Origin of the sequence: Bosea sp. 29B (assembly GCF_902506165.1) — a bacterium.
Lineage (GTDB): Bacteria > Pseudomonadota > Alphaproteobacteria > Rhizobiales > Beijerinckiaceae > Allobosea.
This window is the reverse complement of record NZ_LR733817.1, coordinates 3,005,228-3,062,898: the sequence shown is the minus strand read 5'-3', so window position 1 is coordinate 3,062,898 and position 57,671 is coordinate 3,005,228. Positions and strand designations below refer to the sequence as shown.

General features: G+C 66.1%; 49 protein-coding genes, 1 tRNA gene and 1 pseudogene (2 of these 51 running past the window's edge). 15 read left to right on the top strand and 36 right to left on the bottom strand.

The annotated features are described in order from the left end of the window. Positions 1-1,076: the 5' portion of an oxygen-independent coproporphyrinogen III oxidase gene (gene hemN, locus GV161_RS14865; RefSeq protein ID WP_152016428.1), read on the bottom strand. It extends 268 nt beyond the left edge of the window; only the first 1,076 of its 1,344 coding nucleotides appear in the window; it begins with the start codon at positions 1,074-1,076; its stop codon lies beyond the left edge, outside the window. A gap of 226 nt (positions 1,077-1,302) precedes the next feature. Here hemN and GV161_RS14860 point away from each other — a divergent pair, with 226 nt between their 5' ends. The 3 genes from GV161_RS14860 to GV161_RS14850 all read left to right on the top strand — a co-directional run bounded on the left by GV161_RS14860 (position 1,303) and on the right by GV161_RS14850 (position 6,267). Continuing rightward, entirely contained in the window at positions 1,303-2,598 is a 1,296-nt protein-coding gene (locus GV161_RS14860; protein WP_152016427.1) for an ISNCY family transposase, read from the top strand. A gap of 80 nt (positions 2,599-2,678) precedes the next feature. Further along, entirely contained in the window at positions 2,679-3,533 is an 855-nt protein-coding gene (locus GV161_RS14855) for a dienelactone hydrolase family protein (protein ID WP_152016426.1), read from the top strand. Between the two features lie 1,153 nt (positions 3,534-4,686). Next, positions 4,687-6,267, top strand: a complete 1,581-nt coding sequence (locus GV161_RS14850) for a diguanylate cyclase (protein WP_152016425.1) — start codon at positions 4,687-4,689, stop codon at positions 6,265-6,267. A 24-nt stretch (positions 6,268-6,291) separates the two neighbouring features. Here the strand turns inward: GV161_RS14850 and GV161_RS14845 are convergent, their stop codons facing one another. The 4 genes from GV161_RS14845 to GV161_RS14830 all read right to left on the bottom strand — a co-directional run bounded on the left by GV161_RS14845 (position 6,292) and on the right by GV161_RS14830 (position 10,472). After that, positions 6,292-6,663, bottom strand: coding sequence for a DUF779 domain-containing protein (locus GV161_RS14845; RefSeq protein ID WP_152016424.1), 372 nt, complete (start codon positions 6,661-6,663; stop codon positions 6,292-6,294). Between the two features lie 2 nt (positions 6,664-6,665). Further along, on the bottom strand, positions 6,666-7,697 hold the full coding sequence (adhP, locus tag GV161_RS14840) for an alcohol dehydrogenase AdhP (protein WP_152016423.1): 1,032 nt from the start codon (positions 7,695-7,697) through the stop codon (positions 6,666-6,668). Positions 7,698-7,850: 153 nt separating this feature from the next. Further along, positions 7,851-9,368 carry an aldehyde dehydrogenase gene (gene adh, locus GV161_RS14835; protein WP_152016422.1) on the bottom strand — a complete coding sequence of 506 codons (1,518 nt, stop codon included), beginning with the start codon at positions 9,366-9,368 and terminating at the stop codon, positions 7,851-7,853. 135 nt (positions 9,369-9,503) lie between these two features. Further along, positions 9,504-10,472 carry a GAF domain-containing protein gene (locus GV161_RS14830; RefSeq protein ID WP_152016421.1) on the bottom strand — a complete coding sequence of 323 codons (969 nt, stop codon included), beginning with the start codon at positions 10,470-10,472 and terminating at the stop codon, positions 9,504-9,506. Positions 10,473-10,870: 398 nt separating this feature from the next. Here GV161_RS14830 and GV161_RS14825 point away from each other — a divergent pair, with 398 nt between their 5' ends. Next, the gene (locus GV161_RS14825; protein WP_152016420.1) at positions 10,871-11,710 is read left to right on the top strand and encodes a hypothetical protein; all 840 of its coding nucleotides are present in this window, start codon (positions 10,871-10,873) and stop codon (positions 11,708-11,710) included. A 132-nt stretch (positions 11,711-11,842) separates the two neighbouring features. Here the strand turns inward: GV161_RS14825 and GV161_RS14820 are convergent, their stop codons facing one another. Further along, complete coding sequence (locus tag GV161_RS14820) at positions 11,843-12,139, bottom strand: hypothetical protein (protein WP_152016419.1); 297 nt, start codon at positions 12,137-12,139, stop codon at positions 11,843-11,845. A gap of 474 nt (positions 12,140-12,613) precedes the next feature. Next, positions 12,614-13,306, bottom strand: a complete 693-nt coding sequence (locus tag GV161_RS31185) for a hypothetical protein (RefSeq protein WP_244624220.1) — start codon at positions 13,304-13,306, stop codon at positions 12,614-12,616. A gap of 9 nt (positions 13,307-13,315) precedes the next feature. Here GV161_RS31185 and GV161_RS31180 point away from each other — a divergent pair, with 9 nt between their 5' ends. Then, the gene (locus tag GV161_RS31180) at positions 13,316-14,440 is read left to right on the top strand and encodes a methyl-accepting chemotaxis protein (protein ID WP_248310635.1); all 1,125 of its coding nucleotides are present in this window, start codon (positions 13,316-13,318) and stop codon (positions 14,438-14,440) included. 275 nt (positions 14,441-14,715) lie between these two features. Here GV161_RS31180 and GV161_RS14810 read toward each other — a convergent pair. Further along, positions 14,716-15,360, bottom strand: a pseudogene (locus tag GV161_RS14810) (magnesium chelatase domain-containing protein); the annotation flags it as partial. Between the two features lie 157 nt (positions 15,361-15,517). Then, positions 15,518-15,820: a hypothetical protein gene (locus tag GV161_RS14805; protein WP_152016417.1), complete on the bottom strand. Its 303-nt coding sequence runs from the start codon at positions 15,818-15,820 to the stop codon at positions 15,518-15,520. Positions 15,821-16,017: 197 nt separating this feature from the next. Between GV161_RS14805 and GV161_RS14800 the strand changes: the two genes are divergently transcribed. Continuing rightward, positions 16,018-16,107: transfer RNA gene (locus GV161_RS14800), tRNA-Ser, on the top strand. Positions 16,108-16,493: 386 nt separating this feature from the next. Here the strand turns inward: GV161_RS14800 and GV161_RS14795 are convergent. Together GV161_RS14795 and GV161_RS14790 are read right to left on the bottom strand one after the other, a co-directional pair. After that, entirely contained in the window at positions 16,494-16,841 is a 348-nt protein-coding gene (locus GV161_RS14795) for an STAS domain-containing protein (protein ID WP_152016416.1), read from the bottom strand. Positions 16,842-16,887: 46 nt separating this feature from the next. Beyond that, on the bottom strand, positions 16,888-17,340 hold the full coding sequence (locus tag GV161_RS14790; protein ID WP_152016415.1) for an ATP-binding protein: 453 nt from the start codon (positions 17,338-17,340) through the stop codon (positions 16,888-16,890). Positions 17,341-17,472: 132 nt separating this feature from the next. Here GV161_RS14790 and GV161_RS14785 point away from each other — a divergent pair, with 132 nt between their 5' ends. Both GV161_RS14785 and GV161_RS14780 read left to right on the top strand, forming a co-directional pair. Then, entirely contained in the window at positions 17,473-17,925 is a 453-nt protein-coding gene (locus GV161_RS14785) for a hypothetical protein (RefSeq protein WP_152016414.1), read from the top strand. Continuing rightward, positions 17,922-18,698, top strand: coding sequence for a MinD/ParA family protein (locus GV161_RS14780; RefSeq protein ID WP_152016413.1), 777 nt, complete (start codon positions 17,922-17,924; stop codon positions 18,696-18,698). Before GV161_RS14785 ends, GV161_RS14780 begins: the two co-directional genes overlap by 4 nt. 6 nt (positions 18,699-18,704) lie before the next feature. On the opposite strand, the gene GV161_RS14775 is transcribed toward GV161_RS14780, so the two are convergent. The 25 genes from GV161_RS14775 to GV161_RS14655 form a co-directional block, all read right to left on the bottom strand. After that, complete coding sequence (locus GV161_RS14775) at positions 18,705-20,051, bottom strand: serine/threonine-protein kinase (RefSeq protein WP_152016412.1); 1,347 nt, start codon at positions 20,049-20,051, stop codon at positions 18,705-18,707. Between the two features lie 27 nt (positions 20,052-20,078). Continuing rightward, on the bottom strand, positions 20,079-21,695 hold the full coding sequence (locus tag GV161_RS14770; RefSeq protein WP_159650323.1) for a sigma 54-interacting transcriptional regulator: 1,617 nt from the start codon (positions 21,693-21,695) through the stop codon (positions 20,079-20,081). A 22-nt stretch (positions 21,696-21,717) separates the two neighbouring features. Beyond that, complete coding sequence (gene tssH / locus GV161_RS14765; protein WP_244624218.1) at positions 21,718-24,576, bottom strand: type VI secretion system ATPase TssH; 2,859 nt, start codon at positions 24,574-24,576, stop codon at positions 21,718-21,720. Positions 24,577-24,651: 75 nt separating this feature from the next. Next, entirely contained in the window at positions 24,652-25,170 is a 519-nt protein-coding gene (locus GV161_RS14760; RefSeq protein ID WP_159650322.1) for an Hcp family type VI secretion system effector, read from the bottom strand. 308 nt (positions 25,171-25,478) lie between these two features. After that, complete coding sequence (locus tag GV161_RS14755) at positions 25,479-25,838, bottom strand: hypothetical protein (protein WP_152016409.1); 360 nt, start codon at positions 25,836-25,838, stop codon at positions 25,479-25,481. A 20-nt stretch (positions 25,839-25,858) separates the two neighbouring features. Further along, positions 25,859-27,355, bottom strand: a complete 1,497-nt coding sequence (tssI, locus tag GV161_RS14750; RefSeq protein ID WP_152016408.1) for a type VI secretion system tip protein TssI/VgrG — start codon at positions 27,353-27,355, stop codon at positions 25,859-25,861. Positions 27,356-27,390: 35 nt separating this feature from the next. Then, positions 27,391-28,371 (bottom strand): serine/threonine-protein kinase, encoded by a 981-nt coding sequence (locus GV161_RS14745; RefSeq protein ID WP_152016407.1) that lies wholly within the window; start codon positions 28,369-28,371, stop codon positions 27,391-27,393. Positions 28,372-28,430: 59 nt separating this feature from the next. Further along, on the bottom strand, positions 28,431-29,117 hold the full coding sequence (locus GV161_RS14740; protein WP_152016406.1) for a protein phosphatase 2C domain-containing protein: 687 nt from the start codon (positions 29,115-29,117) through the stop codon (positions 28,431-28,433). Then, positions 29,114-29,806, bottom strand: a complete 693-nt coding sequence (gene tagF, locus GV161_RS14735) for a type VI secretion system-associated protein TagF (protein WP_159650321.1) — start codon at positions 29,804-29,806, stop codon at positions 29,114-29,116. The genes GV161_RS14740 and tagF overlap by 4 nt, the downstream gene beginning before the upstream one ends. Next, positions 29,803-33,396: a type VI secretion system membrane subunit TssM gene (tssM, locus tag GV161_RS14730; RefSeq protein ID WP_152016404.1), complete on the bottom strand. Its 3,594-nt coding sequence runs from the start codon at positions 33,394-33,396 to the stop codon at positions 29,803-29,805. The genes tagF and tssM overlap by 4 nt, the downstream gene beginning before the upstream one ends. Next, on the bottom strand, positions 33,393-34,406 hold the full coding sequence (icmH, locus tag GV161_RS14725) for a type IVB secretion system protein IcmH/DotU (RefSeq protein ID WP_159650320.1): 1,014 nt from the start codon (positions 34,404-34,406) through the stop codon (positions 33,393-33,395). Before icmH ends, tssM begins: the two co-directional genes overlap by 4 nt. Then, positions 34,403-35,737 carry a type VI secretion system baseplate subunit TssK gene (gene tssK, locus GV161_RS14720; protein WP_152016402.1) on the bottom strand — a complete coding sequence of 445 codons (1,335 nt, stop codon included), beginning with the start codon at positions 35,735-35,737 and terminating at the stop codon, positions 34,403-34,405. Before tssK ends, icmH begins: the two co-directional genes overlap by 4 nt. A 55-nt stretch (positions 35,738-35,792) precedes the next feature. Further along, positions 35,793-36,323, bottom strand: a complete 531-nt coding sequence (gene tssJ / locus GV161_RS14715; RefSeq protein ID WP_159650319.1) for a type VI secretion system lipoprotein TssJ — start codon at positions 36,321-36,323, stop codon at positions 35,793-35,795. Continuing rightward, positions 36,320-37,690, bottom strand: coding sequence for a type VI secretion system-associated FHA domain protein TagH (tagH, locus tag GV161_RS14710; protein ID WP_152016400.1), 1,371 nt, complete (start codon positions 37,688-37,690; stop codon positions 36,320-36,322). Before tagH ends, tssJ begins: the two co-directional genes overlap by 4 nt. Positions 37,691-37,803: 113 nt before the next feature. After that, positions 37,804-38,784: a type VI secretion system baseplate subunit TssG gene (gene tssG / locus GV161_RS14705; protein ID WP_152016399.1), complete on the bottom strand. Its 981-nt coding sequence runs from the start codon at positions 38,782-38,784 to the stop codon at positions 37,804-37,806. Then, positions 38,748-40,496, bottom strand: a complete 1,749-nt coding sequence (gene tssF, locus GV161_RS14700) for a type VI secretion system baseplate subunit TssF (protein ID WP_159650318.1) — start codon at positions 40,494-40,496, stop codon at positions 38,748-38,750. Before tssF ends, tssG begins: the two co-directional genes overlap by 37 nt. Positions 40,497-40,500: 4 nt before the next feature. After that, positions 40,501-40,908: a type VI secretion system baseplate subunit TssE gene (gene tssE, locus GV161_RS14695; protein ID WP_159650317.1), complete on the bottom strand. Its 408-nt coding sequence runs from the start codon at positions 40,906-40,908 to the stop codon at positions 40,501-40,503. Between the two features lie 61 nt (positions 40,909-40,969). Beyond that, positions 40,970-42,454 carry a type VI secretion system contractile sheath large subunit gene (tssC, locus tag GV161_RS14690; RefSeq protein ID WP_152016396.1) on the bottom strand — a complete coding sequence of 495 codons (1,485 nt, stop codon included), beginning with the start codon at positions 42,452-42,454 and terminating at the stop codon, positions 40,970-40,972. A gap of 28 nt (positions 42,455-42,482) precedes the next feature. Then, the gene (gene tssB / locus GV161_RS14685) at positions 42,483-42,986 is read right to left on the bottom strand and encodes a type VI secretion system contractile sheath small subunit (protein WP_152016395.1); all 504 of its coding nucleotides are present in this window, start codon (positions 42,984-42,986) and stop codon (positions 42,483-42,485) included. A 46-nt stretch (positions 42,987-43,032) separates the two neighbouring features. Then, on the bottom strand, positions 43,033-44,670 hold the full coding sequence (gene tssA / locus GV161_RS14680; protein WP_152016394.1) for a type VI secretion system protein TssA: 1,638 nt from the start codon (positions 44,668-44,670) through the stop codon (positions 43,033-43,035). Between the two features lie 166 nt (positions 44,671-44,836). Continuing rightward, positions 44,837-46,495, bottom strand: coding sequence for a PP2C family protein-serine/threonine phosphatase (locus GV161_RS14675; RefSeq protein WP_159650315.1), 1,659 nt, complete (start codon positions 46,493-46,495; stop codon positions 44,837-44,839). Between the two features lie 121 nt (positions 46,496-46,616). Beyond that, complete coding sequence (locus GV161_RS14670) at positions 46,617-46,940, bottom strand: plastocyanin/azurin family copper-binding protein (protein WP_152016392.1); 324 nt, start codon at positions 46,938-46,940, stop codon at positions 46,617-46,619. Then, positions 46,937-48,085, bottom strand: coding sequence for a cytochrome c peroxidase (locus GV161_RS14665; RefSeq protein ID WP_159650314.1), 1,149 nt, complete (start codon positions 48,083-48,085; stop codon positions 46,937-46,939). The genes GV161_RS14670 and GV161_RS14665 overlap by 4 nt, the downstream gene beginning before the upstream one ends. Before the next feature lie 10 nt (positions 48,086-48,095). Beyond that, positions 48,096-48,992: a hypothetical protein gene (locus GV161_RS14660; protein WP_152016390.1), complete on the bottom strand. Its 897-nt coding sequence runs from the start codon at positions 48,990-48,992 to the stop codon at positions 48,096-48,098. A gap of 185 nt (positions 48,993-49,177) precedes the next feature. Beyond that, positions 49,178-49,774 (bottom strand): cytochrome c, encoded by a 597-nt coding sequence (locus tag GV161_RS14655; RefSeq protein ID WP_152016389.1) that lies wholly within the window; start codon positions 49,772-49,774, stop codon positions 49,178-49,180. A 210-nt stretch (positions 49,775-49,984) separates the two neighbouring features. On the opposite strand from GV161_RS14655, the gene GV161_RS14650 reads away from it, so the two are divergent. The 7 genes from GV161_RS14650 to GV161_RS14620 all read left to right on the top strand — a co-directional run. Continuing rightward, the gene (locus tag GV161_RS14650) at positions 49,985-50,596 is read left to right on the top strand and encodes an OmpA family protein (protein WP_152016388.1); all 612 of its coding nucleotides are present in this window, start codon (positions 49,985-49,987) and stop codon (positions 50,594-50,596) included. 63 nt (positions 50,597-50,659) lie between these two features. Beyond that, entirely contained in the window at positions 50,660-53,602 is a 2,943-nt protein-coding gene (locus tag GV161_RS14645) for a DUF2169 domain-containing protein (protein WP_152016387.1), read from the top strand. Next, entirely contained in the window at positions 53,592-54,659 is a 1,068-nt protein-coding gene (locus tag GV161_RS14640; RefSeq protein WP_152016386.1) for a pentapeptide repeat-containing protein, read from the top strand. Before GV161_RS14645 ends, GV161_RS14640 begins: the two co-directional genes overlap by 11 nt. An 11-nt stretch (positions 54,660-54,670) precedes the next feature. Beyond that, a complete protein-coding gene (locus GV161_RS14635) occupies positions 54,671-55,075 on the top strand; it encodes a DUF4150 domain-containing protein (RefSeq protein ID WP_152016385.1) in 405 nt (134 codons plus the stop codon). Positions 55,076-55,113: 38 nt separating this feature from the next. After that, positions 55,114-56,607, top strand: a complete 1,494-nt coding sequence (locus GV161_RS14630) for a DUF3540 domain-containing protein (RefSeq protein ID WP_152016384.1) — start codon at positions 55,114-55,116, stop codon at positions 56,605-56,607. 95 nt (positions 56,608-56,702) lie between these two features. Continuing rightward, on the top strand, positions 56,703-57,269 hold the full coding sequence (locus GV161_RS14625) for a DUF3540 domain-containing protein (RefSeq protein WP_159650312.1): 567 nt from the start codon (positions 56,703-56,705) through the stop codon (positions 57,267-57,269). Beyond that, positions 57,266-57,671, top strand: partial view of a tetratricopeptide repeat protein gene (locus tag GV161_RS14620; protein ID WP_152016382.1) — the beginning only. The gene runs 1,379 nt beyond the window's last position; only the first 406 of its 1,785 coding nucleotides appear in the window; it begins with the start codon at positions 57,266-57,268; the stop codon falls past the right edge of the window. The genes GV161_RS14625 and GV161_RS14620 overlap by 4 nt, the downstream gene beginning before the upstream one ends.

Below are 57,671 nucleotides of genomic sequence, written 5' to 3'. Positions count from 1 at the left end.
TCGGCGGATAGGCGATAGCCCTTGGCGACTGGTAGTGCGCCGTCGGCGATATGTTCGGCATAGCGGCCGATAACCACTTCGTTCTGGACATAACCCTGCGGCAACCGCCCGATCGCCGAGGCGCCGAAGCCGATCAGCGCCTCGCAGGGGTCGGTGGTGTAGCCCTGGAAATTGCGGCGGAGCCGGCCCTGCGACAGGGCCATGGCCATCGGGTCGTCCGGCCGGGCGAAGTGGTCGAGGCCGATGCGGACATAGCCCGCCGCAGCGAGGGTTTCGGCCATCGCCTGCGCCTGCACGTGCCGCGCCTCCCCGTCCGGCAGGTCCGCGGTCGCGATCCGCCGCTGGTGTTTCTTGAACTCCGGCACATGGGCATAGCCGAAGATCGAGAAGCGATCCGGCTTCATCGCCAAGCATTGCTCGACCGTGTCGAGGCAGGACTGCAGCGTCTGCTTCGGCAGGCCGTAGATCAAGTCGAAGCTGACGGCCGTGATGCCGGCGCCGCGCAGGCCCGTCACCACCGTCGCGGTCTGCTCGACGCTCTGGATGCGGTTGATCGCCTTCTGCACGGCGGGATCGAAGCTCTGCACGCCGAGGCTCGCGCGATTGACGCCGGCCGCCGCCAGCGCCGCCGTCATCGCCGGCCCGAGCCGGCGCGGGTCTATCTCGACCGCGATCTCGGCCCGCGGATGGATTGCGAAACGCTGACGCAGAAGCGCGACCAGCGCGACGAAATCGGCCGGCTCCAGAATAGTCGGCGTGCCGCCGCCGAAATGGACATGGCGCACGTCGACGGGCGCGGAGAGCTGCTCCGCGACCAGCCCGATCTCGCTTCGCAAGGCCGCGAGATAGTCGACGATTGGGCCGTCGCGCAGAGCCACTGTGGTGTGGCAGCCGCAATACCAACACATCGAACGGCAGAACGGCACATGCAGATACAGCGAGGTCGTCGTTCCCACCGGAAGCTGCCTTAACCACCCCTCATATGATTGCGCATCGACATCGGTGCCGAAATGCGGCGCTGTCGGATAGCTCGTATAGCGCGGAAGGCGCTCGTCTCGGTAAGGCGTAGCCTGCATCGGGGCGGCTCCGGTCGGCCGTTTCTGGTGGTTTCTCCATAGCCGGCGCGCTCACTGCCTTCTTTGACATGCTGCAAACTGGCAGCGCTCGGAATGATCACCTCTTCGCGCTGAACAGGCATTCGTGACCCACAGTGTTGATGTAGAACCCCATTAGAAAGGTCGCGCTCCTCCTCATTAGACATGTCACTTTTTCCTCGGCGTTGCGGCTGAGGATTTGCGGGCGATGACGGTGCTGTTGATGAGCCGAACGGAGATCGATCGGGTTCATGTGCTGAAGGATCTGCTGGCGGAGCGGATTCGAACGGGCGAAGCGGCACAACTGCTCGGCGTGACCGCGCGCCAAGTCTTTCGGCTGTTGCGCGCCTATCATGATGGTGGCCCGGCGGCACTGGTCTCCAAGAAGCGAGACAAGCCGAGCAACCGATCCTATCCGGCCTTGGTTCGGACGCAGGCCATCGCGTTGATCAGGGCCAACTACCTCGATTTTGGGCCGACGCTGGCGGCCGAGAAGCTCGCCGAGCGCCATGGACTTCGGCTGGGCGTTGAGACCGTGCGACGCTGGATGATCGCCGACGGGATCTGGCGCGATCGCCGGGAGCGGCTCAAGCCAGTGCATCAGCCGCGCTATCGGCGCGACTGCGTCGGCGAGCTCGTCCAGATCGACGGTTCGCAGCATTGGTGGTTTGAGGACCGCGGTCCGCAATGCACCCTGCTCGTCTTCATAGACGATGCGACCAGCCAGCTGATGCACCTGCAATTCGTCACGGCGGAGTCAACCTTCGACCATTTTGCAGCGACGCGGAGTTATCTGCAGCGCCACGGCAAGCCGGTGGCGTTCTACTCGGATAAGCACGCGACATTACGGGTCAACAAGGTCGGCGCGACCGGCGGCAACGGCATGACCCAGTTCGGCCGAGCGCTGGATCAGCTCAACATCGACATCATCTGCGCCAACGTTCCGCAGGCCAAAGGCCGGGTCGAGCGCGCCAATGGCACGCTGCAGGACCGGCTGGTGAAGGAACTGCGGCTCGAAGGAATCTCCTCGATCGAGGCTGGCAACGCCTTCCTGCCTGGCTTCATGGACGACTTCAACCGACGCTTTGCCAAGATTCCCTTCAACGACAAGGATTTGCATCGCCCGCTCGCTGAGAACGACGATATTGACGAGGCCTTCGCCTGGAAGGAGGAGCGGACGATTTCGCAGAGCCTGACACTGCAATATGACAAGATGCTATTCATCCTCGAGCCAATGCCGGTGACGCGCCCCCTCGCCCGTCAGCGTGTCACGATCTACGACTATCCGGATGGTCGGTTTGCGATCCGGCACCAAGGCCTCGACCTGCCCTATCGGACATTCGACAAGGTTCAGCAGGTTGATCAGGCCGCGATCGTCGAGAACAAGCGGTTAGGTGCGACGCTGGCCTACATTGCTGAGCGCCAGAAGAAGCTCAACATGTCACGCAGCGGCCGAGCGCCTCGACGGCAGGGGCAGGGCAAGAGCATCTTCAAAGCGGGCTAGCGAAGCGAAGCCGCCGGACAATCAGTGGCTGTTGTTGCATCTCTTCTAGCGTGACAAGTTCAACGCCGGGAGGTTCGCATATGCCGTCTCCAAAGCTAGCCACGCTTGCCATCGTAACGACGCTGCTTCTTGGGCTAACGGCAAATGTGAATGCTGAGGAACTCGTCCAGTTCCCCTCGATCACCTATCGCCTAAGCGATTTTCAAAAAGCGCGAGCCAAGGCTCGCGGAGAAAGTGGTGAGAATCCTCCGGGGCTTGCGATCCCAGGCTATCTCACGAAGCCAGATGGGACCGGCAGGCACCCTGCAGTGGTGGTCCTACATGGTTGCGGTGGGTTGGGCGCCTCGCATCGGCAGGAAGCCGAGACGATCCGCAGCTGGGGCTATGTGACTTTGGTGCCAGATAGCTTCACCCCGCGGGGCATGAAAGACGCGTGCGTTGTCGAACGGCGCGATATGGCGCCGCGCGTTGAGGACGCCTTCGGTGCGTTAGCCTACCTAGCCAAGCTCCCTTTCGTCGACCCAACGCGCATTGCGGTCGTAGGCTATTCGCATGGAGGCGGGGTAGCGCTTAGGATCGCAATGCACTCTCGAAGGGGCATCTACGAAATGCCCGATGATCTCGGCTTCAAGGCGGCGGCGGCCTACTATCCTCCATGCGAGATCGTTTCGGAGAGCCTGGCCATCCCGACGCTCATCCTGATCGGCGATAAGGACGATTGGACCCACGCAGCCCGCTGCGAGGCAATCGCCCAGAGGGATGCCGGAAAGCATTTGAGGCTCACCCTGTTTCCGGGGGTGTATCACTCGTTCAACTTTCCCGTCTTCAAGGAGCCACGTCAGATCTACGGGCACTGGAGCAAGTTTGACGAGGAGGCCACTAAGCGGGCGACGTCCGAACTCCGCGATTTCCTTGGCAAAGAATTGGCTCAATAGACGGATATACTCGCAAATCTCACACCCACCCGCGGCCGAGAGCCCCTGCCCGGTCGGCCGCTTGTAGTGGCGACGCAGCGCGGCTGAGCAACCCTGACCAGCTCCGCCGCGCTGCTTGAGCTGGCTGGAAAGCCGGCCCGAGTGACATCTCTAACGAGCACAGAACGAGACTTGTCTAACGAGTTCTGACAGTTGAGCCGAAAGGCCCCAATCTTAGACGCAATGCTCCTCGCCACCTCGGCAGCGCCGTGCGGGCAACAACATCATCCTTCTCTGGTCCACATTAGGAAAGCGGAGATGCGCAAAAGGATTTTCAGGATAAACGGCAGCGCGTATGCCACGGAATGCCTCCTCGCTTGAAAATGACATTGTCGCGCTGTCTTCGCTGAGGTTTTTTGATCCGGGTCAAACGCTCACAAATTTGCGCCGCTTCGGCACCAACGCATGGTCATTCGCCAAAGGTGGAAGGACCCGTTAGATCGAGCCTGATGATCCGGCGGCACGACAAGTCGCGGCCAGGGTAAGGGTGGTAGGATATGGCGTCGGCGTACGCCCATGCGGTTGCAGGCGACGCTCGCCCCGATGGCAAGATGATGGGTTCTTGCCGACCCCTCCGACGAGAACGTGTCAACCCTGACGCTCGCTTAAGTTGCCTCCGGTCCGATCGCGAGCACAGCTCGCTCGTCAGCTTGAGTGTCTCCGGCAAGCTCGATGTCCCCACTACTGCTGGTGGTTGGCCACCCGTGGTCGAAAGCGACAATGAACTGACCTCGCAGAAATCCCGCCATGGCAGGCAACCACAGAGCCAGAACGAGAAGCCTTATCCGCGGCAGTACAAAGCACCGCGTGTTATGGCCAACGCTCGACCGAGCTCCCCTTCGCGCCCTTGTTCTCTTCCGCTGCCGCACCAATTTGCGCGCGCCGTGGCGTCGCTATATCCACAACAGATTAATATTCGTTGCTGTATGGCAAACGCCTGATTAGCCATCTTCTTGCCGATAACAAAATTGCATCGTAATTCTTATATTAATTGAGAATTAACCAAGCACACCTCGCGATCGAACGGCATATCGTCTATCATCATACTTCAAATTTGAACCACTTGAGGGCACACGCCGGCTCCCGAAAGAGAGCCCGAGAGGCGAGGTCGCGCATGTTCATCCGCGTTCTGGACTGCATACGAGCTGATCATGATGTGCGGCTTGTCCTCTTCGCCATTCTCGTCTCGCTGATCTCCGGATTTGCTCTCTTCGTCGTCCTTGGCCATGCTCGCATGCAACAGGGCCGAGCCCGCCATGGCTGGGCGGCTATGGCGGCATGCGTTGCGGGCGGAGGCATCTGGGCCACGCATTTTGTCGCGATGCTCGGCTTCTCTCCGGCTATCGCCACTGGCTACGACACCACATTAACTTTTGCATCGGCCCTGTTAAGTGTCCTCATCGCCGGCATGGCGATGCCGCTTCTCCTCTCAGCCGTCTCTGCTAGTGCCTTGGCAGGGGCGCTTGTCCTCAGCTTCGCAATTGCCTCCATGCACTTTACCGGCATGAGGGCGCTCGTCTTCGCCGGATCGCTCGAATGGGATCCGGTCCTCGTTGCACTCTCCATCAGTTCCGGCGCCCTCCTGGTCAGCATTGCGATTGTCATCGAACGTCGTTCCGCTTCGGTGTGGCACCGATACGCTGCGACCGCGCTGTTCGGCGCTGCGATCTGCAGCCTTCATTTCACGGCTATGGCAGCCGCTTTGCTCAAAACCGATCCAAGCCGCATCGTTGCGAATGGCGATTTGTCGGAGGTTCTGCTCGGGCTCTTCGTTGCCATGGTGATGTCCATGATCGTCATGCTCAGCCTGGTCACCGTCGTCCTCGATAAGCGCGCCCTTCGAGCCGCGGCCGACGCTGCCCAGATGCGAAGCATGATCGCAGCCGCCAGGACCGGCATCGTCCTTTGCCAAAGCGAAATGGTAGTCGCGGCGAACCAAGCCTTTGGCAGCCTAGTAGGCATGCGACAGGACGAGATCGAAGGGCGACCGCTGGCGAGTTTTGTCGCTGGGACGATCTCCGATACAGACGATCGAATGGGCGATCCAGTTGAAGGCGAGCGGCGCCTGATCACTGGCGACGGGATTCGCATCGACGTCGCGTTTTGCACGACGCCCATCCCCTCTTCCGGTCCACCGCTGCATTTGATCGAGGTGCGGGATATTCGTGCGGAGAAGACGGCGCGAGAGCGCATGGCTCATCTGGCAAACCATGATGCCTTGACCGGTCTGCCAAACCTCCGGCTGTTTCGCGCCGAGCTGCAAAAATCGGTCGAAGAAGCCGCCATCCGTCGTGGCGACCTCGGCCTGCTCTGGCTTGATCTCGACCATTTCAAAGAGATCAATGACACCCATGGACATGCCGCAGGCGACGCACTTCTCTGCTCCGTCGCCGAGCGGTTCCAGTCTGCCTTGGGCGGACAGCATCTGTTAGCTCGTATCGGCGGCGACGAATTCGCGGTCCTGTGTGAAACTGGGCAGAGATCTGGCGATCCGGCCGCCATAGCTAGGCAGCTGCTGGCGGTGATGGCGCAACCGCTCCAAATCGACGGTCACCAACTCCACGTCGGTTTGTCGATCGGTCTCGCAATGTATCCGCAGGATGCCGATTGCGTTACTGCACTCATGCGCAAGGCTGACAACGCTCTTTACGAGATCAAGAGAACCGGGCGTGGCCGCTGGAGCCGTGCCGCTTGAATTCTCGGTGAAGCCCCGCGTTGCTCAGCCGATCCGGCAGATGTCCGAGCGGACGAGGAAACGGCGCTCGCGGCCATTGTCGAGGGAGAACATGCCGCCGCGGCCGGGTACGACGTCTATGGTCAGCGCCGTGTGCTTCCAAGCCTCGTATTGGGCGGCACCGATATAGAACGGCGTTTCGCCGATCGTGCCAAGCAGCACGTCGCGGTCGCCAAGGATGAAGTCGCCGCGCGCATAGCACATCGGCGAAGAGCCATCGCAGCAGCCGCCCGACTGGTGAAACAACACCGGGCCGTGCTCGGCGATGATCTCGTCGAGCAGCGCGATGGCGGCAGGCGTCGCCCGGACCAGGGACCTGGTCCCGCCCGTCGGTTCGGGAGAGGCCTGCCGCGTCATCGTCAGGCTGCCAGGTCGAGCACGATGCGGCCCTCGATCTGGCCCTTATGCATCCTGTCGAAGACCTCATTGATGTCCTCAAGCTTCGCCGTCGCTACGGTCGCCTTGACCTTACCGTCGGCGGCGAAGTCGAGCGATTCCTGCAGGTCGAGCCTTGTGCCGACGATCGAGCCGCGGACCGTTATACCGTTCAACACCATGCCAAAGATGTCGAGCGGGAAGCCGCCCGGCGGCAAGCCGTTGAGCGCGATCGTGCCGCCGCGGGCAACCATGCCAATCGCCTGCTCGAAGGCCTTGGGGCTGACCGCGGTCACGAGCACGCCCTGAACGCCGCCGCCGGTCTCGCGGCGGATCACGGTGCGGGGGTCTTCATTCCTAGCGTTGACGGTGACGGTCGCGCCCAGCCGCCTCGCCAGATCGAGCTTGGCGTCGTCAATGTCGACCGCGGCGACGTTGAGGCCCATCGCCCTGGCATATTGCACCGCCATGTGGCCAAGGCCGCCGATGCCGGAGATCGCGACCCAGTCGCCGGGCTTGGTGTCGGTGACCTTGAGCCCTTTGTAGACCGTGACGCCGGCACAGAGCACCGGGGCGATCTCGGTGAAGGCGATGTTGTCGGGCAGGTGGCCGACATAGTTCGGATCGGCGACGACATATTCTGCGAAGCCGCCATTGATGGAATAGCCGGTGTTCTGCTGGGTCTCGCACAAGGTCTCCCAGCCGCCGAGACAATGCCGGCAGTGGCCGCAGGCGGTGTAGAGCCAGGGCACGCCGACGCGGTCGCCCTCCTTGACGTGCCTAACGCCGGCGCCGACCGCCGAGACGAAGCCGACGCCCTCATGGCCGGGGATGAAGGGAGGGTTCGGCTTCACCGGCCAGTCGCCCTCGGCGGCGTGGAGATCGGTGTGGCAGACGCCAGAGGCCTTGATCGCGACCTGGATCATGCCCGGGCCGGGTTCGGGCACCGGCACCTCGTCGATCGTCAGCGGCTTGCCGAACATCCGCACGACGGCGGCCTTCATCGTCCTGGCCATGGCTTTGGAACTCCGTTTTGAGAGACGGGGCCGGGACGTCCAGAAAAGCGGGTCCGGACGTTGCTGGCCCTCGATGCATGGTGAGCGCGGCCACGGAGGGGAGCCTTGATGCAACGCAAGCTGCGCCACGATCGGCTGCCCTCCCGGCGGAGATCAGAAGAAGCCGAGCTTCTTCGGGGCGTAGCTGACCAGCAGGTTCTTGGTCTGCTGGTAGTGGTCGAGCATCATCTTGTGGTTCTCGCGGCCGATGCCGGACTGCTTGTAGCCGCCGAAGGCCGCATGGGCGGGATAGGCGTGGTAGCAGTTGGTCCAGACACGGCCGGCCTGGATGGCCCGGCCGAAGCGATAGGCGCGGGTGCCGTCGCGGGTCCAGACGCCGGCACCGAGGCCGTAGAGCGTGTCGTTGGCGATCGACAGCGCCTCCTCATCGTCCCTAAAGGTCGTCACCGAGACGACGGGGCCGAAGATCTCCTCCTGGAAGATGCGCATCCTGTTGTTGCCGCGAAACACAGTTGGCTTGACGTAATAGCCCTCGGCGAGGTCGCCCGGCAGTTGGTTGCGCTCACCGCCGATCAGGACTTCGGCGCCCTCCTTCCGGCCGATGTCGATATAGGAGAGGATCTTCTCCAGTTGCTCGCCGGAGGCCTGTGCGCCAACCATGGTCGCCGGATCGCGCGGGTCGCCGAGCACGATCGCCGCGACGCGCTTCAGCGCCTTCTCCATGAAGCGGTCGTAGATCTTCTCGTGGATGATGGCGCGGCTCGGGCAGGTGCAGACCTCGCCCTGATTCAGCGCGAACATGACAAAGCCCTCGATCGCCTTGTCGAGGAAGTCATCATCCTCGGCCGCGACATCCTGGAAGAAGATGTTCGGCGACTTGCCGCCGAGCTCCAGCGTCACCGGAATTAGGTTCTGCGAGGCGTATTGCATGATCAGCCGCCCCGTCGTCGTCTCGCCGGTGAAGGCGATCTTGGCGATGCGCGGACTGGAGGCGAGTGGCTTGCCCGCCTCCAAGCCGAAGCCGTTGACGACGTTGACAACGCCGGGCGGCAGGATGTCGGCGATCAATTCGAGCAGTACTAAGATCGAGGCAGGAGTCTGCTCGGCTGGCTTCAGTACGACGCAGTTGCCGGCGGCCAGAGCCGGGGCGAGCTTCCACACCGCCATCAAAATCGGGAAGTTCCACGGTATGATCTGGCCGACGACGCCCAGCGGCTCATGAAAATGATAAGCGACGGTATCGTGATCGATCTCGGAAATGCCGCCTTCCTGGGCGCGGACGGCGCCGGCGAAGTAGCGGAAATGATCGATGGCGAGCGGCAAGTCGGCGGCGGTGGTTTCGCGGATCGGCTTGCCGTTGTCCAGGGTCTCGGCGAGGGCGAGCGTGCCAAGATTGTCCTCGATCCGATCGGCGATGCGATTGAGCAGCAGCGCGCGCTCGGCGGCGCTCGTGCGGCCCCAGCTTTCCTTAGCAGCGTGAGCGGCGTCGAGCGCGGCCTCGATGTCGACCGCGTCCGAGCGGGCGATCTCGCAAAGGAGTTGGCCGTTGATCGGCGAGCGGTTCTCGAAATAGCGGCCGGCAGCCGGCTCAGTCCATTTGCCACCGATGAAGTTCCCGTAGCGCGCCTTGAACGGCGAAGCTGCGGAATGGACGAATTCGGGCTTGTTCATGGTGACCTCCCTGGTGCGACGCTGACATCCGCGTCCTACCGGGAAGTGTCGCCGAAACCCCGCCGCTGTCAGCCCCGCTAGCGAAGCGGGCCTCGGCCAACTGTCTCACCGCTGCGACACTTGCAGTGCAATAATTCAGTGGGAGCGATCGAGCCCGAATTTGCCGAGCTTGCGATGCAAGGTGGCGCGCGAAAGGCCGAGCTGACGCGCCGCGGCCGTTACGTTGCCCCTGGAACGCATCAGGGCGCGTTCGACGATGACACGCTCGGCATGGCGCAGTTCGTCATCGTATCGCGTCTCGGCTTCCGCGTCGTCGCCGCTCGGAACTGGCATGCCGATCAGGCCGTCGCGATGGCGATAGGAATGGCGCGCGGCGCGGGTTGCGCCGATCACGAGATCGTCCTTGTCAACCGCCAGCAAGGCGTTCGGCGTCCAGTCTGCCGTGGGCGCCACGATAATGCGGGCCCGCGGAAAGGCGAGGCGGAAGGCTTCGGCTTCGATCCTGCGTGCGGCGTCGCCGACGGCCACGGCGACGAGGTTGACCAGGTCGTCGCCGAGATCGGCGCGGCAGGAGGAGACATCGAGCGCGCCCGCGATCTGGCCTTCATGATCGTAGATCGGCGCCGTCGTACAGGACAGCAACGTATTGCGGGTGAAGAAGTGCTGATTGCGGTGGATGGTTAGCGCCCGCTGCTCGACAAGGCAGGTGCCGATGCCGTTGGTGCCTTCGCTATCCTCACTCCAGACGCAGCCCGTCCAGAGTCCCCAGTTCTCGAAAGTCCCGTCCTCACCGGGTGCGCCGCGGCGCTCGACCGGAATGCCGTCCCGATCCGCCAGCAGGACGCAGCAGCCCATGCCACCGACAGCGAGGAAGAGCCGATCCAAGGTCGTGTGAGCTGCTTTCAGCAAGGGCGCGATGCGTTCGCGGGCGAGGGCGAGATCTTGGGCTCCGAGCCGCTGCGGCAACCGGCGCTCGGCCGGGTCGAGCCGATGCAGCGCAGCCGAGCGCTTCCAGGATGCGACAAGAGCCGACATCGCCGCCTCGCCTGCCTCGATGGCGACGTGGATCCTGTCCGCATGCTGACGCCGCTCAGGATGCTGCATGGCCTCCTCCCGGTCGTTCCTCGCCTTTCGCGGCGCCGTCTCATCGGGCCGAACCGCGGCTAAGCAAGTGCTGGGTGCGATGCTTCGCCGGCGCCTATAAGTCTCACAAACATGAGCAGATGGCGATCTAACCAAAAGTCGCGCGGTGGCAACGCCCAGGTCACACTCGCTTCGCCACATCACGCAACCTGTTTTCTATATTCTTAGCGCTCTTCATCGGCCGATACCATGATCCTACGACGCGCATCTCATTCCTCTGGAGCTATGCGGATCTGTGCGTTCTGAATTTGGCACCGCCAGGCTACGACTTTCGCGAAGTTGCAACCTGGCTCGCCGCGCGGACGAATTTCCCGTTTGTCGATCGAACAAGCCATACCACCGCGCCCGATTGGTACAGGATGCTCACGATCGGCCTGACGGAGAAGCGCCTGATTGCGATGCTGATCGGCCAGGCACTACGCAGTCGGGTTGCCGAAAAGGCATCCGCTGATCAGATCGTCTCCTTGGCCGCGGCTTGCGGAACCGCTTCGGAGGACGCTGCTTCCTGGTTTCCGCATCTTGATCTTGTAGCTCCCGCGCCGCCAGCGCCGTTGGAGCTATGGAACGCGTCCGACCCGCTGTCAGCAGACGCATTGGGAATGTGGCTGAGCCGGGAGCATCCATTTGGGAAACGGAGCGATGATGACCTCGCCACCGCCCTGCTGGACACGATGGCATCTTCCGAATCCGCTCACCTTCTGGCGCCGCTACTGTTCCATCTCGATGTCCGACGGCTCAACCTGCCAACGGCCGATCGAGTGAGGAACTTCCTCAACAATGCGAGCATCACGGGAGCTTTCGAGCCCAATGGTGGCGCGATGCAGCGGCTCCTCTCTATCGAGGCCAGGTTGCGCGCGGAAATCGCAGATGAAGCCGGGATGCAGTCCTTCCTGGTCCGGGAGGCAAAACGCGCTGCTGAGCGCTGGCGCGATATCACCGTGACTCCTCGCGGCGGGGATTCCTCGTCAGCCGCCCTTGAGATGATAATGGAAGCAGCTGCGGAGTTTTCGTTCGCCCTTCGCATGCCAATGGCCGAGCAGTTCCGCGCGTTTGCAGAGTGCGGTCGTGTGGTGGCTGATGCTTGGCCTCGGGCTGCGCAAGCTGTTCTGGCCTTGCTGGATTCAGCCGTCGGCGTTGGCGACACTGAATCCTCCGGGGCCCTATGGCCTGTTCTGCTGGATCTTAGAACCCGCCCCTGACTATCTAACTCGCTCGACTATGGTGTGTAGGCGTGACAAGCGGACGTCTGAGCAGCTATCGATGCGGCGGAGTCAATCGCGTGGCGCGCCCGATCCCACCCTGACGAAATCTGGCATTGTGCACGCCTCCTCTCAGTCAGGATGTTCACGCGCAAGGCGGTCGTATTGGTCCTCGTCAGCGGCGTCGGCCAGCTTGGCGGTCTTGAGCTCATCAAGTGACACCGCCCGGCCGCCATGGCAGCGCCGGAATGCGTAGGCAGCCCGCTCGTCGGCGAACCTGATCCGAAGCCGCCCACTATCGACAAGGACGGAACCAATTTCCGCATCTACCTGCCAGTCCGCGAGCCAAGCCTCGATTTCGCGCACGCGAGTGTAGAATCGATCTCGGTCGACTTCGAGGAGCACCTGATACGGCCGAATTTCGGTCATCTACCGTTCCTGCGAGGACAAATCATCGACCGATCCCAGGCGCTTCCAGCTGCTAAATAATCCACGCAAGCACCAGCAGAGCGCAATGCCAATCGATCAGCTATCCATCACTGAGCATTCGGCGTCGCTCAACGCTCGCGTGAGATGAAATAGATCCGGATTCTCTCAATGGATAGCGAGATTCCCCGTGCCTAATCGTCACTTGTGCTATGATGAGACGCTAGACTATTGCGCGAAACGAGACAGCTGTGTCAGGCTTTAGGGCTCTTCTACGTTGGCGTCCAGCACCCAAGCGGGTCACTGTGCTCCTTTTCGCGGATTGCGCGCTGGCCGCTCGCAATCTCCGGCGATCAGGTAAAAAAATCGCCAGTGTTAACCGCGCCGGTCGCGACGTTAACTGATCGCTAGCCAATCAATGCTTGGCTTGCGCAGAAGCATGAACTTTGAACGCAGGGGCAGTGGATGCGGTTTTTCTCAGAGGCCGGCTCGCAAGCGACCGCGGAAGCTGCATCCATTCGACGCTGGCAGGCGGTCATCGAATTCGACCTCGACGGGCGAATACTGGACGCCAACGAGATCTTTCTGAAGACGGTCGGCTATGCGCGCAGCGAGGTCGCAGGCAAGCACCACTCGATGTTCGTGCCGCCGGAAGAGCGAGACAGCGAGGCCTATCGCACCTTCTGGCAGGATCTGAAACGGGGGCAGGCGCTGCAGGCGCAGTTCGCCCGCGTCGCCAAGGATGGCCGTCGCATCTGGCTGCAAGCGACCTATACGCCGATCTGCGGACGCGGCGGTGGCCAGCCCTTCAAGGTCATCAAATACGCGACCGACATAACCGACATAAAGGAAGCGATGTCGAATGCCCACGGCCAGATCGCGGCCATCGGCAAGTCGCAGGCCGTGATCGAGTTCGACCTTTCGGGCAATATCCTGGGCGCAAACGACAATTTCTTGCGGGCGCTGGGCTATACCCTCGACGAGATCATGGGCAAGCACCACTCGATGTTCGTCGAGCCCAGCGAGCGCAACGGTGACGCCTATGCCGGCTTCTGGCAGAAGCTCGGCCGCGGCGAATATGACGACGGCCAATATCTGCGGATCGGGAAGGGCGGACGCAAGGTCTGGATCCAGGCATCCTACAATCCGATCGTCGATGCCCTCGGCCAAGTCTCCAAAGTGGTGAAGTTCGCGACCGACATCACCGCCAACAAGCAGGCGGAGATCGCCCTTCGCCAGGCTGTGGAGGAAACGCGCACCGTTATTGCGGCGACACAGGCCAAGAATCTGACGCAACGTATCCCGCTCGACGGCAAGACCGGTGAGATCGGAGAGCTGTGCCGAGGCGTCAACGAATTGGTCGACTCCTTCGGGACGATCATCCGCGCGGTCAGCGAGATTTCGGCGCGGGTGGCCGTCGGGTCGCAGCGGATCGGCTCCGACAGCAAGGATCTTGCCCAGCGCACCGAGGAGCAGGCCTCCTCGCTTGAAGAAACGGCGGCAACGACTGAGGAACTCGCGGCATCGGTCAAGCAAAGCTATGAGCGCGCACGAGAAGCTGCGGACCTAGGCGCGCTTGCAGACACTGCCGCCAATCGCGGTGGCAAGATCGTCACCGATGCCGTGATGGCGATGGAGCGGATTGAGAAGGCCTCGAACGATATCGGCGAGATCATCCGCGTGATCGACGACATCGCCTTCCAGACCAATCTTCTTGCGCTCAATGCCGCGGTAGAGGCCGCGCGAGCCGGCGATGCCGGCAAGGGCTTCGCAGTGGTCGCCAGCGAAGTCCGGACGCTGGCGCAGCGATCGGCCGAGGCTGCGAATGACATCAAAAAGCTGATCTCGAACTCAACGCAGGAGGTTGGAGAGGGGGTCAGGCTGGTGAACGAGGCTGGGTCATCGCTCGCTGAGATCGTGCGCTCCTCGACCAGTGTCGCCTCTGCCTTGACCGACATCACCAGCGCCTCGCGCGAACAGGCCAACGGCATTGAAGAGGTCGCGAAGGTCGTCGCGCATATGGACGAGATGACCCAGCGCAATTCGTCGATGGCAGAGCAGAGCGCCGGCGTCGCGGCCGAACTCCAGCGGGCAACCGAAGCCCTGCAGAAGATGGTCCAGGATTTCCGCATTGGCCATGCTGGAGACGGCAGGCTGGAGAGCGATCCGGCTGGCGGTCTGGTCACGCAGCTTCGCCAATCAGCATCTCTTATGGCCAGCGCCTTGCCGAAAGCCGCAACGACATTGCCGATCCAAAATCGTCGCGCGGCAAGCGGCTCCGTTGGCGGCTGGGACGAGTTTTGAACACTGTCCTCTAAAGCGCCGAGAGGCCAAGCGTGATCGCGGGTCGGGAATGCTGCCGGCGGCTCCGCTGCGAGAACACCAGCGTACCGTTTGCGCGATGGCTCTGGGTAAGAGCATGAACTCGCTTGGACTGCCCGAGAGCGGACTTTCCCTCGTAGCGCACGCTTCATTCCTTTAGCGAGTACAGAACGGCGCCTTCATTCCTTCCCGTGCAAGCCGGTTCAACAAATTCAGCAGCTTAGGCAATCTCTCGGCGAACAAATGATGTACCACAACATGAGGAGATTGTGGCCGCCGGCAGCGGCGATCTCGAGCACGCGCTTGGCGCTCTCCTGGCCCTTGATGTCGCGCAGGTCGGGCAGCAGCCCGCTCTGGCGGGCGACAGCCGGCTCAGGCCGCGCCATCACCTGCGTGCCCTTGAAATGGTTGGCGAGCTGGATCAGCGAACGAGGCGCGAGGATATCGAGATCACCAGCCGCCCAGGCCGCTTCCGACCCGCTGGCGGCGGGGCAGATCAGCCCCTGCCCTCGGCCATAGGCCGCGATCGCGGCCGGCAATACACCGGCAACCGGCGCGATCGAGCCATCGAGAGCAAGCTCGCCGAGCACGGTGTAGCCGGCGAGCGCGTCGGCCGGGATCGCGCCGATCGCCGCCATGACGCCGAGCGCAATCGGCAGATCGTAATGGCTGCCTTCCTTCGGCAGGTCGGCCGGAGCGAGATTGACGGTGATGCGCTTGGCCGGCAAGGCCAGCCCCGAGGCGATCAGCGCGGCACGGACCCGCTCCTTGCTCTCGCCGACGGCCTTGTCGGGCAGGCCGACCAAGATGAAGGCGACGCCGCCGGGCGTGACCTGGACCTGGACATCGACGGCGCGCGCCTCGATGCCTTCGAACGCCACAGTCGCGACTCGCGTCACCATCCAAGCCCACCCCAGTCCCGCGCAATGACGCTAGCGGAAGCGCGCCATGGTTGCAAGAACATATCGGGAACTTGCAACACCCCTCGCAAGACTGCGTTGCGGGCGATCGCCTGCCGCAACAGGACCGGCGCCGCGGTGACACGGCCCATCAAGATGATCACCGTCGCGTGACGATGCCGATCACGGATTTGGGCGCCGCACCGAGCCAGAGCAGGAGGAAGCCGAGCAGCAATCCGGCCGCTGCGGTCGGCACCTGCAGCACATGGACCAGCACCGGGTCCCAGAGCATGGGGTGGAGATTGCGTTCGACCGCAGGCTGCAGCTGACGGAAGCGCTCGCCGAGAAACGTCAGCGCGGTCTCGCCGAGCGGCGTAAAGCGCAGGGCCGAATTGGCGATCGAGCGCGCGCCATCAGTGAGCAGCGCGACGAAGCCGCCGGCAACGAGAAGGTACCCCAGCATCCTGACGAGAACCCGCAAGCCTTCCCCCATTCCCGCCACAGCCGGCCGCGAGAGCCTCGATGGGCTGCACCGGTGCATCTGCATGTGTCCCCTCGCCCGCGATCATGCAACGGCAAAGGACAATTGCACGCAACCCTGTGCAGCCGATGGCTTTAGGCCTTGAAAGTCGCGCGCATGGACGCCATAAGCAGCGCGCCGGACAGGTGGCCGAGTGGTTGAAGGCGCACGCCTGGAAAGTGTGTATACGGGAAACCGTATCGCGGGTTCGAATCCCGCCCTGTCCGCCAGCAAGTCTCCCAGCTTCAGCCCTCGGCGCAGAACCGCTCGAAATGGCCGGGATTTCCGCGGCTTGAAGGCGCCGGGACGTTCTCTGTTCCGTGGCAGCCGAGAACTTTTGCGCCTTTCAAAGGGCCGTTTCTCTGCTCGGCCCGCGCGACTGCGGTTCCGCACGACAACCGCAGTGACTAATTTTCTGTCGAGAGTTGGCCCATTCCCGACGCTCACAACGTCCGGTTTGGGAGAGAATGATGAACCGGTGATATCCGCACTTTGCTGCCGCCTTGAAGGACCGTTTTCCGGCAATCCACGCCGCCTTACGTCTTGAGCTGGCACATGTTGACCGCTGCCGAGCTATCCTCCTGCGTTCCGTTCACATGTTGGGCTGCTCCGACTGTTATCGCGCGGCCTCTTGCTCATACATAGCGATGGCGTCGTCCCGGGTTTCGCAAACCGTGAGGATCTGCAGGAAGCCGCTGATCGCGAACACCTCCTTCACCGAGGGGGCGAGGCCCGCGAGGATGACCCGGCCGCCGATCTCGCGCATGCGCTTGGCGACGACGAGGAAGACACGCAGGCCGGCGCTGGAGACATAGGTCAGCCCCGAACAGTCGAGCACGAGGCGCACGGCGCCCTCGCGGATCTCGGCCACGATCGCGGCTTCCATCTCGGCCGCATTGATGCTGTCGAGCCGGCCCGTGAGCGACAAGACGCGCATCTCGCCAATGGTCTGCGACTCCATCATGAGCCGTTCCTCTCCTGTGGCGGCGGGTCAGGCCGGAACTGCTCGTTCAGGGGTGGGCACCGGCGGCCGTCACCGGCTGCGGCGGCAAGAGAAGCGTCAACGTGATGACATTGCGGTCGTCGTCGCGCTGATAGTCGACCTCGTCGATCAGCGTGCGGACGAAATGGATGCCGAGGCCGCCGATCTTGCGGTCCTCCAGCGCGGCGGCCGTGTCCGGCTCCAGGGCCGAAAGCGGGTCGAAGGCCGCAGCACTGTCGATCAGCTTCACGACGACACGGTCGTCATGGCGGCGCATCTCGATGTCGATGACGCCGTCCTTCTGTTCGGCGTAGCCATAGGCGATCGTGTTGGTGATCAGTTCATCGAGTGCGAGATTGAGCTTGAAGATCATCGGCTGGGGCAGCTGAAGCGAATCGGCCAGATACTCGATCGCATCGGCGAGGCGCCGGATTTCATGCGTGTCGCTCCGAAGGACGACATGGATACCGCGCGCCAGCATTCAACGCCCTTCGGGTCGGCGATTGTCATTCGCCTGTGACGCTAGGGCCCGATTGCGAAACTACGTTGACATAGCGGCAGGGCAATCGCGCCTTCCTCTTTCTGTCATCGATGCCGCTCTACTGTGCCCCGCATGGATGCCCACAGCCTCGCCTCCCCCGACCTTTTCGCCCGGCGCCTGCGCGATCTCTGCGGCGAGCTCGCCCGCGGCGACTACGACAATATCGACAGCCTGTTCGCCATGACGGCCGACGCCGAGGTACCTGAGACGATCCGCGAGCTCGCCGAGGCTTTCGGCAGCATGGCGGTGCAAATCGAGGCGCGCGAGTTCCGACTGGGCGAGATGCTGGCGGAGCTCAAGGAGGCCAATCGCCGGCTCGAAGACGCCAACCGCAACATCGCCAGCGAGAACGCCAACCTGAAGACGCAGGTGCAGCGCCTCGTCATCGAGATCGACCAGACGCGCAAGGAGCGCGAGGTCGCAGGGATCGTCGAGACCGACTACTTCAGGGCGCTGCAGGAACGCGCCCAGGCGATGCGGCAGCGTCATGCCGCTGCAGGCTCGGATAAGAGCGAGCGGATATGACCATCATCGTCTCGACGCACTCCTACCGGGGCGGCACCGGCAAATCCAACACCACCGCGAACATCGCCGCCAGACTCGCCTTGCGCGGGCGGCGCGTCGCCATCGTCGACACCGACATCCAGTCGCCCGGCATCCACGTGCTGTTCGGACTCGAGCCGGACCGGCTGCGCTATACGCTCAACGATTATCTCTGGGGGCGCTGCCGGATCGAAGAAGCCGCCCATGACGTCACCGGCCGGATCGCCGAGACGACCGGGGAGGCACCGGGCGGAGCCGTCATGCTGGTGCCGTCGAGCATTCGGCCCGGTGAGATCGCCCGCGTCGTCAAGGAAGGTTACGACGTCAACCTGCTGAACGACGGCTTTCAGGAACTCTCCCGGGCGCTGGCGCTCGACTATCTGCTGATCGACACCCATCCGGGCGTCAACGAGGAGACGCTGCTCTCGATCGCGATCTCGGACACGCTCCTGCTCGTGCTGCGGCCCGACCATCAGGATTATCAGGGCACCGCGGTCACGCTCGACCTCGCCCGCCGGCTCGGCGTGCCGCAGCTGCTTTTGATCGTCAACAAGGTGCTGCCCTCGCTCGATTTCCGCGAGCTCTCCGACAGGATCGCCAGCACCTATCGCGTGCCGGTCGCGGCGGTGCTGCCGCTCAGCGAGGACATGGTCAGGCTCGGCAGCGGCGGGCTCTTTTCGCTGCTCGCGCCGAATTCGGCCTATGCCGAGGGCATCGCCGCGATCACGGCGCTGGTCGACAGCGGCGAGCGCTAGAACTGCTCAGCCGAACAGCGCCCGTGCGAACGCCGAGGCGTCGGCCGGGCGCTGTTCGCGTTCGAAGGCGAGCGCTGTCGTCACAGCCAGCCAGACCTTGTCCTCGACATCGACGGGTCTCGCCGGCGAGAGACCACGCTCCCGCGCTTCGATCGCGGCCTTGCCGTCGAAGGGGTGGCAGCCGGCGAGCAGCTCATAGGTGATGCAGCCCAGCGCATAGACGTCGTCATCCGCCCGGCGTTCGGCCGCCTCGATCATCTGCGGGCTGGCATAGGCCGGGGTCAGCCCGCCGAGCGAGCTCGGATCGAAGCCGCCGTCTCGGGCGGCGCTGGCGATGCCGAAATCGAGCAGCTTCACGCCGCTCGCAGAAAGAAAGACATTGGCCGGCTTGATGTCGGCATGAACCACGCCGCGCATATGCGCGTGGGCAAGGCCGGCGCAGAGCCCCTCCAGGATCTCCCTCCCCTCCTCCCAGCCGACCGCGGTTGCCCCGGCGCGGGCGATGCGCTGATCGAGCGGCTCGCCCTCGAGCAGCTCCATGACGATGAAGAGATGGCCGCCATCGCGCTCGAAATCATGGATCGTCACGATATTCGGGTGGGCGAGTTCCTGCGCCCGGCGCGCCTCCGCCTCGATCGTGCGTAGCGCTTGCGGATGATGACGGAAGTCGCCGCCGAGCAGCTTCAGCGCGACATAGGGCTGGTGGCGCATCGCTTCGAGCCGGCGCCGGTCGACGGCTCGATAAACCGTGCCCATGCCACCCCGGCCGATCTCGGCATCGAGGATGAAGCGGTCCTTCAGCATGGTGCCGATGCCGATCTGACGCGTCTCGCGTCTGGGATCGAGTTCGAAGCGGCGCGCGCGGCCGACCTCGGCATTGCTGGCGTCGCGCCGGAAGCGCAGGCTGCGGAAATCGGCGAGGCTGGCATCGAGCGCGGTGTCCGCGCGGGTTTCACCCGGGCGGTTACGGCCACGCAGGCCGACGAAATCGCCGATCAGGGCGTTGACGACGACCTCGTCGACCTTGTCGCGGATCGTGCCGGCGGGCGGCAGGGCAACGGCCGGATCGGGCGCGGCCGGGCGCGGCGGAGCAAGGGGGACGGTCGGAGGATCGAGGCCGGCGTCGCCAGGTACGGCAGCCGCCGAGCTACCACCGAGCTCGCCGGCGAGAAGGGCTGCGAGATCGGCAGGCAGGCGCCCCTCATTCGCCCAGCTTTCCAGCCGCGCCAGGACCGACAGCGCCGTGCCATCGCCGAAGGCCAGGCTCTTCAGCGCCGCCACGAGCCGCTCGAACGGCATCCTGCCAGAGACGAAGGCGTTGAGGGCGCGATCCGCCTCGTCCGCCCTATCCATCGATGCTTCCTCTTCGCCCTGCCTTGCTCATGGCGTCCTGATGGCGTAGCGCTGCAGCTTCTCGACCAGGCTGCGGCGCGATATCTGCAGCAGGCGCGCGGCTCGGCTCTGGTTCCAGCCGGCTTCGCGCAGGCGATTCTCGATCACGATCGCCTCGTATTGGCGCACGGCCGAGCGCAGGCTGCCGCTTCCTTCGGCCGCCGGCGTCTGCACGATGATATCAGGCGCCGCCCTGGCGAGCTGGGCCGGCAGATGCTTCAGGTCGATGCGCTCGTCGCCGTCGATCAGGAGAGCGGCGCGCTCGGCCATGTTCTTGAGTTCGCGGACATTGCCGGGATAGCGCCAGCGGCAAAGCGCATCGAGCGCGCGCGGCGTCAGGGCGAAGCCCTCGCGACCATGGACCTGCGCGATGCGCCTGAGGAAGAAATCGATCAGTAGCGGGATGTCGGAGGGCCGCTCGCGCAGCGGCGGGATCGTCACCGGGAAGACGCTGAGCCGGTAGTACAGGTCCTCGCGGAAGGTGCCCTGCGCGATCTTCTGCGGCAGGTCGAGATTGGTCGCGGCGATGATGCGGACATCGACCTTTTCGAGCCTTGTGTCGCCGAGGCGACGCACCGACCCCTCCTCGAGCAGGCGCAGGATCTTCGCCTGCAGCGGCAGCGGCATGTCGCCGATCTCGTCGAGGAAGAGCGTGCCGCCATTGGCCTCGTGGACCAACCCCTTCTTGTCGGCGAGCGCGCCCGAGAAAGCGCCCTTGCGATGGCCGAAGAGCTCGCTCTCCAGCAGCGTCTCGGGCAATGCCGCACAGTTTTGCGCGACGAAGGGCCGGTCCCGGCGCTTGCCCTGCCGATGGACGGCGTTGGCGAAGACGTCCTTGCCGGTGCCGGTCTCGCCGAGCATCAGCACCGCCACCGACGAGGAGGCGGCGCGGCGCGCCAGGTCGAGCGCCGCCCGGAAGGCCGGGCTCTCACCGACGACCTGCTCTTCCTGCGGCGCGGCCATCACCTTCAGCCGCGAATTCTCGCGGGCGAGATCGGCATTGCGGCGGTCGAGCTGGCGGATCAGCTCGCGATTTTCCTCGAACAACCGGGCATTGGCCATCGCGACCGCGGCATGGGCAGCGAAGGAACCGACAACGCGCTCGAAAGCCTTGGGCAGCGCCCCGATCTCGCCGCCGGGGGTCAATTGAACATTGATCAATTGGAGCACGCCGAGGGTCACGCCTTCGACGTTCCAGAGCGGCGCCACCACGAAGGAGCGCGTGCGATAGCCGGTGCGCTCGTCCTGCTCGCGCAGCCGCACGAAATCGAAGCCGCTATAGTCGTAGACATCGGCGAGATTGACGATCTTGCCGGTGACCGCGGCGAAGACATTGGCGTCGCGCAGGTTGAAGGCATTGCCCTCGGCATAGACCGGGATCTCGCCGGGGAGCGCCGCGGCGTCGGGCGCGACGTCGTTCTGGCCGACGAGGCCGTGCAGGTGCCGCCCGGTCCGGTCGAGCACGAGCACGCGCCCGCCCTCGGCGCGGGTGAGGCGGCGCGCCGAGTTGACCACGGCCCCGAGCAGGGCCTCGAGGCGACGCTCGGTGGCGAGCGTCGTGGTCAGCTCGATCAGCTCCTCGGCGACCGAGAGGGGGTCGTGCATGGGGCGAGCTCGCGCAGCACCGTCACTCGGCCGCCTGCGCCACCGGCTCGGACGAGCCCGGCACGGTGAAGCGGTAGGTGAAGCCGCCCTCTGGCCCGATGTCGACCGAGAGGCTCTCGGGCGCATGCTCCTCGCCCATCCGGCCGATGATCTCGGTCGCGATCTCCGGCAGCAGCGTGCGGTTGACGATATGGTCGATATTGCGCGCGCCGGTGTCGACATCGGTGCAGCGGGCGGTGATCGCCTCGACGACGGCGTCCGAATAGTCGAACGCCATCTTCTGGCTCTCGCGCAGGCGCTTGCCGACCTTGTTGAGCTTGAGCCGGACGATCTCGCTCAGCACATCCGGCATCAGCGGATAGAACGGCACGATCTGCATGCGCGCCAGCAGCGCCGGCTTGAAATGACGCGACAGGCTCGGGCGGATCGCCTCGGTGAGCTCGGCGGTCGAGGGCTTTTCCTCCTGTGTGCCCATCGCCGTGATGATGTCGGTGGCGAGGTTGGAGGTCAGGATGATCACCGTGTTCTTGAAGTCGATCACCCGGCCTTCGCCATCGGCGAGCGTGCCCTTGTCGAAGACCTGGTAGAACAGGTTCAGCACCTCCGGATCGGCCTTCTCGCACTCGTCGAGCAGCACCACCGAATAGGGACGCTGGCGCACCGCCTCGGTGAGCAGCCCGCCCTCGCCATAGCCGACATAGCCGGCCGGAGCGCCGACGAGCTTGGAGACGGTGTGCTTCTCCTGGAACTCCGACATGTTGATGGTGACGAGGAAGCGCTCGCCGCCGAAGAGCAGATCGGCGAGTTGCGTCGCAAGCTCGGTCTTGCCGACGCCGGAGGTGCCGACGAAGAGGAAGACGCCCATCGGCTGGCCGGGATTGTTGACGCCTGCCTTGGCGGCGCGCATGCCCTCGTCCAGTGCCGAGACGGCGTGGTCCTGGCCCTTGATGCGCTGGCGCAGATTGGCGGCCATGCCGAGGATCGCGGCGGCCTCGTCCTTGACCATGCTGCCGACCGGAATGCCGGTCCAGTCCGAGATCACCTGGCCCACGGCGTCGGCGGTGACCTCGTAGTGGATCATCGCGGTCTTGCCGCGGGTCTTGTCCAGCTCGGCGACGGCTTGCTGCAGCTCCTGCTCGGCCGCCTCGCGCGACGAACCGGCTTCATCAGCCTCGTCCTCGTCGCGATTATCGTCGTCGCCGTCATCGTTGTCGGCGGTCTTGGCTTCGAACGCAGCGATGCCGTCAGGTCCAAGGCCGAGCTCGCGGCGCAAGGCGACGATACGGTCGACCAGCGCCTTTTCGCGCTCCCATTGCGCGGTCGCCTCGACCTTCTGCGCCTCGATCCCGGCGATCTCGTCCTCGATTTCGGCGATGCGCGGATTGTCCCTTCCAAGGGTGGTCCGGTCGCGTTCCAGCGCGGCGAGTTCGCGGCGCAGCGTTGCTATCCGGCGCTCTTGGTCGTCGATGCCGGCCGGCTTGCTGGAAAGCGAGAGCTTCACCCGGGCGCAGGCGGTGTCGAGCACGTCGACCGCCTTGTCGGGCAATTGCCGGCCGGAGATGTAACGGGCCGAGAGATTGGCGGCGGCGGCGACGGCATCGTCGCGGACATAGACGCCATGGCTCTTCTCATAGGCCGCGCGCAGGCCGCGCACGATGGTGATCGCCTCCGACGGAGAAGGCTCGTCGAGCTTGACGAGCTGGAAGCGCCGCGCCAGCGCCGGATCCTTCTCGAAATACTTCTTGTACTCCGACCAGGTCGTGGCCGCGACGGTGCGCAGCTCGCCGCGGGCGAGCGCCGGCTTCAGCAGGTTGGCGGCGTCGCCGCCACCCGCCGACGCGCCGGCGCCGACCAGCATATGCGCCTCGTCGATGAACAGGACGATCGGCTTGGGCGAGGCCTTGACCTCGTCGATGATGCCCTTCAGCCGGTTCTCGAACTCGCCTTTGACGCCGGCGCCGGCCTGCAGCATGCCGAGATCGAGGCTGAGCAGCTCGACGCTCCTGAGGAAGTCGGGGACGTCGCCCTCGGCCATCTTGAGCGCGAGGCCCTCCACCACCGCGGTCTTGCCGACGCCGGGATCGCCGACGCAGATCGGGTTGTTCTTGCGGCGCCGGCCGAGGATGTCGATCATCTGCCGGATCTCGCGGTCACGGCCGAAGACGGGATCGATCTTGCCCTTGCGCGCCTGCTCGGTGAAATTGATGGTGAAGCGGGCGAGTGCACCATCGGGCGGCAGGGCGCCATTGCCGGCCTGGCCGGAGGCCGCGCCTTGCGCCGCCGCCGGAACCGTAGGCTCCTCGGCCGAGGGCGCGACGATGTCGCGGAACTTGCCCTTGAGCTCCGCGAGTGGGATCGCCCGCACCGCCTCGAACCAGTCGGCCATCGCGTAGCGGCTGGGGCTGGCGAGCAGGGCCGCGACGATCGACCCGGAGCGGATCTGCTGCTGGCCAAGCTCGATCGAGCTGATCAGCCAGGCATCGGTCAGCAATTCGATCAGGCCCGGCGAGAAAACGGGCCGGCCGGTATTGCCGGTCTTGAGGGTCTCGGTGGCGCGCTGCAGGCCGCGCTTCAGGCCGGAGGCGTCGAGCCCGAACTGCTTCAGGATAATGGCGAGATCGCGCTGCTCGTCCTCCGACATCACCAGCAGAAGATGCTCGACCGCGACCTCGTAATGGCCGCGGCCGACGCTGTGGCCGGCGGCGGTTTCCAGCGCGCGCTTGACGTAAGGGTTCAGCCGCCCGAGCAGCTGCTTGAGATCGACCTGGACCATGGTGGAACGCCCCCTGCCTGGCGCCTGGCGCCGGATGCCGCGCCGGGCTTGAGACCCGGTCTGCGCGATGGCGTACCTCACCGCGTCGAGGTGACTGGCCGATGACATCTACGTCACCGTGACGTTGCAATATCCCCGGCAAAGCCGCCGCGCAGAGGCTGCGCGGCGGTCGTATCAGCCTGATCAGGCGGACTGCCAGGAGTCTTCGCCCTCGGTCGAGGCCTTGGTGTGCTTCCAGGTGACCTTCTCATAGGTGAAGGACCAGTCTTCCATCGGGCGCAGGTGGTCGTTGGCCTGGGTGACAGTCAACGGCAGATAGGACTTGCCTTCGCAAAGCTTGGCGTTCTCCCACTTGTATTCAAAGAACTCCTCCGGCTCGCCGAGGCCGGCGGTGTCCGGGCGGTAGAATTTGCAGACGATCTCGGTCAGCGTCTCGCCCTTGGCCAGAGCCTGCCAGAGCAGCGGAGAGGAACGATCCATCAGCTTGGTGAAGGTAACCGGCTGGTGGACGCGGGCGCCGGAGGTGAAGCCCGACTTCGGATCGCGCGGGTTGATCACGCCGCTGGTGAAGGCGAGCACGGTGATCTCATTGCCGTGCTTGTCGTATTTGGCGCCGGCGCCGGCGCTCTTGATGGTGCTGGCCTCGCTGGAGATGTCCCCCTGCTTCTGGCCCTTGATGGTCATATAGGCGTCGAGTGCCATTGTTCTCTTCCCTGGAATTCGCTGCTCCGGCTCGAGCCGGCGCCTCAGCTCGGCAAGGGGCGTACCAAAGGGAAGAAAGCAGCTATCCATTTGACAGAGCTGAAATAAATCTGTTTGCGTCATTGCCGTGACTGCGCAGTTTCCTGCGCGCATTCGGCTAACTGCGCAGGCGCGCGCTCACCGCGATCTGCGCGCCGTGCCGAAGGGAAGCAGGCGCTGCCGGCCACGCCACAGCAATCCCGCACGGAATGCAGGATTGCCACGCCCTCGACATGAGTGATGGTGGTGAATTGAGCCGGGCGGCGGCTTCAGGCGCGCGTCCGCCCGACGGCTTCCAGCCGGCTGTCGCAGGCAAGGACGGCGCGTGTCACCAGATCGACGATGAGATCGGCGCTGACGCGATAGCCCATGTCGCCGGCGACCAGTTCGCCGCTGACATGGATGCCAGCGCAGGCACGACGTTCGCGCTCGGTTTGTGCAGCCGGGCTCGCCGACAGCCTGATCCGGACCGGCCGGCCGTCCGGCAGCATAGCCTCGCGCCAGCTCTCGCCGGGCACGGGAACGAGATGGAAGCCGAACGCCTCCCCTGGGAAGACCTGGGTGCGCACCGCCTCATGCACGAGCGCGGCGAGCGGATCGAGTTCGCGGGTCGGTGCTTGCCAGATCATCTCAGGAAACCGCCGAGCGCTCAGCTCGCCGAGCCGTCGTTCATCTCGAACAACGTGCCCGACGGCGAACGGAAGCGATTGAGCGTGCGGTTGCGCTTCGAGACAACGTTCGGGGTCAGCGGGTTCGGCACGGCGCCGACGATGATCGGCCGGTCGATGTCGCCGTTGACGCAGGAGAGGATCACCTCGGTGCCCTTCAGCAGCGGGAAATGCATGCCGGTGTCGGAGGGGCCGGCATAGGGCTCGGCCTTGCGTAGGAATTCGCTCGCCTTGCCCTCGGCGCTGTCGCCCTCGTCATAGCGCAGGCGCACCTTGTAGCGGCCTTGCGTATCGACCTCGGCGCGCGTGCCGTCAGCCTCGCCATCGACGAAGGCATTAAACAGCCCGGCCGCCAGCGGACGCGGGGTGCGCCGCTCGGGCCTGAACGGCACGGAGAGCGGGATCGCCTCGAAGCGGTTGCCATAGGGCGCGCCGGCGAAGGCCTCAGCCGTACCATAGCCGACTGGAGCCGGTGTCGAGACCTCGTGCTCGACCGAGATGACGAGATAGCGGTCGTCGAGCGAGGGGTGCCCGCTCAGGCTGAAGAACATGCCCGGGCGCAGCTGCGGCGCATTGCTGACGCCGCGGAAGACCTTGGCCCGGCAGGCGATCTCCTCGGCCCGGACCTTGGCGAGATGGTCACCTTCGTCGGGTTCGAGGAAGTGCTGGCCGTATTCGATGATGGTGCCGGTCTTGCCGCCTTCGACCTCGGCTCGCGCGCGCAGCAGCAGCGCCGGCTTCTCGGGATTGTATTCGCGCAGCACCACCGATTTCGTCACCGGCCGGGCGACGAAGCCGAACGAGGTCACCGCCGCCTGGGACGTGGTGATCGCATCATGGCCATGGCGGTAAGGCAGCGATTTCGCCTCGATGAAGGCGACGTTGCTGTCGCCGAACACCGCAGTCTCGCCATCATCGCCTTGCTTGAAAAAATAGAAGATGCCGCTGCCCTCACACCAGCGCGACAGGAAGGCGAGATCGGTTTCGTTGTACTGCACGATGAACTCGCGCTCGCGGTAGCTCGCGGCGAGATTGAGCTCGTGGTCGATGGTGATGTGGCCGTGATTGGCGGCCAGCGAGCCCTCGAGCTCCTTCTGGATGATGTCCTTGACCGAGACCTTGCTGGTCGAGCCATAGACCTGGTTCTGGCGGCTGAGCTCAAGCATCCTGAGGCGCGGCGCGATCACCACCGCATAGAGATGGCCCTGGTCGCCGAGCGCATCCTCGGCAGCTAATTCGACGACGACACCGTGCACCGTGAGCTCGCCGGCCTCGGTGTTCAGCGTCAGCCTGGCCCGCTCGCCCACCACGTCCTCAGCGCTGATCGCCTTGTCCGAGCGGAACGCAACCCGGTAGGCGTAAGGCTCCGAGATTGCTTCGCGGCCGGTGACCCGCTCGACATGCAGGCCGTCCTTGATGCCACCGCTGGCGAGAGTGAGCGCGATCATGGTGTCGTGACTGGAGGGCCGGTCGAGCATGGCACGTCGCGTCCGATAAGAGGAACGAGGTGACGCTAGGGCGGGGCGTTGACAGGTTTACGACGGTTGAGCCGTTCGAGCAGGCTTTGCGCATGGCCGAACAGGGCGCGGCGATGATCCGAAAGCCGCGGCCGCAGGATGCGCCCGGCGAAATCGAGGGCGCTGCCCGGCCGCGTCTGCACCTCCCAGTCGAAGCCGCGCCGCAGCGCCATCCAGCGGCCGCCGCGAAAGCCGGGCGGCGAGGCCGGGATCAGCCCCTCCGCCATCGCCGCCGCGGCCGAACGGCCGTCGAAGGGATGTCTTCCGGCGACCATCACATAGGTCAGCACGGCGAAGGAGAAGATGTCGTCGCGCGGGTCCGGCGCCTGCCCCGCAAGCGCGGCGGGCGAGGCATAGGCCGGCGTGACCGCGTGCAAACGCCTGAGAAAGAAGCCGGTCTCGTCCTCGGATGGCCGGTGGTCGGGCGGCAGCAGGGGCTGGGCCGTGCCGAAGTCGATCAGCTTCACATGGCCGTCCTGGGTGATGAAGACATTACCCGGCTTCAGATCGCCATGGACCATGTCGGCGGCGTGGACGGCGGCGAGCCCGGCCCCAAGCTCGGTGACGATGCGCAGCGCCAGCCGGCGCTCCAGCGCCTTGCCGTCACGCTCCTGCATCACCTGCGCCAGCGTCTTGCCCCGCAGCAATTCCATGACGAGGAAGTGCAGCGGCCCTTCGCGATCGAAATCGTGCACCTTGACGACATTGGGATGGCGCATCGCCAGCAGCCGCCGGCCCTCGCGATGCAGGAGGGTCGCGGCGTCGTCATGGTAGCCGTCGCCGATATCGGTGACCTTGAGCGCGACCTCGGGATCGAGCGCCCGCGCCCGCCGGCGGACATGATCGACGGCGCGGTAGACCGTGCTCATGCCGCCACGCCCGACCACCTCGATCAGCTCGAAGCGGCCGCGCAGCAGCGTGCCGAGCGGGGCCGGGAGCGCCCGTTCGCCCGATTGCGGCGGCGAAGCCGCGGGCAAGGTCGCGGCTTGCGCCTCGTGTACTTGGGCCGCGCGCCGGCGTCGTCTGCGCCTGACCTTCACAGCCGCCTCGCGATCACGGCGGTGATGTCGTCGCGGCCGCCATTGGCGACGGCGCGAGCGACGAGGCGCTCGGCAAGGCCTGGCAGCGGCTCGGCCAGCAATTCGCCGATCTCGGCATCGGCAAGCGCCTTGTTGAGACCGTCGCTGCACAAAAGGAGCGTGTCGCCGGGCTGCGTCGGCGTCACGCAGCGCGCGATCGGCAGATAGGCGGCCGAGCCGACCGCGCGCGTCAGGACATGGCCGGCACCGGGCCCGTGCCCCAGCACATGGTCCTCGGTCAGCTGGGCGAGAGCGTCGGCACGCCAGCGGTAGACGCGACTGTCGCCGGCCCAGAGACAGACGAGCATGCCCTCGCCGACCAGCGCCACCACCACGGTCGAGCCGACGATGTCGCCCTCGGCCGAACGGGCTGCATGCTCACGCAGCGCATCGTTGATCGCAGTGATGCCTTCCTCAGCAAGGGCGACGCGCATAGCCAGCGCCGCCTGCGGCTCCGAGACTGCGGCGAGCATCCGGGTGATCGATTGGCTGGCGAGCTCACCATCGGCATGGCCGCCCATGCCGTCGGCGACCGCAAACAGCCCCGCCTCCGGCAAGGCGGCATAGCTGTCCTGGTTGACGTCATGGCGCGGGCCCTGCCGCGTCGCGACCGAGACCTCCCAAACTTCCCCCGTGAGGCTCATGCGCCCTGCCGCGCGGCTGCGGCGCGCCAGCCATGGCGCGACCAGTCGCCCGAGAAAAAGCCGGCGCAGGCTGTGGGGTCAGGAAGCCCTGCACAACGCAGCGCCGTCGCTGGCCGTGCGTTCCAGCGGCTATGCCACCAATGGCTGGCGCCGTCTTGCGCCGGGCTGTCGGCTGCGCCGAGCGACAGGCGCTCCGCCTCGTTGTCGACGACCAGCCGGCTGCCACCCGGCCCGAGCCAGAGGCTGGCCGCGGCGCGCTGGACATCGAGCCGGCGGCGCAGGCCCACGAGCGCGTCGGGCAGGGATCGCTCGGTCGCGATCAGGTCGAGAACCACGACCTCGAACAGGTCGAGCAGGCCTTCGCTAGCGGCAAAACCGGCGCCATCCGCGGCCGGCAGCTCGAGCGCCAGCGTCAACGGATAGTGGCGCCGGACGCGGTCGACCGAGCTGGCGAACACCCCGATCCAGCCTCCCGGCCCGATCAGGCCAGGCGCGAGCCTAAAGCGCCAGGGCGGGCTGAGCAGATAGGCATCGTCCCAGCGCGTGCCGAGTGCCTCGCGGCTCGCCGTCAGCATCGCCAGCAGCCAGGCTTCCCATGGCGTGACGAAGCGGCCGGGCAAACCCTGCTGCACGAAATCGCCGGCCCAGGGGACCTTGCCGAACAGGCCGAAGGCCCGCGCCTCGCTCACAGCGAATCCGGGCAACGGAAGGCGCGCAGGGCGCCGAGATTGAACGGGTTGTTCACGCTCGCTGCCCGCAACTGGTAGACGACGCGGACATTTTCGTCGCCGCTCACGGTAATGCTGAACTGGTCGGCCCCGCCGCGCGCCGCGAGCGAAGATGAATCGACCATGCGCAGCAGCGCCCAGGCACCGGTGCGCTCGACGCGGGTATCCTTGCCGTTGAGGTCGGTGAGCGTGACCGCGACCGTGCTGGCATCGGTCTTGGTCGGCCATTCCAAGTCGTAGGCGCGCTGCGCCTCATGGCGGTAGATGATGTCCTTGCCGTCGAGCGCCAGCGTCGCGCGCAGCAGCTTCGGATCGAGGAAGCTCGGCCGCAGGCTGAACTTCAGCGAGGGAGCCGAGCCCGATCCGGCGAAGAAGGCGTTGCGGATCGCCCGCGCCCGATAGAACTGTGCCAAGGCCTCGCGCTTCAGCGGCAAGGCTGCCCCGTCGACTGTGATGGGGGCGTAGCCGTTTCGCTGCTCGGTCACAAAGGGCGCGAGGTGCTTCTGGAAGAACTCGTCGATGATACCGCCGGGTCGGAACATGTCGCTGAAATCGCGCAGCGAGACCTCGTCCTTGGCGCTAGCGAAGAGCGGATAGCGCTGGTCGAGCGCCGCCTGGCATTGCGGCAGCACGTCCCGGCGCCAGGCCTGGTTGACGTAGTCGAGGGAGTCGCCGACCACCGAGGAAGCGCTGAGGCTCGCCACCGCCCGCATGATGCCGCGCACCGGCTCAGGACGTAGCGCCGAATCCGCCCTGAGCTGGCCGAGCGCGTCCGCACCTGAACTGCCGCGCCGCGCGACAGCCTGATAGGCCGCCTGGCGCGGATCGGGCGCGTTCGAGACGTTGCTGAGCGCGCCATAGGCGCCGCTGAACAGTTCGCGGATGCGCCCCATCGGCGCCTGCACGCCGCCCTGCGGCGCGACCAATTCGACCAGCGGGCGGAACGGCGCCGCAATGGTCGCACCGGGCCAAGACCCCTCCCCGAGCGCAGCGGTGGCGGCCGCGTTCGCCGCGCTGCTCGCCGCTGCGGCGATGAGGCCGCCAGCTGCCGTGCCGGCCGGCCCGGGCAAGCCGGCAGTCCCCCCGGCCGGAGCTCCCGGCTGGGAATCGCCCGGCAAAGGCAGTTCGGTATTGGTGCGTACAATGCCGATCAGCCGCTCGAGCGGCGAATTCGCAGCAGCGAGCGCCTGCACCGCCGAGAGCGCCTGCTGCGTTTCGGCGAAAGGTACGAGCCTTGCCGCCGTGATCGCGCCCTGCCAATAGCGGATGTAATCCGCGACATAGCGGTCCATCACCTCGCGCGTGCCGGTCCGGACCACGCCGGAGCCCGCCGCTTCGCCGCCGGTGACCCAGTCGATACCGAGCTCCTCGCGGATCAGGATCGGCAGCCGCGGCAGCACGAAATCGTAGAAGGCTTCGCGCGTGAAGGCGGCGGGAATGACCGAGACCGCAGTGTTGCTGCCGCGGCCGAGCCCGAAATCGATCACGCCGGCGCCGATCGCCGTCGAGAGGTCGACCGAGCGCAGGCGCGGATTCTGCGAGGCCTCGCGCAGCAGCCGCGCATAGACCTGCTCGCTGCGCGGGGTCCGCATCAATCGCGCCCGTGTCGTATCGATGATGCGCCGGTCGGTCGGCAGCGGCTGCGGCAGCAGCGCGACAAGCTCGTCGAAATGCCGTGCGAGCTCGGCTGCCCGGCTCTGATCGATCGGGAAGGCGAGCTGTGCCTCCTCGCGCGCGGCACGCTGCACGACGCTGCGGTCGAAGCGCTCGGTGTCGCTCAGCATGAGATAGCTGCGCAGGAGTTCGCGCATGGCTTCGTTCTCGGCGCCGATCTGGGAGAGGCCGGTCAGCCGCTCCGACAGGCGCGTCGCGAAGGCCGGGTAGAGCCGGCCGACGATGAGGCGCTCGCGCAGTTCTGCCGCGGCTGGTGCGAGCGATGGCGTGGCGCTCAGCCCGAATCCGTCGAGCCAGCCGAGGATGCCGCCCTGCCCGCTCGCATCGCGCACCGCGTCGGCCGCCTGCAGCACCGGCAGCAGCGTCGCCGGCGTGGCGCGCGCCGGTACGGCGGCGAGCCGCGTCTCGACCGGGGCGAGCGCGTCATTGGTCGCGGCGATCCTGGCCTGGCTGCGGCTCGCCGCACCCCACCAGAGCACACTGAGCCCGATCACCAGCGCCGCCGCTACGCCATAACCGATATTCTGTGCCCGCACGAGGCTGCGTTCGAGCTTGCGGTCGACACCGACCAGCCCCTGTTCCTCGAAGATCACCTCGGTCAGCAGCCGGTTGACGAAGAAGGCCTTGCCCTGCCCCGAGAACGGCGCGCGCTGCCCGCTGGTCAGGCCGAAGCTGCGCCCGAACGCGGCGAGCACGCGGTCGATCGGCGTGCCCTCCTGCGTGCCGCTGGTGAAGTAGACGCCGCGCAAACGCGATTGCGTCTCGAATTTGCTCTGCTTGAAGATCTCGTGGACGAAGCTCGCCAGATCCCGGCGCAAACCGGCAAACTCCTTGGGGAAGAGATAGATGCGCCCGCGCCGGTTCAGGCCGCGCTCGGCATGGGCGCGCTCACGCATGACCTGGTCGAGACGGTCGGCAAGCTCGCGCAGGTTCTGATCGAGCAGCTCGGTCAGGCGCGTCGCCAGATTGGCGTCGGGCGGGAAGGTCATGCCCCAGACCTGCGCCCGCCCGGTCTCGTTCAGCCCGTCGAAAAACTCGGAGAAGCCGGGGATCAGGTCGCATTTGGTGATCAGCAGATAGGTCGGCAATTCGACGCCGAAGGTCTTGGTCAATTCCTGCAGGCGGGCGCGCAAGGCCGCGACATGGCGCTTACGCTCGACCTCGTTCTGCAGGAGGATATCGGACAGGCTGATTGCCAGGACGACGCCGTTGAGCGGCCGGCGGCCGCGATGGGTCTTGAGCAAATCGAGGAAGCCGCGCCAGGCGGCCCCGTCGACCGCAGCGTTCGATTCATGGGTGGTATAGCGGCCGGCGGTGTCGATCAGCACCGCCTGGTCGGTGAACCACCAGTCGCAATGGCGGGTGCCGCCGAGCCCGGCGACGGGATCGGTCCCGAGCGTGCGCGCCAGCGGAAAATCGAGCCCGGAATTCTTCAGGATCGTCGTCTTGCCGGAGCCGGGCGGGCCGATGATGACGTACCAGGGCAGTTCGAACAGATAGGCGTCGCCCTTGCGCCCGGCGAATATCGTCTCCTTGAGGGTCGTGAGCGCCCCTTCGAAGCGCTCGCGGATGATCTCGATCTCGTCGGTGCCGCCGGAATCGGCCATTGCCGCGAGCCCGCCGGTGTCGAGCAGCGACTTGATCATCCGGGCATTGGCGCGCCGCGCCAGATAGAGGCGCAATAGCGAGACGCCGATCAGGCCCAGGAGCAGCAGGACGATCGCGCTCGTGCGCGCCTCCACCGAAACCAGCGGCGCCCAGCCGAAGAGCGAGAGATAGGGCCCGCCGGCCCAGATCACCACGCAAAGCGCGACCACGCCGAAGACGGTGACCAGCCCGCGCAGCGACAGGAAGCCGAGCAGATAGGAACGGATCATGGCCGCACCGCCCCCGAGGCGATCGTGTTCTCGAGCGCCTGCATGCGCTCGACCACCGGCGCGACCTCGACCGCGAGGCGGTAGCGATGGAAGCTGTACATGGTCACCAGCAGGAATCCTGCGGCGGCGAAGACGATCCAGAGCGGGAAGAAGCTCCGCAGCGCCTTCTCGGCGCCGACGCCCTGCCAATGCGCCGAGAGCTCCGAGGTGGGCGGCGGCAGATTGCGGCCGACGAGTTGGCCGACCTCATCGCGCAAATCGGCGAGACGCTCGCGGCCATTGTCGAGCACGCGGTGCATGCCCTCGAAGCCGAGCAGCAGCACGAAGTCGATCAGCTTGAGCAAGGCGATGTTCTTGCGCGGATCGGCCTTCACCCGGTCGAGGATGGCGAAGACCTTCTCGCCGCCCCAGGTCTCATTGTGGAAGCGGTTGAGCAGCGAGCTGGTGCTCCAGTCGCTGGCGGCGCCCCAGGGCGTCGTCATCACCGTTTCGTCGATCACCGAACAGAGGATGTAGCGTGCAGCTTGAACGTCGCCGGCGGCTGCGCCGTTCCGGACCGCCGCCTCCTCGAATTTGTGGATCTGCTCGATCACCTCGCTGCGCAATTGCGCGACGTCGGCGAAGTCGACGGCATCGCGCAATTGCGCCACCAGCGCCAGCAGAGGGTTGGCAGCCGCGACCAGCGCGTCCGAGCCGTCGGCGATCTCGGCATTCGCCTGCAAGGAAGCTGGAGGGGCTTCGCGGGTCGCTGCGGAGGTGCCACGCCGCTGCTGCGGTCTCGCGGGTTCCGACCGTGGGATGAGCGAAGGCGCGGGCGCTGATGACGCGAAGCCGGTGGGTCGAGCTGCCGGCGGTGGAGCGAAGGTCGAAGCCGCGAGCGGCTGGCGCGGCGGCGCGAACGGCGTCGTCGGCGGGTCATGGATCGCCGCTCCGGCCGGCCGCGGCTGCGCCAGGCCGACCGGCCTGTGCCCGACGACGGTCGGCGGATCGAAGCTGTGATCGCTGCTCACGCGCGTTTCCCGCGAATGGCCCAGAATTCGAGATGCAGGTCGGGATAGTCACCGCTGACATGCAGGGCGAAGGCCGCCGAGCGCGTCAGGTTGCGCCAGAGCTCGACGCTCTGGTCGAGCTCGAAATAGACGCCGCCCTGCAGGAAGGGCAGCTCGCGCGGTGCCACCGGCAGCGCGGTCAGCGGAATGCCGGGCAGCTGCAGGTTGACGAGATCGCGGATCTGCTCGACCGAGCCGACCTTCATCGAGATCGGCAGCTGGCTGCGCAGCGTCTCGGTCGGCACGCTCGCCAGCGCGATCAGGACGAAGCGCGCATCCTGGAACAAAGTGCGGTCGCTGATCGTCGAGAGGCGGATGCCGTAACCGCGATCCTGCAGGGGCAGCGCGATCGCATTGCGCTCGATCACCACCGCCAGGAGCTGACGCAATTGGTCGAGCACAGCCGCGAAGGAGGCATCGAGATCGAGATGGTCGTAAGGAGGGAAATCGGCGCTGCGCCGGCGCGAGACCGAGAAGGTCGAGAGCTGGCCGGCGAGCGCCAATGCCGCGCGATAGACCTGCTCGGGATGCAGGCCCGGCGTCGTCGCGAAATGGTCGAAGACGGCTTCCTGGCCGTTGACGATCGAGAGTACGACGAGGTCGACGAGCCCGCCGCTCTCGGCCGCGGCGGGACCGGCGGCCGATTGCCCAGCCAGCGCCTCCGCTCGGCTGCGCAAGAGTGAGCGGATCTCGCTGACGAGGCGCACGAGGCGCTGCGACGCCTGGAAGTCGAGGCAGGGCGGGACGTAGTTCTCGTCGAGGAGCACGGCGCCGGTCGCATCGACCTCGCGGATCCGTGCAATCGGCAGCGTGACGAGATCGTCCTCGGCTTCCCCTTCGAGCAGAAGCCGCGCCGAGAGCCGCCCGACCCTGAGGCTGACCGCTGCCCGGTCCGGGGCGGTCACGTCGCGCACCGGCTGCTCGGCCGCCTCGTAGCGCCGGCTGCGGCCGCCATCGCCGATCTCTGCCCCGTCGAGCGGGCGCAGGGCGACGGCGAGCTTCACCAGCGTATTCTTGGTGTTCGGCGGGACTGCCCGTGCCTCGATCGCAATGCCGCCGGCGGTATCGATCACCGTCCCGTCCGGCATCACGGCGGCGACCGATTGGACGGCGATGCGCCCGAGCGGCAGCAATTCGGTCCCGAGCGTAAGCTTGCGCAGCCCCCAGGCGAAGGCGGCGAGCGCAGTGGTGCGCCCTTCGACCACATGCTCGATCCAGCGATCATATTGCTGGAAGTGCTGCGGGCGGATCAGCATGCCCTCGGACCAGAGCGGTTTGCTCACCAGCGTCATCGGGGGCGGCTCCGGAAGGGTTCTGCAGGTGGGGCGAAGGCCGGCATGGGCGACCTCAGATCAGGCCGAAATTGCGGGAGGCGCGCTGCAACTCGATCTTCACGGCCAGGGCGCGGACGGTGATCAGGAAGGCGTTGTCGCGGTCCGGCACGATGTCGACCAGCGAGCGCCATTGCGCGACCTCGATCTGGCGGAAGCCGGCGATCACGCCGATATGCTTGGCCTCGGCCGGCGAGTCGCGCTTGACGGAACTCTTCTCGCCCGGTTTCACCTCGAACTCGCGCTTGGCGACGAGGTCGGCGCCGAGCTTGGCCGTATCGCTGTCGAGCAGCTCGAAGAAGCTCGCCTGCTCGAAGGCGTTCTTGGTCTTGAGTTCGTAGACGCGCAGCACGATCGGCGACGGGTCGCCATTCTCGTTGGCATTGATCTCCTGGTCGGCCTCGATCCCGAATTCGAGCGAGGTCGTCTTGGCTGCCGGCGGCCCGGAGGAACAGGCAGCGATGAGCGGTGCACCGGCGCCGACCGCGAGGCCGGCGAGCAACGACCGGCGCGTCGGCAGCAGCACAGACCCGATGACCGGCTTCACGCCTTGGCTCCCGGCCGGGCAGACGCGCGTGCCAGCTCGTCGGAGACGAGCGTGCGGATCGTCCGGTCGAGATCGCCCGCGAGCTCGCCATGCAGCTCGGCATAACGCTCCCAGAGCCGGCTCCTGTCTGGCTTGCGGCCGAGGAGGCCCGGCTCGGCTTCGGATTCGAGCCGTGCCGGCGCCAGCCTGTCGAGCAGTTCGCGGATGCTGGTCTGCATCGCCGAGGCGAGCGCGACCTCATGCGCATGCATGTCGGCGAAACACTGTTTCACCGACATGTCGAGCGGCAGGAAACCGGGTGCGCCCTCGACCACGACCCGGCGCAGCGCCTCGTCGCCATGCGAGAAGAACTTGAAGGGGTTGTTTTCCTGCGGCGCGAGCCGCGTCTGGTCGAGGCGGAACTCGTCCTTCATCGACTTGCGTGCCGACAGCATCGAGACGAGCCCGCCCGCCGCCTGGCGCAGCGCGCCGCCGAGCTCCTCCAGCAAGCGCGCCCGCGCCTCGGGCGGGATGCGGGCCGGATCGAGCCCGAGCCCGGACCAGAAAGCGGCGGCATCGCCAGAGGTCGACGCAGATGAGCCTCCCGGCAGCGCGACGTCGGCCATCGGACGAGACGGGGCGCCCGGCTCCTGCGGCGTCAGGTCGATCGAGGCGGCCCGTGCCATGGCGCGCTGGCGCAACAAGGCGAGTGGATCGACCGCCGCGGCGGGTGCCTGCTGGGACATGACAGGCTCGACCGGAGACATTGGCATGACCGGGGCCGGCGGCGATGCGACCTGCATGGGCATCGCGGTTGCCGGAACGGCCTGCGGCCTTGCCGGGGCAAGGTCGCTGAAGTCGAAATCATCCGGGATCAAGCCAGGGACTTGTGTCGGCTGGCGTTGCGCCACAGCCGGTATCGATGCGGGCATGACAGGCGCAGGTGCTGGCAGCTCCAGGCCCATCGGAATGGCTGGCGCTGCGACGGGGATCGGCTGCAGCGCAGGTGCCGGTGGTATTGCGGCGACCGGCATGGGGACAGGCATCGGTGCAGGTGCCGATTCCTCGCGCAAGATCGCGACCGAGATGATGTAGTCGGCGAGGTAGATGGTGTCGCCATTGCTCAGCGGCGCACTCTGGTCGCGCCCGAGCGGCGCATCGACCGCGTTGAGATAGACGCCGTTGGTGCTGGTATCGGTGATCAGGAAGCCGCGGCCGTTATGCGAGATGCGGGCGTGCCGGGCCGAAAGCGTGTTGCGCTCATCAGGCAGAATCCAGTCGCAGCTGGCGCTGCGCCCGAGCGTGCCACCCGCTTCCCCGAAGATATGCGTAGACCGATCGCCGAGCGTGCTGCGTTGCAGCCCGAGCACGGTCAGCAGCAGTCTCATCTTACCCCCGGCCCCACATCAACGCATGCCCCGCCGACCGGTCGGGCCGGCTCTTGGCGCTGCTGGCGCAAGGTTGGGCGAGGCGAACAACAATCATGTGACGCAACTGGACCTCAGATGACGAATTCGACGGGGCTGCCCGGATCGACGTCGAGCCAACCCGACCAGCCGAGCCGTGTCTCGCCGAGGCGGAATGGGCGCGCCTCTCCGGGCGCCAGCACGAAGGCGATATCCCAGTCCAGCGGCTCGCGGATCGAGAGGCGGATCAATTCGGTCAGCGTGGCATGGTCCGGCCCACCCGGCAGCAGCCGGTCGCATTGTGCGGAGGTCAGCGGCCCGAGTCGCAGGCGGAACTTGCCCATGACGTCGCGCATGGCTTCGCCGGCGACCGTATCGACGCCGAGCTCGATGCCGGGCGCACCGAGGCGCCACTGCGCCTCCTCCGGGATGCGGATCTCGCGCGGCACGAACTCCTCGATCGCACTGGGCACGCCGAAATAATGGCTGACCACGCCGGCGACGACCGAGGCCGAGCGGCTGTGCAATGCCAGCACGCCGGCATAGGGCAGGAGCAGCGTGCGCGCCGGCCGGTCACCCTCCTGCGCGACGCCGAACATGCCGAAGAGCGCAGCGACGGCGCCAGAGATCGGATCGGTCGCGCCTGCCTCATAACGGTGCTGATGTCGGTAGTGCTTCCAGATACGGAAGAGCAGCCCGAGCAGGCGGTGGTTGAAGAAGTCGGAGAAGTCACGCAACGCCCCGCCATCCTCGGCGAAGACGATGCGCTCGGTGAAAGCCGGCGGCAGTGGCGAGGACGGGCCATGCAGGCCGAAGAGATTGGCGGTGACGACGATGGGCTCGCCGGCGCGGGCCGGCAATTCGATCGCGGCAACCTCCTCGGCCGGAAAGCCGAGCGTCGGATTGGCGCGGAAGCGCACTGCCTCACGCCGCGGCGAGCCGGACGAGCCGATGCCGCCCGGCTGCGGGAAAGCTTCTTCCAGCTGAAGGCAGAGAGCGTTGAACTGGACCGTGGCAGCGTCGAGCGCCGCGACGGCGCTCAGGTCGCGCTCGTCGTGCCGGCCCGCGGCGTCCATTTGTACTCGACCTTGCTCTCGGTGCCGTGGATGGCGAAACGGTGCAGGCTGTTGAGGCTGGCATAGACCGCAAAGAAGCGCTCCAGCACCGCCCCGAACAGGTAGAGCTCGGCCTCGCCGCCGATCTTGCTCTCGGCCACGGTCAACCTGATCGTGCGGACGCGGACCGGCTGACCGCGCAGCACGCCATCCTCGACGCCGCTCTCGAAGGCTTCCAACCCCTCCAGCAGCAGTTCCAGCCGGCGGCGCGCTTGCGCATCGTGCACGGCGCGGAAATCATAGCTCGCGACCAGCGTGCGCAGCGCCCCAACATCGACGAGCGAGCCGTAATTGCGCGAGAGATTCGAGATCAGGCGCCAGAGCAAGTTCTCGCCGATCGGCGGCGGGGTATGGGGCGTCACGCCCATCACATTGGCGAAGCTGACGGTCGCCGGCGTCTCCGAGGTCGGCTGGTCGATCGCGCCGACGGGCAGCCGCTCGGCCAAAGCGCCGTTCGAGCAGGTCAGCCCGATCGAGATCACCTCCGCCGGCGGGGCCGAGGCCCGCTCCAGGCGCGAGACGAAAGAGAGGTAGTGATCGACGCCGCGGCCGACCACGGCCGGGCGCAGCCGCTCGCGATAGAAGAGCTTGCTCTCAGCCTCGCCTGGCAGATCGTGGCGGAAGGCTTCGAAGGGCTCGTAGACGATGCGTTCGGCCCGGCCCTGCAGATAGCCGGTAACCTTGTCGATTGCGTAGATTTCCGCTCCCGCGCGCCCGCCAGCGACGACGCGGTACTCGCTGCGGGAGCGGTCGATGCGTAGCGGGTGCGCCTCGTGGGCGAAGAGGTTGACCACCGGCGTGCAATTCAGCCGGACATGGCCCTCCGCCACCCTGACCTGATCCGGGAAGGGCCGCGAGAACTCGAAGGCGAAGGTCGCAGCCTTGCCCGAGAGGCCCGCCAAGGCTTCGAGCCCGGTCACGTCGACGAACAGGAACTTGGCCGGGAAGGCGAGATATTCCTGCAAATGCCGGAAGCCGATGAAGGCGTTCGACGGATAGGGCAGGACGCCCTCCCCGTCCTCGAAGCCAACCGGGCGGATCGCACTCGCCGGCAGGGTGGCGCTCTCGCCGGAATCGCTGGTGACAGTGATCGACCGCAGATGGCGCGACAGCCAGAGCAGCAGCGTGCGCCCGACCTGCGGCTCGCGCTCGGTGTTGAAGAAAAGCCGCAGGCGCCCGCCTTGCAGGCCCTGCAGCGTGCCGCGCCCGGCCGCCTGCAGGGTCAGCGCGAGCCGCGCCGTGGTCGGCCGGTTCTCGCTCTCGGTCCGCATGATCGAAAACGGCAGCACCTCAACCGGATAGCAGGTGCGGAAGCGGCAGGAGACGCCGTCGACCGGTCGCGAGGCCAGCGCAATGCCCGCCGGAACCCGCGTGACGCCAGGTCCGCCGCCTGCCGCCGCCTCGAAGGCAACGACGCTCATCGGCGGGATCGGGCGTAGATAATGCGGCCAGACCAGCCGGATCAGCCCGTGCACGAGCTCCGGCATCTCGTCTTCGAGCTTCTGGCGCAGGCGCGCGACGGTGAAAGCGAAGCCTTCCAGCAAACGCTCGACATCGGGGTCGCTCGCCTCGCGCGACAGGAAGCCGGCGAGCTTCGGATTGGCCCGAGAGAACTCCTGGCCGAGCTCGCGCAGATAGGAGAGTTCGTCTTCGTAATGGGCGTTCAGCGACATCGCATCAATTCCGCAGCCGCATCTGCCGGTCATTGCCGAGCACGGTGTCGAAGCGCATCGCCTCGCCGTTCTCACCATCGATCAGCACGGCGCTCACCGAGAAGGCGAACTCACCAGGCGCCTCGTTCAGCATTGGCTTGACCAGCACTTCGCGCAGCCGTGGCTCGAAGGTCTCGAGCTGCGCCTTCACCGTCTGCGCGATCGCCGGGATGGTCTCGGACGCCTCGCGCGAGATGTCGTTGAGATCGGGCATGCCGAAATCCGGCCGCGTCTCGCAGCAGCCCTGGCGCGCGTTCAGGATGCGCCTGACATTCGCCAGCACGCTGTCGGACAGGCCGAGCTGCGGCGCCGCGTCGGGTGAGCCGACGCCGGGCTCGCGCGCGGTCTCCAATCGTTCGAACAGGCTCGCCACGGAATTCCCGTCAAATGTCGTCGCCCCGCCTCCGATGGGAGGCGGGGCAAAGCAGGACACATCACTGCTTGTCGAGTTTGCCCTTCAGCGAGAGCGTGAAGTCAGCGCCCATGTACTTGAAGTGCGGCACGACCGACATCGCTACGCGGTACCAGCCCGGCTCGCCCTCGACATCCTCGACCCGGATCTCGGCCTTGCGCAGCGGCCGGCGCGCCCGGACCTCCGGCGAAGGGTTGTCCTGGTCGGCGACATACTGGCTGATCCACTTGCCGAGCTCTTCCTGGAGCTCCTCGCGGCTCTTCCAGGAGCCGATGTTCTCGCGCTGCAGCACCTTGATGTAGTGCGCCAGGCGGTTGATCATGAACATATAAGGCAGCTGCGTGCCGAGCTTGTAGTTCAGCTCCGCCTGCTTGGCTTCCGGCGTATTGCCGAAATATTTCGGCTTCTGCACCGAGTTCGCCGAGAAGAAGGCGGCGTTGTCGCTGCCTTTGCGCATGGTCAGCGCGATGAAGCCCTGCTCGGCGAGCTCGTATTCACGCCGGTCGGTCACCAGCACCTCGGTCGGGACCTTGGACTGGAGCTGGCCCATCGACTCGAAATTATGGACCGGCAGGTTCTCGACCGCGCCGCCCGATTGCGGGCCGATGATGTTCGGGCACCAGCGATACTGCGCGAAGGACTCGGTCAGGCGCGTCGCGAAGGTGTAGGCCGCGTTGCCCCAGAGATAGTTGTCGGTCTCGCCGGCGCTCTTCTCCTCGTAGTTAAAGGCCTTCACCGGAACCGTGTCCGAACCATAGGGGATGCGCAGCAGGAAGCGCGGCACGGTCAGGCCGAGATAGCGGGCGTCTTCCGTCTCGCGGAAGGCGTTCCACTTGGCATAGCGCGGACCCTCGAAGATCGATTCGAGATCCTTGAGATTGGCGATCTCCTCGTATGTCTCGACGCCGAACATCTGCGGCCCAGCCGAGGCGATCATCGGCGCATGCGAGATCGCGCCGACGCCGGACATGAACTGCATCAGCTTCACGTCCTGCGGGCCGGCGGAGAACTCGTAATTGGAGATCACCGCGCCATACGGCTTGCCGCCGAACTGGCCGAACTCGGCCGAGTAGATGTGCTTGTAGAGGCCGGACTTGACGACCTCCGGGCTGTCCTCGAAATCGGCCAGGAGCTCGTCCTTCGAGCAGTTGAGCAGCTCGATGCGGATGTTCTGGCGGAAATCGGTGCGGTCGACGACGAATTTCAGCCCGCGCCAAGCCGATTCCAGCTTCTGGAACGACTCGTCATGGAGGATTTCGTCGAGCTGGGCGGAGAGCTTGCCGTCGATCGCGGCGATCATCTGGTCGATGACGGCGTTGTTGACCTTCTCGTCCTTGCGCGCCGGCAGCATTAGTTCGGAGATGAAGGCGGCGACGCCGCGGCGGGCGACGTCATAACCCTCGTCGTTCGGCTGGAGCTTGGTCTCGCCGAGGATCTGGTCGAGCAGCGACAATTCGGTCGTGACGACCGAAGCATCCTGGGCGAGCTCGAGTTGCTGATTGCTCATGGTTGCGGGTCCTGTCGTGCTGACGTGATCAGAGGGTCTTGCCGTCGCCAGAGCCGGTCAGCTCGCGCAGCAGCTTCTCGCGGGCCGCATCGTCCTCGAGCACGCTCTGAATCGCCTTGCGAAAGGCCGGGACGTTGCCAAGCGGGCCCTTCATCGCGACCAGCGCCTCGCGCAGCTCCATCAGCTTGCGCAGCTCCGGTACCTGGCGCGCCACCGCATCCGGCTCGAAATCCTTCAGCTTGTTGAAGGAGAGCGAGGCGCGGACATCGGGCGCATCGGCGGCTTCGTCGAGCTTGTTGGCGACGGCGACGTCGAGCTTGAGCTCGTGGCCCTTCAGCACGTCGTCGAAATTGTCCTTGTTGATGTCAGCGAGCGAACGTTCCTCGACCGGGCGGTCGTCGGCGCGGCCGGTGAAGTCGCCGACCATCAGCAGCTTCAGCGGCAGCTCGACCTCTTCCTTCACATTGCCGGTCGCGGGCTTGAACTTGATGTTGACGCGCTCCTTCGGAGCGACTGAGACTTCCTTCGACATGACGTGCTCCCCAGCGTGGTGAAACTTGGTCTTCAGATGGAGCCGGTCACCGGAACAGGCGCGCGGCGGTTGCAAGGTCGAGCCGGACGAGGCGCTGGCGCGTCTCGTCGAGGCCGATGCGGCGCCGGTCCTCGGCGACGAGGCGGGCGGCATCGGCATGGGTGAGCGCCCGGAAGCGCAGCTCCGCCACCTGGGCGGCGAGCTGCGGCTCCCAGTTCTCGAGGTCATAGGTCTTGAGCAGGTTCTCGAGATGGTCGAGCAGCGGCAGCGCCGCGGCGATCAGGCCGACATCGAGGCAGAAGCGCGCCTGGGCGATCTGGCGCAGCACCCGGTTGCGTCCGCCGATCTCACCGCGGGTCAGGGCCGCCAGCAGATCGACCGCTTCAGGCGCCTTGCCGGCGGCGACCAGCGCCCTGGCCTCGCCGAGTGCCCTGTCGAGTCCGTCGGCATCACCTGAAGCAGCGCCGCCTCCGCCGCCATTCACCTCGATCCAGTCGCGGGTCGCGGGATCGACGAAAGGCTTGCCGTCGCCGAAGCCGAAATTCATCAGCTCGGGAAAACGGCGGAACAGCATGTTCATCGCCCCGCCGACCGCCGCAGCCGCATCGGCATGGTCAGCGCCCATGGCCTTCAGGATCTCGGCGCTGAGGCGGTGCCCCTCGAACCAGAACGGCGCGGTCCAGACCAGCTCGTTCAGTGCACGGAGCGCCTCCTGGTTCTGGCCCGCCTGGCGCTGAGCCTGGATGGCGGCAGCCTCCTCGACAGGCGGCATCGCGCCGGTGCGGCCGCCCTCGTTCGGCGGCAATTGCCGGATGCGCCACCAGGAGGCGACGCGCGACAATAGGTAAGCACGCGCATCCGCGGTGCTGCGGCCGATCAGCCCGGCCGAGAGGGTGCGCAGCGTCTCGGGCAGGGTCTCGATTGTCGAGAGGTCGAGCGCCGCCGAAACAACCGGCGCCTGCGCTGCGGCCGGCGCCTGCGCGGGTGGTGCCGGCGTTGCGGCCGGAGTCGGCACGGGCGCCTCGGCTGCGCGTGCGGCGGCTTGCACCTCCTGCTGGGCCCTGGCGGCGGCTTCCGCCTCGGCGTCCTTGCGCTTCTGCTCCGCTTCGGCGAGGGCACGGCGGGCGGCGTCGCGATGCGGCCGGAGCGCGCGCACGAGATCGCCGAGCGCGACCTGCTCCTTGCGGAGCTTCTCACCGGCGAGCGTGTCGATCTCGGTCAATGCGTCATAGGCGTAGAGCACCGCTGGCCAGTCGCTCTCTCCGGTTTCGCCTTCGCAGAGCGGAGCGGTGCGGCCAACCAGCCATTCCAGCGCGCCGACGCGGGCGCGCTCGCGGGCGGCCGGCGGCTGCATGCCGTCCCAATGATCGGCGATCATCCCGCGCAGGATGCCGAGTCCGACGGCAAGGCCGTGATAGCGCTCTTCGCGGCAGAGTGCGTGCGCCAGCCAGGCGCCGACCAGAAGGTCCTTGCCGCGCGTCTCCAGCACGGCGGTCGACAGCCGCGCGACCTCGCGCCAGTTCACCGCAAGCGGGCCGTCGGTCTCGAGCTTGCGGACCTCGTTCTCCAACTCCTCGAATTCGGACGAGCTGCGCGGCTCCGAGCCGGCAGGCACTGCCTCGGACACGGGCAATGCACCGCTCGCGATCCGCGGATCGAAAAAGGTGGAACTGGACTCTGACATCGACGCTCGCAGCGGCGACCATTGTGTATTTGGCCCCGCTGACGTTGATGACGCCCGTTATTGAAACTTCGATGACCTTGTTGTGACCGCGCGACTATCGTTATCGAAACCGCTTGAGGGCCACCCTCACTTATCAGAACGTAATGAATACACAGCCGGCTTATTGTTAGACGGCTTTCATTGCCCAACCACCGATATCCTCAGCGCGTTTGATCGTCTCGAGTTCGATCTGCTCCGGCGGGCCTTTGTAGCGGACGACCAGATAGGTGATGTCGTCATGCTGCGGGGCGTCGCCAACGAAACGGCTGACGGCGTCGGTGACGTTCGACACCACGATGTCGAGCGATTGGCGATGGCTCTCGCTCAGCGAGGCGACGAGGCGATCGACGGTGAACTCGCGGCCCTGAGTGTCCATCGCCTCGGAGATGCCGTCGGTATAGAGAAAGAGCGTGTCGCCCTTCTCGAACGTCAGGCTGCCCTGCTCATAGGAGAGGCCGGGCATGATGCCCATCGCGATACCGCCAGTGACGGGCAGCTCAGTGACCTCGCCGCTCTCGCGCACGATGATCGGCGGATTGTGCCCGCCATTGGCGTAGCTCAGTTCGCCCGTCCGCAGGTTGAGGATGCCGTAGAAGACCGTGACGAACATATCGAGCGGATTCTGCTCACAGAGGATCGAATTGGTCTCGGCGAGGCATTCCCCTGCCGAACGACGCTCGCGCGCGCTGGACTGCAACACTGTGCGCGAGATCGCCATGAAGAAGGCCGCGGGGACGCCCTTGCCGGAAACGTCCGCGATGACGAGGCCGATCTCGTCCTCACCGATCACGAAGAAGTCGTAGAAGTCGCCGCCCAGCTCACGCGCCGGCCGCATGATCGCGCGGCCGGAATAGCTCGGATGCTTCGGCATGCGCTGCGGCAGCATCGCGCCCTGCAGCGAGCGGGCGATGTCGAGCTCGGTCTCCATCCGCTTGTGCTGTTTTTCGAGCAGTTCGTTCTTGGTTTCGAGATCGCGCGTGCGCTCGTGCACGAGCCCCTCGAGCTCCTCCTCGCGCCGTTGCACGTCGACAGCCATCTTCTGGAAGACGCGCGCCAGCGAGCCCAACTCATTGCGCTGGCCGGCGACGGCTTCGATCGAGCTCGGCTCGAATTTGCGGCGCTCGACGTCGCGCGCCGCGAAGGTCAGCGCCGCGATCGGCGTCGCGATCTGACGCGCCACCAGGAAGGCGATGACGATCAGGAACGGGACCGCCGCCGCCACCGCGATGGCGACCAGCGTCGTCGTCCGCTGCGTCTCTTCCAGCGCATTCAGTTCCTGATCGGCGAGCCGGTCCAGAAAGGCGGTCAGCGTCGACAGAGATTCGCGCATTGCCGCTTCGTTGCGGCCGTCATCCTCGTAGAGCCGCGCCGCCTTCTGCGCGTCGCCGGCCTTCCAGGATTCGAAGATCTCCGTCGCGACGCGGCGCGACTGGTCGAGCGCGGCGATGAAAGCGGTGACCGCTTCGCGAACCCCTTCATTGGTGATCGAGCGGAACACGTCGATGCTGGTGTCGGCGAGCCTCTGATCGATGACGTTGAAGGCGGCATCGGCCCTGGCGATCTCGTCCTTGCTGGTGCCTGCGTTGACGCCGCGCACGAAGGTCCGGCTCTGCTCGAACAGCACGACCAGCGTCGAGACGTTCTTGTTGACGAGCAGCGCGTTGTTGAAGATCGAATGACTGGCGCTCGACATGGCAGCCACACCGTAGACCGCCGCGGCGGCGACGATCGCAGCGATCAGGATGCCGAGCGCGGCGAGCCCGTAAAGTTTGCGTTTGACTGTCATTTTCAACGCTCGGGCCTCACGCCGCTGACCCAACGCCAAGAGGCGGCGCATCGCCGCCCCTCGGCACCCGGTCCTGAGGAACGCATCGGAGCATGCGCATGTGACAGTTGCGCCGGCCGAACTACTCGACCTCGATCGTCATCCGCATCGAAGGATGGATGGCGCAGCGAACGTCCACCTTGCCGACTTTTGGAAAGGCGACCCTGGTACTTGCGCCCGGGCGCTGCGCCTTGAGATCGAAGCTGGTCGTGGCACTCTCGGAGAAGACGTTGTGCGTGCCGGTGTCGTCGTTGACGAAGACGACCTCGTCGCCGGCCTTGATCGTCAGCGTGCGCGGATTGAACTGCTGGCCCTTCTGGGCAACCCGGAACTCAGTCGCCACGGCAAGCGAGGGCCCCGCGCTGACGTAAGTCAGCGCGAGGAGAATGACTGGAACGCGCTTCATTGGGCAGTGGCCTCCGGATCGACTTGGGTCTGGGTGGATGTCGCGGGTCCCGAGAGCGAGCGCATGAAGGCGACGAGATCGCTCTTCTCCTGTGCGCCAAGCCCGAGCGGGAACATGTCGGGCGACAGGCTGGGCCGACGCAAGCCGCCACGATCGTAGTGCTCGACGACCGCCTCCAGCGTGCCCACCGAGCCATCGTGCATGTAGGGTGCACGCTCGGCGACGCCGCGCAGGGTCGGCGTCTTGAAGGCAAAGGCGAGGCTTTCGATCTGCGGTTTGATCCGGCCGCGACCGCGATCGCCGGTGTCTTTCAGGCCGATGTCGCGAAAACCCTCGTCGGTGAAGCGCCAGCTCGAATGGCAGGCGACGCAATTGGCCTTGCCGTTGAAGAGCTTGAAGCCGCGCAATTCCGCCGGGGTCAGCGCCCGCTCGTCGCCTTTGACCCAGCGGTCGAAGCGGGTCGGCGGCGAGCGCAGGGTGCTCATATAGCCTGCCAGCGCGTCGGAGACCGTCTCGGGCGTCGGGCCGACATTGGGGTAGACGCGCTGGAAATCGGCTGAGAACTCCGGCGAGAAGGCGAGACGCTGCACCATCGCATCGAGCGAGAGGCCCATGATATCGGGCGAGGCGATCGGCCCGCTGACCATGCCGGCGAGCGAATCCTGCCGGCCGTCCCAGAGGAAGGCGCTGGCCCAGGCCATGTCGTAGAGCGTCTGCGAACGCCGGGTCATCGGCCGGCCATTATCGGCGATCGGCTTCGCCTTGCGGTCGGCCCAGGCGGCGTTCGGCAGATGGCAGCTGACGCAGGCGATGCGGCGATTGCCCGACAATTCGGTGCTGTTGAAGAGTTTTTGGCCGAGTGCGACCACCGGTGCCGATGCGCGCGCGCCATCGGGCAACTCGGCCGGCCGGCGATATTTGGCGCGCAGGCCGGCAATGTCGAGCGAGCGCGCGGCAGCCCTTGCCTTCTGCTCAGCCTGTTCGGTCGTAAGAGAAGTGTTGTCGCTGTCGAGGCTGGCCGGGCTCTCGATCAGCGGCTCGATGGTCGAGCAACCAGCGAGCAGGATCATCGCGACACCGGCCAGCAGCCGCCAGCCGTGCAGGCGCGGGGACGCCACCGCCATGCCGGCGGCCGGTTGTGCCATCGATCTTTCGCTATGCCAGGCTGCCATAGGCCAGACCGTGCGCGCCATAATACATCAGGAAGAAGAGCAAGAGGACGCCGACATAGGTCGCGGCCTGCTCCAGCCCGCCGATCCGGTAGGAGCGGATGCCACTCTGCATCACGTGGTTGATCGTCGTGTTTCCCTCGATCACGGCGACGCCGAGCGCGGCGATGATCATCAGATGGCCGACAGCATCGACCTTGCCGAAGTCGATGACGGCAGCGAGGAAGATGCCGAGGAGCATTGCGGCGACCAGGCGCTGACTGAGCATGCCGAACAAGAGCAGGAAGGCGGCGACAAACTCTACGAAGCCCGCCAGCATGACATAGATGTGATGGTTGATGCCGAGCGTGATGCGCTCGTGCTGGGCAAGCAGCGGCAGCGTCCATGACGCATAAGCCCATTTCTCCACCGAGGCCCATAGCAGCGTCTGTGCCATGGCGGTGTAGAGGATCGACAGGGCATAAGGCTGAAGCGCCGCCAGCCGCAGCGAGTGGATGATCAGATAGGCCGCGATGCCGAGGAAGAGCGGATAATCCATCAGGTGAAAGCCGCCGTACTGGGCGACCGCGACGCCGTAGAGCACGACGATGCCGAAGCCGGCGATGAAGGTCGTGCGCCACCAGATCGTGCAGAGGGCCAGGAAGAGCTGGAACCAGGAGAGGGCCTGACTATCGGTCTTCAGCTCGGGCGTGAGCAGGATGCCGCCGAGCAGCCAGAGGCAGAGCAGGAAGGCGCCGAGGCTGACCCGCATGATCCCGGGCGCGATGGCCTTCAAAGGTTCGAACAGGGCGTCTACGGCCTCTTCGACGCCGCCGGCGCTCATCGCGCGATCAGCGACGAAGACGATCGCGATCAGGAGGATCGACAGGGACAGCGCGATCACGAAAGGCCCGGAGAAGACCTCCCAGAGCGCAGCAGGTGGAACTGCGACGTTATAGGGCGCGAACCATTTGACATGAGCCTGCGCACTCCCCGCCGACGCGCAGAGGGTGGACGACGCAAAAAGAGGCGCAAGCCGAACCGTACGTCGCCGGAACCAGGCGCCTACCGCTGGAGGAAAGGATCGCGTCAAAGGCCGGCCTTCGCGGAAGCCTGCGTTTCGGCCGGCGTGCACACCGCCTGGAAGGTCCAGTCGGCGCCGGCACGGCGCCTGAGTTCGTCGTCCGGCCACCAGGACATGACGTAAGCCAGCACCGAGACGATCTCCTGGTCCGATAGGACACCGCGAAAGGCCGGCATGGTCACACGGCCGTCCGTCGTGCGAGCGCCGGCGGCGACCCGGAAAAACAGGTCCGCATCGCTGTGGTTCGTCGTATGACCGCTCTCGTTCAGCGCCGGCGCTGCTTGCGGATCGGTGCGCCATCCGGCCGCGCCACTGAGAAAAGCGCCGTGGCAGCTTGCACAATTGGTGCGGTAGAGCGCGAAGCCGACCTCGCGTTCGGCATGGCTGGTGGGTTGGGCGATCCGGAATTCTTCGGGGCGAAGCGCTTGCCGGAACAGGAGCGAACCCGCCGCGAACAAGCAGACAATCCCAGTAAGCAGGAGAATCGCCGGCAGACGCGATGAGCCGGCTGCAGCTCCATTTGGAGACGGTTCCGCCGCCGGAGAAGCGTCGGCCTCTCCGTTCCAGCGCACAGGCATCTCGTCGCCCAGGACCTTCGTCACGGACGGTCTCTCGTCAGCGGCCAGGAAGTCACGCCGGCACGTCTAGAGCGGGAATCTGACAGTATTGTTTCAGTATGTCGGCTAATTACTTAGCTATACACTTTTCCAAGTATACCTTGATCTCATGCCGCTGGGTCCCCTCAATAAGCGGGCCGTCATCCTCCTGTCGTCACCGCCATCGTGTTCTGTCGCGTCGGCTTGGGGGGAGCAATGGCAGCGAGTACGCAGGTCAGATCGAAATTCGCCCAGATCGGCCTCTACAGCGCCGCGATCTTAGCCGTGCTCGTGGCGCTCGCCTTGCTGATTCCGCTCCTGTTGCCGGCGCCCAAGCCTGCTCAGCCGGTCGCAGCACAGCCCACCCCGGCGCCCGCGCCACGCCCCAGCCAGCTCGAACGGGTCCGGGCGGCGCTGGCGGAAGAGATCAAGGCCGGTTCGATCACGGTCGACCCGTTCGGCGGCTGGGTCGCGGTCCGGGTCGGCAACCTCATCACCTTCGCCTCGGGCCAGGCCACCGCCCTGCCTGGCTTCGTGCCCGTCGCACGCCGTATCGCCGGCGTGGTCGACGGCGAAAAGGGACCGGTGCGCATCGTCGGCCATACCGACGACCAGGCTGTCACGGCAGGAGGTCCCTTCCGCGACAACCAGGCGCTTTCGGTCGCACGCGCTGAGGCCGTTGCAGCACTGATCCGGCCGGCGCTACGCGAAAGCGGGCGCCTGTCGGTCGACGGGCGCGGCTCGTCCGAGGCGATCGCCGCCAACACCAGCATCGAGGGGCGCGCCCGCAACCGGCGCGTCGAGATCCTGATCACCCGCGAACCCTGAGCAGCGTCGTCAGCCTGTCGTCTACCCGCCCTAGCGTCACCTGCGAGCCAGCAAGACAGCTTCATGCCGACGATCATCAAACCACGAAAGCTCGGCATCCTGACCAAGGTCGAGCGCCGCGGCAGTTCGGCGACACTCGTCGTCTCGGCGCTGGGGCTGTTCTCGCTGCTTGAGCCCAACGATTTCGAACCCGACACCGCGCTCTGGCCGATGGCGATCGGGGAGATGCCGGCGGGCACGATCTTCGACGCTGCGATGCCCAAACCGTGCGGCGAGGTCCTCGTCGCCGGCTTTGCCCGCGCTGCGGGAGCAGAACCGGTCCCAGCGCTTGCGCTCGACATTGCGCTCGGCTCGATCCACAAGCGCCTTGCCGTGTTCGGCGACCGCGTCTGGCGCCAGACTGCGGGCGGGCCGGTCTTCGAGCCGCCCCGGCCCTTCACCGAGATACCGCTCGTCCCGGAGCGCTGCTTCGGCGGCCAGAACCATCCGGTCAATCCGCTCGGGCGCGGCACGGAAGCCGCCCGCCGCGTCGATCTCGGCGAGATCGTCCTGCTGCCGAACATCGAGCGCGCCGAGCGGCTGATCCGCAGCGCCGAGGATACACCCGAGCCGGTTCGATTGGGGCCGATCGATCCGGCGCATCCCTCCCGGCGGGCGATGGCCGGAACCTATGACGATCACTGGCTGAAGCATGGCTTCCCGGGGCTCGCCCCCGATGCCGATCCGCGCCTGTTCTGCGTCGCCACGCCGGACCAGCGCATCGAAGGCTATTTCTCCGGGCAGGAGCCTTACCGGCTCGCAGGCTTTTCGGCGGAGCACCCAGTGATCGAGGGCATGCTCCCGGGCATGCGGGTGCGCATCTTCATCGCGCGTGCCGGCGGTCTCTTCGAGCTGCCGAACGTCCTCGATACCGCCTGGCTCTTTCCCAGTGCGCATAAGGGCGTGCTGATCTATCGCGGCGCGTGCCCCGTCTCCGACATCGACGGCGACGACGTGACCCATGTCATGCTCGCCTATGAGCGCCTCGCCGACGAGCCGCGCCCCGTCGAGCACTATGCCGAAGCCTTCCGGCTGCGCAGCGATCCGGTCGAGAAGCTGAAATACGTGCTCGCCGACGGAGCGCTCTCGCCCCTGCCGGATCCATCCGCACTCGAGCGGCGCCGGCTGGCTCGCATGGCCCATCATGAAAGCCAGCGCGAGCGGACCGAGAGGGCGCAGCGGCTCGTCCTGCGCGACGCGCTCGACCGGGCCGGCCTGCCCGCCGCCTTCATGCCGAACCTGCCGCCGGCCGAGCCGCCTCCCGCCTGGATGCCCTCGCCGGAGGAGATCGCCAGCGACGAGATCGATTTCGCCGCACTTTTCGAAGGCACGCAACAACTCCAGGCGCAGATGGACGAACATGGCCGCGAGCTGGAGGCAAAAGCCTATGCCATGGCGAACCGTGGCGAACGCTTCCGCCAGACCGGAGAGCTCGACGAGCTCGACGCCCTGCTCGCTGAGCTCGACCTGCCGGAACAGCCCGATCTTTCCGCGACCGCGCTCCCGCCGGATTTCAAGCTGCCGCCCAGCACGGTCAACCCGGAGGCCGCGTTGCGCGAGGCACTGCAGCGCTTCCACAGCGGGCCGGGCGCGGCGTTGCTCGCTCCTGCCCGCGACGGCCTTGCCGGGGCGCAAGCGGCCCAGCGCGACGATCTTCTCCTGCAAGCGACGACAGGCGACACTGGGACGCGGCAAGCGATCCAGTTACCTGCTGAAGCCGAAGCCGCCAGCGACAAGCTGAGACGCGCCTTCCCCGATCTGGCACCACCGGGGCAATCGCTCGACGATCTGCTCGGCACGCTGCTGGCGGGCGACACCCTGCCAGCCTCCGCGGAACCCGCCGACCCGAAGGCGCAGCTCGCGCGGGCGAGCGCGCAGCTCGACCAGCTCGAACCGCAGCTTGGCGAGGCCATGGCGACGATGCGCCGGATTGCCCCGCAACCGATTCACCCGATCACGCCATTGCCGCCGGAAGCGGCGCTGCGTTTCGGCCAGGCAATCGCGGCGGCAAAGACGGCGGGCCTCGCCGGCCGCGACATGGCCGGCGCCGACCTTTCCGGCCAGGATTTCAGCGGCCTCGACCTGAGCGGCGCCTTCTTCGAGCAGTGCGACCTGCGCGGTGCGCGCTTCCTCGGTGCCAATTGCACCGGTGCGGTCTTCGCCGGCGCCGATCTGCGCAGCACCGATTTCTCGCAGGCCAATCTGCTGGAGGCCAATTTCGGGACGGCCGACGCCCGTGGCGCCCGCTTCGCTGGAGCGGACTTACGCCGGGCGCAGTGGCTGAAGAGCCAGGTCGCGCAATGCGACTTCGCCAGCGCGCAGCTGGAACAGGCCAACTTCATCGAGACCGATCTGTCGGATGTCTCCTTCGCCGGTGCGAGGCTCGACCGGATCACGATTCTGCGCTCGGGCATGTCGCGGGCGACTTTGGCCGGCGCGGTCATGGAAAGCTGCGCGCTGGTCGAGGTCAAAGCGGAGCAGCTCGACGCCCGCGGGCTCAAGGCCTTCAAGCTCTCGGTAGTGAAGCTGGAGGCGCCGGGCGCCGATTTCTCCGGGGCGCATCTCCAGCAAAGCGGCTTCCATGCCGGCTGCGATCTCACCGGTGCACGCTTCGACGGCGCCGTCGGCATGAACGGCTCCTTCCGCGGCGCCCGGCTGATCCGCGCCAGCTTCGCGCGGGCGAGCTTCAACCGGGTCGACTTCGGCGAGGCCGACCTCAGCGAGGCCGATCTCGCCCTCGCCTCGCTGAAGCAGGCCTCGCTCGGCAAGGCTACCCTGCTGCGGGCCGATCTCTTCGGCGCCAATCTGTTCAACGCCCAGGCGCGCCGTGCCCATCTCGACGGGGCCCGGCTGCTTCGTGCCAATCTCTATGGCTGCGATCTCTCGGACGCCTCGCTGGTCGGCACCGATCTGACCCAGGCCCTGCTCGACAAGACGATATTCGGGATGCCCAGCGATGCGCCGTGAGGACCTGCTGGAACGCGTCGAGCTCGGCCTGCCGGTCGAGGGGGCCTCGTTCGCCGAGGCTGATTTCAGCGGTGCGTTGCTGGACGGCGCCATCCTGATCGGCTGCGACTTCTCCGATGCCCGCTTTCGCGAGGCACAGCTGAAGCAATGCCAGTTCGTCCAGTGCCGTTTCGAGCGGGCGGATTTCGGCGGCGCGGAATTCGACACGGTGCAATGGCCTCGCACCGGGTTGACCGCCTCATCCTTCGCCCGCGCGACGCTGCTCCATTGCCAGTTCGCCGAAGCCGACGCGACCGAAGTCGATTTCACCGGCGCGAAACTCGCCAGCACGAGCTTCGCCCGGGTCGACCTGTCCCGTTCCTGCCTCGCCGGGGTCGAGCTGACGACGGTCGCGCTGATCGAATGCGTCCTCGCAAGCGTCGATCTATCGGATGCGACGATCCGCGGCCTGACGCTGGTCAAGGGCGATCTGCGAACCGCGATCCTCGATGGCGCCGACATCGATACGATGTTCGCCATGGAGGCGGATCTATCGCAGCGTGACCTGCGCAAGGTCCGGCTGTCGCGCATCAATCTGATGAAGGCGCGGCTTGCCGGCTGCAATCTTCAAGGCGTCGATCTCTCGCAAAGCCTTTTCCTCGAGGCCGATCTCTCGCACGCCGATCTGTCGGGAGCGAAACTGCCGATGGCGCTGATGATCGGTGCCGATCTCACCGCGGCGAAACTGGTTGGAGCCGATCTCCCCAGCGCCAACTTCAGCGAGGCGAAGCTCGCCGGCGCCGACCTCTCCGACGCGCGGCTGAGCAACGCTCTCTTCGAACGCGCCGACTGCGCCGCGGCCCGCTTCGAACGCGCTTTGCTCGACCATGCGCAATTTCCTTATGCCCGGCTCGACGGCGCCTCCTTCATCGCGGCGCGCTTCCATCGCACCAGTCTTCATGCCGTCTCGGCCGAAGGCACGCTGTTCCAGCATGCGACGGGCTCGACCCTTCCGACCCACCCACAGCGCGCCGCGGCCGATCTCTACGATCCGGCGCGCGTCGCGGCCCTGGCCTGAGGAGGCACGCGATGGTCTTCGTCAACTCCTCGGGACCGATCCCGGCCGTCGACTTCGCCTTCCCCGACGTCTGCCTGACGCCGGCCGTCGTGCCGATCCCCGTGCCTTATCCAAACCTCGCGCTCGCACCGACGGCGATCCCGACGCAGCTCACCACCTTCCTGACCTGCATGCCGGCCCACAACCTCCTGACCACCAAGCCGATGAGCCTCGGCGACCAGCCCGGCGTCCTGCTCGGCGTGGCCTCGGGCTTCGTCATGGGGCCGGTGAAGCACGCGATGGGCTCGGTCACGATGTTCCTCGGCGGCCCTCCGGCCACGAAGATGCTCAACCCGACCATGCAGAACGGCATGAGCCCGAACATCGTCGGCATCACGCTCGCCCCCAGTCAGGTCACCACGATCTGCCTGTCCTGAGACAACGGCCGCATTTCTGATCCCACGGGAGAGCACCGATGATGCCCGCCGCTACCGCCCTGATCCCGCCCACCGGCCCCGTGCCGGCGCTGCGCCCCGCGATGGTGGTCGCCCGCACCGGCGACCGGCTGCTGCTCCGGAGCGAGGCCGGCGAGGTCGCGGCTTGCGTCGCCCTCTCCTGCCCGCTCGCGCCGCATGTGGGCGACCAGGTTCTCGCCTGGACCGGTGGCGAAGAATGGCACATCCTCGCCGTGCTGGCGCGCGCAGCACAATCGGCCGCGCAGGTCGAGCCGGAAGTTATGGACAGCGCGATCTGCGGCGAGGCGAAGCCGTTGCCGCTGGTGCCGCACTACGAGGACGCTTCGGTCACCGAAGGCGAGGCCGCAGCCGGCCGGCCTTATACCCGCATCGACGTGCCGTTGAAGCCTGATGAATTCGGCAGTGGCACGTATCTGCGGCTCGGCGCCTATGTCGAGGGCGAGGAGGGCTCGATGATGCCCGACCTCGCGCTGTCGAAGAGCACCGCCTCGAACACGACCAAGACCGAACCGAGCCCGGACCTGTCGCTGGCCGCGCTGCTCAGCGGCAAGAACCCCTTCGTCACCATGGCCGAGACGGCCAACGAGGCCAAGGCGAGCGACGCGACCAACGCCGATGGCAGCTTCAAGCAGGGCTATTTGAAGCGCGGCGACAAGTTCGTGAAGAACAAGGCCGGCCAGATGGAGCTGCTGACCATCTCGACCAAGGCCAAGACGACCACCTCCTCCGGCGACGGCTTCCTCGGCAAGACCGATTCAGACGTCAACCTCTCCGTCGGCGGCGGCATGCTGGTCGACATCGTCAAGGGCCAGACCACCAACGTCTCGGACGGCGACATCAAGTTCACGGCGCCGGCCGGCGTCTTCGCCGTCAACGCGCTCTCCGGCGTCTCGATCACCGCCGGCACGCCCGACGCGCCGGCCAACATCTCCCTGCTCGCCTATGGCTATGTGAAGAACGAAGCCAAGGGGCCTCTGTCGGAGTGGCTCTACTCGACCTCCGAGAAGAAAACCTACGGCACCGCCAAGGAATGGTTCTACGGCGAGAAGTACACGGAGTTCCACGGCTACGAGGAGAAGAAGTTCTTCGGCGTGTCGACTAGCTATTTCCTCGGCGACCAGATCTCGACCAACCTCGCCGCGCGCATCAACATGACGCTGGCGGCGACGCTGACGCTCGCCATGGGCGTGGAGTTCCGCCTCAATGCCGCGATCGATCTCAAAATCAATCTCGCCATCGACATGAACATCATCATAGGCATCGCCTTCAAGGCCGTCGTCGGCTTCGATACGAAGGCGGTGCTCGGCTCGGACTTCAAATACGTCAACGGCCTGGATTTCAAATGGGTCGGCATCGACGGCAAGAAATTCGGCCTGGAAGTGAAGAACGCCGACATGAGCGCCTATCTCAAGGCGGTCACGTTGGGGAAAAGCACGGTCGAGATCGGCGGCAAGGATGTCGATGTCAAAACCGGCTTCCTCTTCAGATCATGAGCCAATCCTTGCACAGCCCCTTTGCCATAGCTGAAGCCTCGGCGGACGCGAATTCCGCGCCTTTCCGTGAGACGGATCGGCTGAATTCCGCGCGCGTGCTCGCGGTCACCGGGGAGCGTTTCCTGGTGCAGGACGAGGCGGGGACGCGCGAGGCCTCGCGTGCCGTCTCCTGCCTGATCCAGCCGCAGGCCGAGGATGAGGTGCTGGTCGCCACAGCCGCCCGGCGCATCTTCATTGTGGCGGTCCTGACCCGCGCCGGCCTCGGCGACGCGGCACTTACCTTGCCCGACCGGGCGGCGAGCCTTTCCATCGAGGCACCGAGCATCACTCTCAACGCCGCGGCCCGGCTCGGGCTCGAAGCGCCGGAAGTTGCCGTGACCAGCCGGCGCTTCCATCTGGTCACCGACGTGCTGACGCAAATCTCGCGGCTGGCGTCCGTGGTCGGCGACGCCCTGACGACCGTCGTCGGGCGCCAGTCGACCGTGGCGCAGCGCATCGAGGTGACCTCGCAGGAACGAAACACCGCGATCGCCGGCATCGACAGCGAGCGCATCGGCACGCATCTCTCGCAGACCGAGCTCACCACGGTCAGCGCCACCGTCGAGACGCACCTGGCCCGCGACGATATCCGCCTCGACGCCAAGCGCGTGACGATCGGATGAGCGCGGTCGCAGCAACCACCAGCCACGCCACCAGAGTGCGCGCTGGATTGAAGCGCTTGTCCGAAGGCCGCACCGACGAGGCCGAGGCGATCCTGCGCGAGGCGCTGGCGGCCCGGCCGGACGATCCCTGGGTGCTGAACGGACTCGGCGGCATAGCACTGCTGAAGCGCGATACGGCAATGGCGGAAAAGCTGATCGGCGCCGCCGCAGAGCTTCTGCCGGGCGAACCCGAAATCCTCGCCAATCTCGCCGCCCTGCACACCGAATGCGGGCGCCTCGACGACGCCGAACTCTGTCTCGACGAAGCGGCCCGCCTCGCCCCTCGCCATGCAGGCATCCGGGAACGCCGCGCCGAGCTTCTCCTGGCACAGCGGCGCCCCGAGGATGCCGCCGCCGAGGCCC

Coding starts and splice junctions, on each gene's coding strand:
- GV161_RS14860 (WP_152016427.1), top strand. CDS start 1,303: ATGACGGTGCTGTTGATGAGCCGAACGGAGATCGATCGGGTTCATGTG.
- GV161_RS14855 (WP_152016426.1), top strand. CDS start 2,679: ATGCCGTCTCCAAAGCTAGCCACGCTTGCCATCGTAACGACGCTGCTT.
- GV161_RS14850 (WP_152016425.1), top strand. CDS start 4,687: ATGTTCATCCGCGTTCTGGACTGCATACGAGCTGATCATGATGTGCGG.
- GV161_RS14845 (WP_152016424.1), bottom strand. CDS start 6,663: ATGACGCGGCAGGCCTCTCCCGAACCGACGGGCGGGACCAGGTCCCTG.
- adhP (WP_152016423.1), bottom strand. CDS start 7,697: ATGGCCAGGACGATGAAGGCCGCCGTCGTGCGGATGTTCGGCAAGCCG.
- adh (WP_152016422.1), bottom strand. CDS start 9,368: ATGAACAAGCCCGAATTCGTCCATTCCGCAGCTTCGCCGTTCAAGGCG.
- GV161_RS14830 (WP_152016421.1), bottom strand. CDS start 10,472: ATGCAGCATCCTGAGCGGCGTCAGCATGCGGACAGGATCCACGTCGCC.
- GV161_RS14825 (WP_152016420.1), top strand. CDS start 10,871: ATGCTCACGATCGGCCTGACGGAGAAGCGCCTGATTGCGATGCTGATC.
- GV161_RS14820 (WP_152016419.1), bottom strand. CDS start 12,139: ATGACCGAAATTCGGCCGTATCAGGTGCTCCTCGAAGTCGACCGAGAT.
- GV161_RS14805 (WP_152016417.1), bottom strand. CDS start 15,820: ATGCTGGGGTACCTTCTCGTTGCCGGCGGCTTCGTCGCGCTGCTCACT.
- GV161_RS14795 (WP_152016416.1), bottom strand. CDS start 16,841: ATGATGGAGTCGCAGACCATTGGCGAGATGCGCGTCTTGTCGCTCACG.
- GV161_RS14790 (WP_152016415.1), bottom strand. CDS start 17,340: ATGCTGGCGCGCGGTATCCATGTCGTCCTTCGGAGCGACACGCATGAA.
- GV161_RS14785 (WP_152016414.1), top strand. CDS start 17,473: ATGGATGCCCACAGCCTCGCCTCCCCCGACCTTTTCGCCCGGCGCCTG.
- GV161_RS14780 (WP_152016413.1), top strand. CDS start 17,922: ATGACCATCATCGTCTCGACGCACTCCTACCGGGGCGGCACCGGCAAA.
- GV161_RS14775 (WP_152016412.1), bottom strand. CDS start 20,051: ATGGATAGGGCGGACGAGGCGGATCGCGCCCTCAACGCCTTCGTCTCT.
- GV161_RS14770 (WP_159650323.1), bottom strand. CDS start 21,695: ATGCACGACCCCCTCTCGGTCGCCGAGGAGCTGATCGAGCTGACCACG.
- tssH (WP_244624218.1), bottom strand. CDS start 24,576: ATGTCATCGGCCAGTCACCTCGACGCGGTGAGGTACGCCATCGCGCAG.
- GV161_RS14760 (WP_159650322.1), bottom strand. CDS start 25,170: ATGGCACTCGACGCCTATATGACCATCAAGGGCCAGAAGCAGGGGGAC.
- GV161_RS14755 (WP_152016409.1), bottom strand. CDS start 25,838: ATGATCTGGCAAGCACCGACCCGCGAACTCGATCCGCTCGCCGCGCTC.
- tssI (WP_152016408.1), bottom strand. CDS start 27,355: ATGCTCGACCGGCCCTCCAGTCACGACACCATGATCGCGCTCACTCTC.
- GV161_RS14740 (WP_152016406.1), bottom strand. CDS start 29,117: ATGAGCCTCACGGGGGAAGTTTGGGAGGTCTCGGTCGCGACGCGGCAG.
- tssM (WP_152016404.1), bottom strand. CDS start 33,396: ATGATCCGTTCCTATCTGCTCGGCTTCCTGTCGCTGCGCGGGCTGGTC.
- tssK (WP_152016402.1), bottom strand. CDS start 35,737: ATGACGCTGGTGAGCAAACCGCTCTGGTCCGAGGGCATGCTGATCCGC.
- tagH (WP_152016400.1), bottom strand. CDS start 37,690: ATGAGACTGCTGCTGACCGTGCTCGGGCTGCAACGCAGCACGCTCGGC.
- tssG (WP_152016399.1), bottom strand. CDS start 38,784: ATGGACGCCGCGGGCCGGCACGACGAGCGCGACCTGAGCGCCGTCGCG.
- tssF (WP_159650318.1), bottom strand. CDS start 40,496: ATGTCGCTGAACGCCCATTACGAAGACGAACTCTCCTATCTGCGCGAG.
- tssC (WP_152016396.1), bottom strand. CDS start 42,454: ATGAGCAATCAGCAACTCGAGCTCGCCCAGGATGCTTCGGTCGTCACG.
- tssB (WP_152016395.1), bottom strand. CDS start 42,986: ATGTCGAAGGAAGTCTCAGTCGCTCCGAAGGAGCGCGTCAACATCAAG.
- tssA (WP_152016394.1), bottom strand. CDS start 44,670: ATGTCAGAGTCCAGTTCCACCTTTTTCGATCCGCGGATCGCGAGCGGT.
- GV161_RS14675 (WP_159650315.1), bottom strand. CDS start 46,495: ATGACAGTCAAACGCAAACTTTACGGGCTCGCCGCGCTCGGCATCCTG.
- GV161_RS14670 (WP_152016392.1), bottom strand. CDS start 46,940: ATGAAGCGCGTTCCAGTCATTCTCCTCGCGCTGACTTACGTCAGCGCG.
- GV161_RS14665 (WP_159650314.1), bottom strand. CDS start 48,085: ATGGCACAACCGGCCGCCGGCATGGCGGTGGCGTCCCCGCGCCTGCAC.
- GV161_RS14650 (WP_152016388.1), top strand. CDS start 49,985: ATGGCAGCGAGTACGCAGGTCAGATCGAAATTCGCCCAGATCGGCCTC.
- GV161_RS14645 (WP_152016387.1), top strand. CDS start 50,660: ATGCCGACGATCATCAAACCACGAAAGCTCGGCATCCTGACCAAGGTC.
- GV161_RS14640 (WP_152016386.1), top strand. CDS start 53,592: ATGCGCCGTGAGGACCTGCTGGAACGCGTCGAGCTCGGCCTGCCGGTC.
- GV161_RS14635 (WP_152016385.1), top strand. CDS start 54,671: ATGGTCTTCGTCAACTCCTCGGGACCGATCCCGGCCGTCGACTTCGCC.
- GV161_RS14630 (WP_152016384.1), top strand. CDS start 55,114: ATGATGCCCGCCGCTACCGCCCTGATCCCGCCCACCGGCCCCGTGCCG.